At 62.6% G+C, this 44,581-nt stretch carries 41 protein-coding genes (1 of these 41 running past the window's edge); 11 read left to right on the top strand and 30 right to left on the bottom strand.

Annotated elements, in window-relative coordinates; genetic code table 11:
• On the top strand, positions 1 to 238 hold a 238-nt coding region (locus tag ABIB44_RS20130; RefSeq protein ID WP_354586480.1), incomplete at its 5' end, for a hypothetical protein.
• A 95-nt stretch (positions 239 to 333) separates the two neighbouring features.
• A complete protein-coding gene (locus tag ABIB44_RS20125) occupies positions 334 to 741 on the top strand; it encodes a hypothetical protein (protein WP_354586479.1) in 408 nt (135 codons plus the stop codon).
• Positions 742 to 848: 107 nt separating this feature from the next.
• Here the strand turns inward: ABIB44_RS20125 and ABIB44_RS20120 are convergent, their stop codons facing one another.
• Complete coding sequence (locus ABIB44_RS20120) at positions 849 to 1,970, bottom strand: PDDEXK nuclease domain-containing protein (RefSeq protein ID WP_354586478.1); 1,122 nt, start codon at positions 1,968 to 1,970, stop codon at positions 849 to 851.
• 252 nt (positions 1,971 to 2,222) lie between these two features.
• Between ABIB44_RS20120 and ABIB44_RS20115 the strand changes: the two genes are divergently transcribed.
• Positions 2,223 to 2,984 (top strand): hypothetical protein, encoded by a 762-nt coding sequence (locus ABIB44_RS20115; RefSeq protein WP_354586477.1) that lies wholly within the window; start codon positions 2,223 to 2,225, stop codon positions 2,982 to 2,984.
• Positions 2,985 to 3,257: 273 nt separating this feature from the next.
• Here the strand turns inward: ABIB44_RS20115 and ABIB44_RS20110 are convergent, their stop codons facing one another.
• Positions 3,258 to 3,536 carry a DUF1294 domain-containing protein gene (locus ABIB44_RS20110; RefSeq protein ID WP_354586476.1) on the bottom strand — a complete coding sequence of 93 codons (279 nt, stop codon included), beginning with the start codon at positions 3,534 to 3,536 and terminating at the stop codon, positions 3,258 to 3,260.
• Between the two features lie 256 nt (positions 3,537 to 3,792).
• The gene (locus ABIB44_RS20105; protein ID WP_354586475.1) at positions 3,793 to 5,229 is read right to left on the bottom strand and encodes a DUF5723 family protein; all 1,437 of its coding nucleotides are present in this window, start codon (positions 5,227 to 5,229) and stop codon (positions 3,793 to 3,795) included.
• 98 nt (positions 5,230 to 5,327) lie between these two features.
• On the opposite strand from ABIB44_RS20105, the gene meaB reads away from it, so the two are divergent.
• From meaB to ABIB44_RS20085, 4 genes are all read left to right on the top strand, one after another.
• Positions 5,328 to 6,308 carry a methylmalonyl Co-A mutase-associated GTPase MeaB gene (gene meaB, locus ABIB44_RS20100; protein WP_354586474.1) on the top strand — a complete coding sequence of 327 codons (981 nt, stop codon included), beginning with the start codon at positions 5,328 to 5,330 and terminating at the stop codon, positions 6,306 to 6,308.
• A 254-nt stretch (positions 6,309 to 6,562) separates the two neighbouring features.
• A complete protein-coding gene (locus ABIB44_RS20095) occupies positions 6,563 to 6,706 on the top strand; it encodes a hypothetical protein (protein WP_354586473.1) in 144 nt (47 codons plus the stop codon).
• A 206-nt stretch (positions 6,707 to 6,912) separates the two neighbouring features.
• Positions 6,913 to 10,266 (top strand): PAS domain-containing sensor histidine kinase, encoded by a 3,354-nt coding sequence (locus ABIB44_RS20090; protein ID WP_354586472.1) that lies wholly within the window; start codon positions 6,913 to 6,915, stop codon positions 10,264 to 10,266.
• Positions 10,267 to 10,290: 24 nt separating this feature from the next.
• The gene (locus ABIB44_RS20085) at positions 10,291 to 10,707 is read left to right on the top strand and encodes a response regulator (protein ID WP_354586471.1); all 417 of its coding nucleotides are present in this window, start codon (positions 10,291 to 10,293) and stop codon (positions 10,705 to 10,707) included.
• 82 nt (positions 10,708 to 10,789) lie between these two features.
• Here the strand turns inward: ABIB44_RS20085 and ABIB44_RS20080 are convergent, their stop codons facing one another.
• The 6 genes from ABIB44_RS20080 to ABIB44_RS20055 all read right to left on the bottom strand — a co-directional run bounded on the left by ABIB44_RS20080 (position 10,790) and on the right by ABIB44_RS20055 (position 19,828).
• Positions 10,790 to 13,411: a DUF5916 domain-containing protein gene (locus ABIB44_RS20080; RefSeq protein ID WP_354586470.1), complete on the bottom strand. Its 2,622-nt coding sequence runs from the start codon at positions 13,409 to 13,411 to the stop codon at positions 10,790 to 10,792.
• A 263-nt stretch (positions 13,412 to 13,674) separates the two neighbouring features.
• Complete coding sequence (locus ABIB44_RS20075) at positions 13,675 to 16,545, bottom strand: M56 family metallopeptidase (RefSeq protein ID WP_354586469.1); 2,871 nt, start codon at positions 16,543 to 16,545, stop codon at positions 13,675 to 13,677.
• Positions 16,532 to 16,957, bottom strand: coding sequence for a BlaI/MecI/CopY family transcriptional regulator (locus ABIB44_RS20070; protein ID WP_354586468.1), 426 nt, complete (start codon positions 16,955 to 16,957; stop codon positions 16,532 to 16,534). The genes ABIB44_RS20075 and ABIB44_RS20070 overlap by 14 nt, the downstream gene beginning before the upstream one ends.
• Positions 16,958 to 17,164: 207 nt before the next feature.
• A complete protein-coding gene (gene folB, locus ABIB44_RS20065) occupies positions 17,165 to 17,530 on the bottom strand; it encodes a dihydroneopterin aldolase (RefSeq protein WP_354586467.1) in 366 nt (121 codons plus the stop codon).
• 203 nt (positions 17,531 to 17,733) lie between these two features.
• The gene (locus ABIB44_RS20060; RefSeq protein WP_354586466.1) at positions 17,734 to 18,807 is read right to left on the bottom strand and encodes a DivIVA domain-containing protein; all 1,074 of its coding nucleotides are present in this window, start codon (positions 18,805 to 18,807) and stop codon (positions 17,734 to 17,736) included.
• 88 nt (positions 18,808 to 18,895) lie between these two features.
• Positions 18,896 to 19,828 carry a WD40 repeat domain-containing protein gene (locus ABIB44_RS20055; RefSeq protein ID WP_354586465.1) on the bottom strand — a complete coding sequence of 311 codons (933 nt, stop codon included), beginning with the start codon at positions 19,826 to 19,828 and terminating at the stop codon, positions 18,896 to 18,898.
• A 172-nt stretch (positions 19,829 to 20,000) separates the two neighbouring features.
• Here ABIB44_RS20055 and ABIB44_RS20050 point away from each other — a divergent pair, with 172 nt between their 5' ends.
• Positions 20,001 to 20,684 carry a 4'-phosphopantetheinyl transferase superfamily protein gene (locus tag ABIB44_RS20050; protein WP_354586464.1) on the top strand — a complete coding sequence of 228 codons (684 nt, stop codon included), beginning with the start codon at positions 20,001 to 20,003 and terminating at the stop codon, positions 20,682 to 20,684.
• Between the two features lie 44 nt (positions 20,685 to 20,728).
• On the top strand, positions 20,729 to 21,310 hold the full coding sequence (locus ABIB44_RS20045; protein ID WP_354586463.1) for a redoxin domain-containing protein: 582 nt from the start codon (positions 20,729 to 20,731) through the stop codon (positions 21,308 to 21,310).
• A gap of 80 nt (positions 21,311 to 21,390) precedes the next feature.
• Here the strand turns inward: ABIB44_RS20045 and ABIB44_RS20040 are convergent, their stop codons facing one another.
• The 11 genes from ABIB44_RS20040 to ABIB44_RS19990 form a co-directional block, all read right to left on the bottom strand.
• A complete protein-coding gene (locus tag ABIB44_RS20040) occupies positions 21,391 to 22,311 on the bottom strand; it encodes a helix-turn-helix domain-containing protein (protein WP_354586462.1) in 921 nt (306 codons plus the stop codon).
• A 130-nt stretch (positions 22,312 to 22,441) separates the two neighbouring features.
• Positions 22,442 to 23,329 carry an alpha/beta hydrolase family protein gene (locus ABIB44_RS20035; protein WP_354586461.1) on the bottom strand — a complete coding sequence of 296 codons (888 nt, stop codon included), beginning with the start codon at positions 23,327 to 23,329 and terminating at the stop codon, positions 22,442 to 22,444.
• A gap of 114 nt (positions 23,330 to 23,443) precedes the next feature.
• Positions 23,444 to 24,442 carry an aldo/keto reductase gene (locus ABIB44_RS20030; protein WP_354586460.1) on the bottom strand — a complete coding sequence of 333 codons (999 nt, stop codon included), beginning with the start codon at positions 24,440 to 24,442 and terminating at the stop codon, positions 23,444 to 23,446.
• Positions 24,443 to 24,544: 102 nt separating this feature from the next.
• The gene (locus ABIB44_RS20025) at positions 24,545 to 25,585 is read right to left on the bottom strand and encodes an aldo/keto reductase (protein WP_354586459.1); all 1,041 of its coding nucleotides are present in this window, start codon (positions 25,583 to 25,585) and stop codon (positions 24,545 to 24,547) included.
• A gap of 210 nt (positions 25,586 to 25,795) precedes the next feature.
• On the bottom strand, positions 25,796 to 26,629 hold the full coding sequence (locus ABIB44_RS20020) for a transglutaminase-like domain-containing protein (protein ID WP_354586458.1): 834 nt from the start codon (positions 26,627 to 26,629) through the stop codon (positions 25,796 to 25,798).
• 126 nt (positions 26,630 to 26,755) lie between these two features.
• A complete protein-coding gene (locus ABIB44_RS20015) occupies positions 26,756 to 27,382 on the bottom strand; it encodes a hypothetical protein (protein WP_354586457.1) in 627 nt (208 codons plus the stop codon).
• 10 nt (positions 27,383 to 27,392) lie between these two features.
• Complete coding sequence (locus tag ABIB44_RS20010; protein WP_354586456.1) at positions 27,393 to 28,118, bottom strand: hypothetical protein; 726 nt, start codon at positions 28,116 to 28,118, stop codon at positions 27,393 to 27,395.
• A complete protein-coding gene (locus tag ABIB44_RS20005) occupies positions 28,115 to 28,510 on the bottom strand; it encodes a GntR family transcriptional regulator (protein WP_354586455.1) in 396 nt (131 codons plus the stop codon). The genes ABIB44_RS20010 and ABIB44_RS20005 overlap by 4 nt, the downstream gene beginning before the upstream one ends.
• Positions 28,511 to 28,522: 12 nt before the next feature.
• Entirely contained in the window at positions 28,523 to 29,296 is a 774-nt protein-coding gene (locus ABIB44_RS20000) for a hypothetical protein (protein ID WP_354586454.1), read from the bottom strand.
• Complete coding sequence (locus ABIB44_RS19995; protein WP_354586453.1) at positions 29,280 to 30,137, bottom strand: ABC transporter ATP-binding protein; 858 nt, start codon at positions 30,135 to 30,137, stop codon at positions 29,280 to 29,282. The genes ABIB44_RS20000 and ABIB44_RS19995 overlap by 17 nt, the downstream gene beginning before the upstream one ends.
• A gap of 292 nt (positions 30,138 to 30,429) precedes the next feature.
• Entirely contained in the window at positions 30,430 to 30,675 is a 246-nt protein-coding gene (locus ABIB44_RS19990) for a hypothetical protein (protein ID WP_354586452.1), read from the bottom strand.
• A gap of 560 nt (positions 30,676 to 31,235) precedes the next feature.
• Here ABIB44_RS19990 and ABIB44_RS19985 point away from each other — a divergent pair.
• Entirely contained in the window at positions 31,236 to 32,249 is a 1,014-nt protein-coding gene (locus ABIB44_RS19985; protein ID WP_354586451.1) for an ABC transporter ATP-binding protein, read from the top strand.
• Here ABIB44_RS19985 and ABIB44_RS19980 read toward each other — a convergent pair.
• The 7 genes from ABIB44_RS19980 to ABIB44_RS19950 form a co-directional block, all read right to left on the bottom strand.
• Complete coding sequence (locus tag ABIB44_RS19980; RefSeq protein ID WP_354586450.1) at positions 32,239 to 33,270, bottom strand: hypothetical protein; 1,032 nt, start codon at positions 33,268 to 33,270, stop codon at positions 32,239 to 32,241. The two genes, ABIB44_RS19985 and ABIB44_RS19980, sit on opposite strands and share 11 nt — an antisense overlap.
• A 140-nt stretch (positions 33,271 to 33,410) precedes the next feature.
• A complete protein-coding gene (locus ABIB44_RS19975; RefSeq protein ID WP_354586449.1) occupies positions 33,411 to 34,160 on the bottom strand; it encodes an SDR family oxidoreductase in 750 nt (249 codons plus the stop codon).
• Positions 34,161 to 34,338: 178 nt separating this feature from the next.
• Positions 34,339 to 35,415 carry a phosphotransferase family protein gene (locus tag ABIB44_RS19970; protein WP_354586448.1) on the bottom strand — a complete coding sequence of 359 codons (1,077 nt, stop codon included), beginning with the start codon at positions 35,413 to 35,415 and terminating at the stop codon, positions 34,339 to 34,341.
• A 144-nt stretch (positions 35,416 to 35,559) separates the two neighbouring features.
• A complete protein-coding gene (locus ABIB44_RS19965) occupies positions 35,560 to 36,789 on the bottom strand; it encodes an acyl-CoA dehydrogenase family protein (RefSeq protein WP_354586447.1) in 1,230 nt (409 codons plus the stop codon).
• An 85-nt stretch (positions 36,790 to 36,874) separates the two neighbouring features.
• Positions 36,875 to 37,621, bottom strand: coding sequence for an SDR family NAD(P)-dependent oxidoreductase (locus ABIB44_RS19960; protein WP_354586446.1), 747 nt, complete (start codon positions 37,619 to 37,621; stop codon positions 36,875 to 36,877).
• Positions 37,622 to 37,786: 165 nt separating this feature from the next.
• Complete coding sequence (locus ABIB44_RS19955) at positions 37,787 to 39,604, bottom strand: acyl-CoA dehydrogenase (protein WP_354586445.1); 1,818 nt, start codon at positions 39,602 to 39,604, stop codon at positions 37,787 to 37,789.
• Between the two features lie 242 nt (positions 39,605 to 39,846).
• Positions 39,847 to 40,401, bottom strand: a complete 555-nt coding sequence (locus ABIB44_RS19950) for a Crp/Fnr family transcriptional regulator (protein ID WP_354586444.1) — start codon at positions 40,399 to 40,401, stop codon at positions 39,847 to 39,849.
• Between the two features lie 166 nt (positions 40,402 to 40,567).
• Between ABIB44_RS19950 and ABIB44_RS19945 the strand changes: the two genes are divergently transcribed.
• A complete protein-coding gene (locus ABIB44_RS19945) occupies positions 40,568 to 41,506 on the top strand; it encodes a D-2-hydroxyacid dehydrogenase (RefSeq protein ID WP_354586443.1) in 939 nt (312 codons plus the stop codon).
• 94 nt (positions 41,507 to 41,600) lie between these two features.
• Here the strand turns inward: ABIB44_RS19945 and ABIB44_RS19940 are convergent, their stop codons facing one another.
• The 3 genes from ABIB44_RS19940 to ABIB44_RS19930 all read right to left on the bottom strand — a co-directional run.
• Positions 41,601 to 42,437 carry an enoyl-ACP reductase FabI gene (locus ABIB44_RS19940; RefSeq protein ID WP_354586442.1) on the bottom strand — a complete coding sequence of 279 codons (837 nt, stop codon included), beginning with the start codon at positions 42,435 to 42,437 and terminating at the stop codon, positions 41,601 to 41,603.
• Between the two features lie 343 nt (positions 42,438 to 42,780).
• Positions 42,781 to 44,451, bottom strand: coding sequence for a DNA repair protein RecN (gene recN, locus ABIB44_RS19935; RefSeq protein WP_354586441.1), 1,671 nt, complete (start codon positions 44,449 to 44,451; stop codon positions 42,781 to 42,783).
• Between the two features lie 30 nt (positions 44,452 to 44,481).
• On the bottom strand, positions 44,482 to 44,581 hold the end of the coding sequence (locus ABIB44_RS19930; RefSeq protein WP_354586440.1) for a hypothetical protein. It continues 272 nt past the right edge of the window; only the last 100 of its 372 coding nucleotides appear in the window; its start codon lies off the right edge, out of view; it ends in the stop codon at positions 44,482 to 44,484.

Raw genomic sequence — 44,581 nt, 5'->3', positions numbered from 1 at the left:
TTATGGGCAGTGGCCTCGTGGGGATTCGCGCCCTACCGTGCAGGAAGTACATTTTCCGGTGCTCGAAGCTGCGGTATTGTGCCTGTTGATGGCCCAGTTCGTGACCGTGCCCCTGTGCCTGGCCTTGTTGCCAGCGGTTCGGGTCCAAAGCTGCCTAATTTTCCTGTATACGTTGGCGGCGTTAGGGGCCGCGTTTGTGACGACCTACAGCAGCTTCATGAACTGGCACTTCGACTAGGTCAGCTGCCCTTGCGCCTAATATCAAGTTTAGCAAAACGGTCCGAAGGTAAACATGCGCTGTTTGAAGAAAGCAGCGTATTATCAGGCCTCGATATGAAAAACGAAACCGTCCGCCAACAACTCCGGGAGAAATGGGGCATTGACCCGAGAAAGATGTGGCTCCCCTTAATCGGCCGCCTTTCTGCTGATACCATCTATTTTGAATACAATGTGTTTGAGCAGCAGTTTGGGGTCGCCCAATTACAGAACCTGCTACCAGAGTTGGGCGAAAAGTCTTGGTGGGCGATTAGCGAAGTCGGCGAGGACAAGTCCGGCGTAAGTGCTGAGGTGAAAAGCTTCGCTCATCAAAGCCAGATAGAAATGTACTACTGCAATGCCACTCCCGATTGGGTCGTGTATATCTCCCATGAGAACACCATCGCCCTAGCCGGTAAGGCCCTGCTGGACCACCTGAAAAGGGCTTGGCCGGACTTCGTCTCCTACTGCAATCCATGGGAGTAGTGAGTCTATAATCCGCGATAGCTACGTTTAGCAAAACGGTCTTAATCGTTAAAGCAAGAATGATAGTGGTTGACGACGTAATCGCCCACGATTGGACTTCCGAATGGCTATTTTTGCTCGTTGCGTAGACGTTCCTGCTCGTCCCGCACCAACTGTTGCAGTGCCGCTTCCGACGGCAGGTTCGTCTGGTATTTGGCCACAAACAGTTGCTCGGCCATTCCCGTGGTCGCATAGCGCACGAGCGTATCGTTCTTCTGCGCACACAGAATGAGTCCCACCGGCGGATTGTCGCCTTCGGTCATCTCCTGCTCCCGGTAATAGTTCAGGTACACGTTCATCTGCCCCGCATCGGCGTGGCTGAACGCCCCAATCTTCAGGTCCACCAGCACGTGGCACTTCAGAATGCGGTGGTAAAAGACCAGGTCGATGAAGTAGTGCTCGTTGTCGAACGTGATGCGCTTTTGCCGGGCTTCAAAACAGAAGCCCCGGCCCAGCTCCACCAGAAACGTCTGCAAGTGCGCAATAATGGCCGTTTCTAAATCGCTCTCGCTGTAGCTGGCCCGCTCCTCGAGGCCCAGAAATTCCAACACGTAGGGATTTTTCACCACATCGGCCACCGCCAGCGGCTGCGTGCCGGCGTGGCCGGCCAGTACCGCTGCCTTGTTGGTTGAGAGCCCCGTCCGTTCGTAGAGCGCGGAATCAATGGCCCGCTTCAACTCCCGTACGGACCAACTGTTCTTCACCGCGTGCACCTCGTAAAACGCCCGCTGCACCGGCCGGTCCAGGGCCAGTAATTCCAGAAAATGCGAGAAGCTCAACCGGTTCAGCAGCAACTCCGGGGCAAGGCCCGGCAGGGCGTGCGGGTCGCTTGCCAGGGCCGGTGCGGTCCGCGGGAAAGGCTTCAACGCATCCACTAAACCCGCTCGGTGCAATTCTGCAGACACGGTCTGCAAAATCAGGGGGTAGGCCCGGTAAAACTCGCGGCACTGGTACAGCCGCCGTTCCGCGAGCCCTTTGATGCCGTGCAGTTGCCGCGCCAGTTCCGGTAGCAGTCGTTCGCCGTACTCGGCCCGGTCGCTGCCGCCTTGCTCGTATTCGGCAATATGCCAGCCGATGAGCCAATTGCGCACCGTCAGCCAATAATTTACCTGCTGGGCGGCTGCCTGTTGCGTTTGGGCATGTAGCTGCCCAATCTGTTCTGCTAGCAGCGAAAGGGTAGATTCTTCCATTGGGGCCAAGTTACGCTGGCCCAGCGCGTCTGCAACTAGGTCGTAACCACAAAAAAGCAGGTTATTTACCGGAAAATTGGCCTTGGGTATTGTTCAGTGAAGCGGTGAAACAGAGAATACGGCCTGTTTACCAAAAGGAGGGTCAATTTATCACCAGATGGCCCGTCCTTATCTTGCTGCCTAGTATTCGCCGGTGCCTGGCAACCCCGCTGATTTCATCTTACTCGTCTAACCGTTCTCTTCCACCTGCTGATGCGCTACGGCTTCCGTCTTTTAAGCTTCCTGTTTGGCGTACTCGTCTGCGTTGCCTGTAAAAAAGAAGAAGTTTTCTGCGTCCCCGACGTCCCCGCAACGCCACGGGATACCTATGTATTCCCGGTGCGGCCCGGTACCCCCGCGTGGGCCGCGCTCACTACGTCGGCGCAGATGGTGGCCGTCTGCCAGGTACCGGCCACGACCCTGACGGGCATCTCGACCGAGGGGCTGGTGGCGACCTGTTTGGCTTACCCCTTGCTCCCGGACATTCTCCTTGCCAACTCGTTGCAGCAAGGCACCCGGGCGACCCTCGCCAACTTCAATGGCTTTGAGGAATTACGCCAGCGGCCGACCGCGGCAGCGGTGCTGGTGGAGCGGTACCGGCGGTTGCACCCGGGGTGTTTGCCGGAACCGGGCCAGCGGGGTGCCTATTCTTTCACTTTCTCCTATCTGGAGATGATTATCGCCCAGGAGGAATACCTGGCGCAATTAACGGCCCCGCAACGGCTCGCCCTGTTGCGCGAAGCCGTTGCCAAATACAATGAGAAGCTGCCCTACGAAGTGGACGTGTACGGCCTTTTCGGGTTGAAGACCGCGCTCTTCGTCACGGCCCGCATCATGCTGCGGGAGCAGTACCCGCCGTTCGTCGCCGCCGTGGCGGCCAACCCGAAGCTAGCGGATTTTGTGACCGACGTCCAGCTGCATGACGACCCGCAAACGCTTTCCCTCGTGCTGGAGCACGCCAAACAATTCAACTAACGGTCCGGGGACCCGACCAGGGGAAACTGCGTTTTGATGGCTCGTCTTTTCTTCCTGTGCCTAAAGCCACCACCCGACCCAGCAGGGAAGGCCACGGCGAGGGATGTCCTGAGGCAGCAAGCACCACATGATTCCCTGGCGATGCCATCCAAGTTTAATAAAATGGTGATTTCTTTAACCCTATCGAATGACCGCGTCTGCGCCTGGGCTCCGGAAATTCCAGTGCTTGACTTATGCAGGGCCCAGCTGCCCACAGGCAGCCAGTTGACCCGGTTACAACGGCGCCTGAAAATAAGGCCACGTGAAATAGAGCACCGCCCCTTGCAGCAGCGTCAGCACCAGGGTAACGCCCCAGAAAGCGGCCTTGCGGTTCTTATGGCGCAGCAGCCAAATAGCCGCCCACGCGCCGGGGGCCGCGCCGGGCAGCGTCGCCAGATGCAGCGTTTTTTCGGCAATGCGCCGCTGGTCCCGTTGGGCTTTCTGCTTATCCCAGGCGAACAGCAGGAAACACAACAGATTGGTAAACAACAGGCAACTCAGGAATACTTGCATTATACGGGAAGCGGGCCTTGCTTATTAGGCTGTTTCGGGTTTCGGCCCGGGTGGTCGCTGCACTGGAATGTGCTGGTTTAAAAATGCGCGAGCAGGACGGAATACCAGTGCGAGTTGGCCAACGAAGATTGCCCAAGCGGGGCCGCAAGTCATAGCGCTGCATTCGAGGAAAGGGGGCTTCATTGATGTGGCTAGGCCATGAGTGAACGAACGCGTTACACGGTCCTGGCTGCCTCATCCCGCACCACCTCACCACCTACTCGCTGCCGCCCAGCTTGAAGCGCAGTACCCCGAACGCCGCCGATGCGTACGGCGCATCTTCGCTGAACAAGCCCACCACGTCGCGGGTGCTGATGCCGGCCTCCCATACCGAGGTAACCAGCGTGAGGCCCAGCGGCAGGCTCTTGCCGTAGCCCGCGCCGCTGCTGAAGCCGCTGCTCAGCTTCAGCCAGCTCAGGGGGCGCACATCTACGCCCAGGCCCACGAAGGGCGCGGTGAGGTTGCCGGCCACTTTGTTCAGGGGCAGGGTCACGTCGAGGCCGGTTTCGAAGAACTTGCTCACGCGCACGCCGCCGCCCAGGCGCAGCTTGGCGGGTAGGGCGGCGGTGCGCTCCTTCGCCGTTTCGTAGGTGAACAGGTTGCGGTTATCCGCGTCGAACTGCCGGGCAATTTCGGCCAGCACATCGTAGGTCTGCACGCCGGTCGAGGCCACTTGTTGAAGTTTCTGGTCGGAAGCCGATAGCACGTTGCCGGTCCAGGTCATCGAGCCTAAATCCGTGACCGAAGCCCCCAGGCGAATGACTTTGCCCACCTCGGCGGCCAGGCCGAAGTCGAAGCCGTTGCCGTGGCCTACGGGCTTCAGGCCGGTGCCCTGCTCCAGGTTGAAATTGTTGCCGCTGGCCAGCGCGCCGTAGTCCACGTTGAAAATCGGTGAGAGCGAGGTGTAGGCCGTGAGGGTGCCGCCGCTGGCCCGGATATCGGCAATGCCGATGCCCTGAATGTAGCGGTAGCCCGCCCCAACGGACAGATGAAACCCGGTGTTCTGAATGACCTCCACCCCATAAGCCACGTTGAACTCGTTGGTGACGGCCGCCTGAATGCTGGTGCCGTCGAGCACCGTCGAGATAAAGGGGGCGTTGGGGTTGGTGGGCGTGGGGTTGCCGCTGGTGTTGGGCACGGGGTAGTACTGCCGGATGACGTCGGCATTCTGGCCGTTCACGATGATGTCGGCGGCGTTGCGATTCAGAGCCAGGTGGCTGGCTACCCGCTGCCGGCTGCTGAAGGCAATGCCCCCCAGGCCGCTGGGCAGCGTCACGGCCAGGCCCAGCAGGTTGGTATCGATGTTCAGATTGAGCACGTTGTCGCCGGTGAGCTGGGTAACCAGGGTGGCCTTTTCGGCGGGGCCGATGCTCTGGCCGCCGTCGTTGAGCAGGTGCTTGAACGTGGTGCGGGTAAGCGACTGCGAGCCGATGCCCGCCCCCACCTCGCCCACCGTGAAGGCCACCCGGAAATTGGGCACGCGCCCCAGGTTGGCGGGGTTGATGCCAATCACCTGATAATCGGAAGCGAAAGTGTTGACGACCCCGCCCCGGCCGGTGGCCGAGAAGTTGCTCAGCTCGTTCTGGGCGCGGGCGGCAAGGGGCAGGGCCAGCCCAGCGGCCAGCAGCAAAACGGAAACAGCAGAAGCTTTCATGGAAAAAACGTGCGGTAAGCTTTAGCTTGCCGTCGATTTCAGGAATCTACGCCGGCAATTGCTCATTGCACCGGCAAGCTAAAGCTTACCGCACACATTTGCCTTCCTCCCGCCTTTCTCCCGCCGAGTACGCCGCCGGCATCCGGGCCGGCTCCCGCACCGTGCTGGGCCGCGCCATCACGCTGGTCGAAAGCACCCTGCCCACCGACCAGGCCCTGGCCCAGCAGGTGCTCCAGGAAATTCTGCCCGATACCGGCGGCAGCCTGCGCGTGGGCATCACCGGCGTGCCGGGCGTGGGCAAAAGCACCTTTATCGAGGCCCTGGGCCGACATCTGGTCGAAACCAAGGGCTTGAAGCTGGCCGTGCTGGCCGTGGACCCCAGCAGCCAGCGTGGCGGCGGCAGCATTCTGGGCGATAAGACGCGCATGCCCTGGCTGGCGGCTCAGCCGGGGGCATTCATTCGGCCTTCGCCGGCCGGGCGCAGCCTAGGCGGCGTAGCCCGCGCCACCCGCGAGGCGTTATTGTTATGTGAAGCGGCGGGCCACGATGTCATCATCGTCGAAACCGTGGGCGTGGGCCAGTCCGAAACCACTGTGCACGGCCTCGTCGATTTCTTCCTGCTGCTGATGCTGGCCGGGGCCGGCGACGAGCTGCAAGGGGTGAAGCGCGGCATCATGGAAATGGCCGATGCGCTGTGCATCACCAAGGCCGACCACGGCAACGAGCAGGCTGCCCGCCGCGCCCGCCTCGACTACCAAAGCGCGCTGCACCTGTTTCCGGCCCCGCCCTCGGGCCAGACCGTGCCCGTGCTGCTCACCTCCGCCGTAGCCGGCACCGGCATCGCCGAGGTTTGGCAGACCATCGAAGCTTACGCCGCCGCCACCCGGGCCAGCGGCTACTTCGCGCAGCGGCGGCAGCAGCAGCAGCTGCAGTGGCTGCACCAAAGCGTGGCCCAGGCCCTGGAAGCGCGGTTTTACGCCAACACCACCGTGCGTGAGCGCCTGCCCGCCGTGCAGGCCGCCGTGGCAGCGGGGCAGCTCACGCCGTGGGCGGCCGCCGAGGAGCTGCTGGGGCTGTAGGGGGCGGCATCGCGTTAGCAGAACGTCCTGCTGAGCTTGCCGAAACACCTCGACCACGAAGGGCAATTTATTTGCTGCAATGAGAGATGCCAGCTACATCTCGCGCTAGAGCCGCGATTAATGAGCTTTTCGGTTGTTGATGAATAGCTTCCCTGTTGACTTATTAACGATTGTTACGCAGTGGAGCTGGCGCGTTACTGCAGTTGTTTGTCGCCTTGAGGCTACCACGCCCCCGGCACTTTGCTCCTCCTTTCATGCGTTCCCACCGCCCCTACTGCCGCCTGGCCCTGCTCGGCCTGCTCTCCTTCGCTTCCCGCGCCGCCCTTTCGCGCACGGGCGGCATCGTGAACCTGCATGAGGCCGTGAAGCTGGCCCAGCAGCTGACGGCAGCGAAGTAGGCGGATGTTAGGCACCCGCGCGCCGCTCTATTGCGTAGAGGAGCCAACGCGACCTTCGGCTGGTGGTGCAGATGTGCTGATGGTGAGGGAATGGGCACAAACGGGCACCCGGCCCATCAAGGCCTGCTGATTACCATCTGATAGTCGAATATGCTAACTGCCCGGAGTAAGTCCGGTGCTGCTATCTTCGGACTTTCCATTTTTATATGCCTGATTTCACGGCTCCGTCCCTGCCTACCGATGCACCGGCCGCCGACGGCTTGCTGCGCGCCGTGCTCGATGTTTCGCTCACGGCCATCAACCTGGTACACCCAGTCTACGCGGCTGAAGGTGGTGAGCTGGTGGACTTTGCCCTCGATTACCTCAACCCCGCTGCCCAGCGCATGACGGGCCTGCCCGAAAGCCCCGGCGGCACCATACGGTCCCACTTTCCTGATACGTTCACCAACGGAATTTTCGATTTTTACCGGCGCGTGTGTGAAACGGGCGAGGCGGGGCAATACGACTTCAATTACCAGACCGACGGCTTCGACAATTATTTCCACGTTGCCGCCCGGCGGCACGGCGAGCAGTTGGTTATCAGCTTTCTGGATACCGCCGTTTACTCGCGTACGGTGGCAGAAAACGTCCTGCGCGAGAGCCAGGCCCGCGAGCAGGCGGCCCGCGCCGAGGCCGAGCGCCAGCGCGGCGAGCTGGAGCGCGTATTCGAGCAGGCTCCCATTGCCATTGCCATTGCCGTGTACCGGGGGCCGAATTACACCATCGAGCTGGCCAACCCCACCGTATGCCGCCTGTGGGGGCGCACGCAAAAGCAAATCGTCGGCAAGGGGTTGTTTGAAGCGCTGCCCGAGGTGGCCGGCATGGGCTTCGAAGAGCTGCTGGATGAGGTGATGACCACCGGCGTGCCCTACGTGGCTTACGCGATGGAAGCGCAGCACGACCGCAACGGCCACCGCGAAACCGTGTACTGGGACTTCGTGTACGAGCCCATGCGCGGGGCCGACGGCCGCATCACGGGGGTCATGGTGGTGGCCAACGAAGTAACCGCGCAGGTGCTGGCCCGCCAGCAAATGCAGCAGTTGAACGACGAGCTGGAAATGCGCGTCACGGCCCGCTCGGCCGAGGTTCGGGCTGCCCTGCACGAAGCTGAGCAGCAGCGCGAGCAGGCCCGCGTGCAGCAATCCCTGCTGGGCCAGATTCTGGGCCAGGTGCCGGCCGCCATTGCCACGCTTAGCGGCCCCGAGCACCGCTATTCCTTCTTCAACGCGCCCTACCAGGCCCTGGCGGCGGGCCGCAGCGTGCTGGGGCACACCGTGGCCGAGCTCCTGCCCGAGGTGGTGGAGCAGGGATTCGTGGGCCTGCTCGACCGGGTGTATCACACCGGCCAGCCGTTTATCGGCACCGAAACGCTGATAATGCTGCACGACCAGGGCACCCACCAGCCCGAGCAGCGCTACATCGACTTCATCTACCAGCCCCTGCTGGATGGGCAGCAGCAGCCCCAGGGTATCCTGGCCTTTATTCTGGACGTGACCGACCGGGTGCGGGCCCGCAAACAGGCCGCCACCCTGCAAGCGGCCATGATGGGCGTGCTCAAGCGCCAGGTGCAGGCCCGGCAGGACCTGTTCCAGATATTCGAGCAAACGCCGGCGGCCATCGTGCTGCTGCGCGAGCCCGACCACCGCATCGACTACTTCAACCCGGCGTTTGCCGAGCTGTTTCCGCCCGAGGAATGGGCCGGGACGCTTCAGGGCCACACCATTGCCGAGGTGTACCCGCGCGTGAAAATGGTGGGCCTGGTGAAGCTTCTGGACCGGGTTTTCCGGACCGGCGTGAGCGAGATAGTGACCGAAATGCCGCTGGCCGAGCTGCAGCCCGGCAGCCCGCGCTACGTCACGTTCACCTACCAGGCCTACCGCGAGCAGGGCAGCATCGTGGGCGTGGCGGCCCTGGTGTACGACGTGACGGAGCAGGTGCTGGTGCGCCGCCAGACCGAAGCGCTCCAGGCTGAGCTGCTGGCCAGCGCCCGCCAGCAGCTGCAGGAGCGGGAATCCTTCTACGCTATTTTCGACCAGGCCCCCGCCCTGATTCAGCTCCTGCGGGCTCCGCACCACCGCATCGAGTACGTCAACGCCGCCTACCAGCACCTTTTCGGGGACCGGCAGTTGGTGGGCCTCGACCTGAACGACGCCCTGCCCGAGCTCCGGGAGCAAGGCTTTCTAGCCCTGATGAACCGGGTGTATGAAACCGGCGAAACGTATTTTGGCGTGGAGCACCCCTTCACCGTGCCCGCCGTGGCCGACCAGCCCGCCCGCGTCGCTTATTTCACGTTCGTATACGAGGCCTACCGCCAAAACGGGCAGATTGCCGGCATCTCCGTGTTCGCCTTTGAAGTAACCGAGCAGGTGCTGGCCCGCCAGCAGCGCGAAGCCCAGCAAGCCGAGCTGCAACGAGTGTTTGAACAAGCCCCGGTGGCCATTTGCGTGTTCCGGGGCCCGGCCAACGTTTTCGAAGTGGTGAACCCGCTGATGGCCGACATCCTAGGCCGTCGCGCCGGGGAGCTGATGGGCCGGCCCTTTTTCGAGGTCATGCCGGAGCTGGCGGCGCAGGGCCTACTGGAGCTGCTCGACGGCGTGCGGCAAACCGGCGTTTCCTTCGTGGCCCAGGAACAGGCGCTGCGCCTGGGCCACCCGGCCGGCGGCATGCGGTATTTCAATTACGTTTACCAGCCCCTGCTCGACGCCGAAGGACCCATTACGGGCGTGGTGTGCGTGGCCACGGAGGTGACCGACGAGGTGCGGGCCCGCCAGCAGGTGCAGGCCTTTGGCGAAGAGATGCAGGCCACCAACGCCGAGCTGCACGACACCAACAACCGCCTCTTACGCACCAATTCCGACCTGGACACCTTCGTGTACACGGCCTCGCACGACCTGAAAGCGCCTATTTCCAACATCGAGGGCCTGCTGCTGGCCCTGCGCCACGACCTGCCCGCCGCCGTGTTGCAGCAGGGCATGATAACCCGCCTGCTCGACCTGATACAGGATTCAGTCGAACGCTTCCAGCAAACCATTGGCCACCTCACCGACATTTCCCAACTGCAACAGCCCGAAGCCATCGAAACCGTGAACCTGCGGGCCCTCATCCAGGGCGTGCAGCTGGACCTGGGCCCGCTCATCGAAAGCGCCCAGGCCCGCCTGACGGTCGCCGTCGACGGCTGCGAGGCCGTGCGCGTGGCTCCCAAAACCCTGCGCTCGGTGGTGTACAACCTGCTGAGCAACGCCGTGAAGTACCGGCACGCCGACCGCGCCCCGCTGGTGCAGCTGCGCGCCCGGTGCACACCCAGCCAGCTGGCGCTGGAAGTGCAGGACAATGGCCTGGGCCTGAGCGAAGCGCAACAGGGCCAGCTCTTCGGCATGTTCCGCCGGCTGCACACCCACGTCGAGGGCTCGGGCGTGGGCCTGTTTATGGTGAAGCGCCTGATTGAGAATGCCGGCGGCACCATCGCGGTGCACAGCCAGGTGGGCGAGGGCACCACTTTTACCGTTACGCTGCCCGCTTAGGCAGGCTTTTATTACTGATACTCCATGGAAAAGATTTCGAGCGTGCTGCTGGTTGACGACGACACAACCAATAATTTTTTGAACGAGCTCCTGTTTCAGCAGCTCGGCGTAACCGACCACCTGTTCACGGCCGAGGATGGGACCCGGGCGCTCGATATCATCGAAAACGCGGCCGGCCCCGACGAGCCCGCCCTCATCCTGCTCGACGTGAACATGCCCGGCATGGGCGGCATCGAGTTTCTGGAAGCCTACCGCCGGCTGCCCCGGGCCCAACACCGGGCTACGGTCATCATCATGCTCACCACCACCATGGACGCCCGCGACCTGAGCCGCCTCGAAGAGCTCAACATCGCCGGCCTGGTGAGCAAGCCCCTCACCAAGGAGAAAATCGACAACATTCTACAGCTGCACTTCCAGCGGCAGCTGCCCGCGGGGGCGTAGGCGTAGGCGTAGGCGGGGGCGTAAAAAACGTCATGCCGAGCGTAGCCGAGGCATGACGGCACGTTTCACTATTGCCCCGCTCCTACCCCCTGCGCGGCCGCAGGGCCAGGTAGTCGAGGTAATAGAGCAGCTTGATGGACACGTTGTTGTTGTGCGGCGTGTTGATGGTGTTGCTCAGGTTATCGAAGTAGAGGGGGGTGGCCTGGTTGGCCTGGAAGAACGAAGCGCTGGCGTTTTTCCAGACCACGCTGATTTGCGAGCCCGGCGCGAACCACCACGAGTACACGCCGTCGATGTTGAAGGCGTTGAACGTATTGTCGCGGTTGCGCTGGTAGGCGGGCTCGGGGGTTTCCAGGCCGTCGGGGTGCAGTTGCGCGTAGTCGCGGTAGTGCACGTTGCTCACGTAGTGCCGCAGGCGGATGTTGAACGACATGCGGTTGGTGAAGGTGTAGGTAGCGGTGGCCGTGTTGGTGATGGTGGCCACGTCGCGGCGGCCCACCAGCGGGTCCACGGTGCGGCCGTCGGCTAGGAAGCCACCAAAGTGCCGGGCCGTGGGCGCGTCGAGCGAGTCGGTGCGGCCCAGTTCGCCGGCAAAGCCAATCTGCTTGATTATGTGATTGAATCCCAGCGAATACACGAAGCTCAGCTTGTCGTTCACGCGGTATCGCGGGCCCAGGTTGATGGTGTAGGTATAGCGGCCGGTGCGCTCGCCGTCGGCCGCGAAGAACCGGGCTCCGTAGCCAAAATCCCAGGCAAATTTCTTGCGGTAGTCCGACGAAAAGTAGCCGTTTAACCCAAAATTACCCGGCTTGCGCACGTAGTAGCGGCCCAGCGGCGCGCGGCGCGGGTCGAAGTAGTCGTGGGTAACCGGCGAGGCATCAACGTTGAATCGCAGCGAGAGAAAACTCTTGGAAAAAGTGGTGTTTAGCCCGGCGTAAAAGCCGGCATCCTGGTACAGCCGGGGCTGCTCCAGCAGCGAGTAGTTGATGCCGGCGTAGGAGTTCAGGCGGTTGAGCTTCCAGAAAGGCTGGTAGATGCTGTAGCCCACGTTGGCCGACTGCGAGATGCTGTTGTTGGCGAAGAGCAGGCCCAAGTCGTTGGGGTTGTAGGTGTGCGACTCGATGCCGTGGTCGACGCTCCAGGTGAATTTACCCGAGATTTTGCCGAAGTTCAGGTAGTATTTGTAGCCGTCCTGGTCGTTGATTTGGTCGGTTGTGCCGAAGGCCTGGCCCCGGCGGCGCGAGTACACCAAGCGGCCATCCACGGCGTAGCTGTTGGCCTTGTTGGCGAAGCGAAACAGGCCGCCGGTCACGTTGGCGTCGTAGGTGCTGCCGGCCCGGGTCACGTTGGTGTTCACCAGGCTCACGTAGGAATTATTTTTCAGGCTCTGGTCGAGCACCACGATGTTGTAGTTCGTGAACGGCTGGGTCAGCACGTCGCGCCGGGTGCCGCTGGTACTGTCCTGCACCGTGGCGTACACGTTGTTGCTCACGGCATTAAAAATACCCACGCCCAACCCCGAAGCCGTGCGGCCCGACACCTTGGTGGCGTTCAGCAGGCGGGTGATGCCGGGGTTCTGCACCACGAACTCCACCGGGTGCTGGTTGCCGGCGCGGTCTTTCGCGCTCTGACGCAGCTGATTATTCACGTCGTAAAAGCCGATGGGCTGCGCCCCCACCCGGCGCGAGTAAAACAAGCCGCCCTTGTTGAACAGCTCGGTACCTTCCGTAAAAAAGCCCCGGTTCTCGTTGTACTGCACTTCAAACGGCGACAAGTTGAGCACCTGGTTGTCGCTCTGCACCTGCCCAAAATCGGGCACCAGCGTGGCATCCAGCGTAAAGCTCTCGTTGATGCCCCACTTCACGTCGGCCCCGCCGTTGAAGCTGGTGCTGGCGTTGCGCTGGCCGGCCACGTTATAGGGGTAGTGGTTCAGGTAGGTGCTCACGTAGGGCGTGAGCGAAAGGCGCAGCGGCGGCTTGAGGTTGCGCAGGCCCGTGAGCTCGCCCCACTGGTTCACGAAGCCGTCGACCTGGGGCCGGATTTCATTCCAGAAAAACTGCTGCCGCGAGCTGCGCCGCTGGCGGGCAAAGTTGATGCCCCACACCTGCTCGGCCGCTGAGCTGAAGCGGATGGCCGAAAACGGGATGCGCAGCTCGGCCACCCAGTCGGTGCCGCTTATCACGGTGCGCGACTCCCACACGGCGTTCCAGGCCCCGTCCTCGCCGTTGGTGGGCGAAATGCGCGCGTCGCGCTGCACCCCGCCCGAGCTCACCAAAAAATCGTAGCCGTTGAGGTGGTCGTTGTAGGTGTCGATGAACACGCCAAAAAAGTCGGTGTTGCCAAAATCGTCGCGCTCGCTGAGCTGGTGCAGAATCGAGTCCGCCGACACGTCGTGCATCACGGCGCCGATGTAGAGCGCCGCGTCATCATACAGCACGCGCACTTCGGTTTTATGCTTTTCGATGGGGCCCGGCGTGGGCTCCAGCTCGTAAAAATCGGTGGCCACAGGGGCCGTTTGCCACACGGCTTCGTCGAGTACACCGTCCATCTTGGGCGCGGTGCTGATGCGGATGGCCTGGAGCTGACGCTTGGGCGCGGGCTTGGCCAGGTTGAGCTGCGTAGCGGGGGGAGTGGCGGCCGGCGTCTGAGCGTGAGCCAGGCCCGCCAGGCATATCAACCAACAAATAAGTAAAGAACGATACATGTAATTCGAGCGAAAGGACCTTCGAAGGTGCCAAGAGATGCAGGCCAACGGCCAATAGTTGCTTGCGGCGGACCAGAATTCACAGTTTGTTTACTGTCGGGGTGGCGGCCTTGGCCGCCCGGGCGAGGCGTTGGATAAGGGTACCGGTCGCGCGGCGTTCCGTTACAGCCCGGTACTATTTTTTCGTGGGCCGGCAGCACAAGTCCGCAAAAAGGCCGGCTTCTCTCGCAGAAAACCGGCCTGGCGTTGCGGCTTTTCCCGGGCTAGTCTTCCTGGGTCGAAATCGTTACGTTGAAGCTTTTGTCGTCGGTGTGGCCAGTCATTTTGCGGTACTTGGCCGCCAGCTCATCGGACTGCTTCTTGCCGTTCACCGTCAGCCCCGAAGCGTTAAGCTGGAACTGCAGGTTCTTGTCATCGGCCCCCAGCGCGCCGTCCTTGCGCAGCTCGCGGCGCAGCTCGTCGGCGTTGAGGCGCGGCGGGCGGGGTGGCGCGGGCAGGTCCAGCATGGGTGGAACCGGCGGAGCCGGGGCAAAGAGCGGGGTAAGCGGGCCGCGCGGGGCACGCGGCGGGCGGGGCGGCGTGGGGCCATTGCCGTTGATGATGGTACTGCTGTCGCTGTTGCGGGTTATCACCATCGCATTGTTGCCTTGCAGCTGCCGGCCGGTGGTGCGTTCATACAGCTTCAGGTACTTCTGAAACACCTTCGACGGCTGCTCCTTGCCATTAATCATCAGATTACGAGCCGTGAGCTTGATTTGGTAGTTGTTGAGGTCTTTCAGCAGGCCGTCTTTCTGCATCTGGTCCACCAGCGCTTCGGTGCGGTCGCGGTCGCGGTCGGCCTGGTCCTGGTCATGGTCGGCTCGGTCCTGGTCACGCAGCTCCTGCTCCGACTCGCGCATATGCTCTTGAAACTCCCGTTGGCGGGCCTGCATTTCACGCTGGTACTCGCGCAGCTGCTGCCCTTGCTCGCGCAGGTTTTTTTCTTGTTCGCGCAGGTCACTATTCATGTTCATACCGCCGCTTAGCCGCTGTTGCGGGCCCGTTACAGGTATGCTTTCGATTTTTTTTATTTGAGCGCGCACTTTCTCCAACTCCTTATTGATTTCCCTGCGCTGCTCGGTGCCGAGGCCCTTTGCAGTAGCAGCGGTGCGCAAGCCGCGCTCCGCACCGCGCAAGGCATCAAGGGTCGCGCGGCGACTTTCAGGGTCCGAGCCGCCGTTATCAAGGTTTCTCAGGCCGTACGCTCGGCTGAGCGCCCCACCCGGTACTTTTCTAAACGACTTATCAAGCTGCTCGCCAAAATCGGGAAAGTTGAACTGAAAATCGCGGTTGCGCACGATGTCGCGGTTAATATCGCGCTGCACGTTACGCTCAATATTGCGCTGAATACCGTTTTCCAGCTCGCGGCGCACCAGTGGGTCCAGCTCACGATTATCGAAGCGGTAGGAGAAGTTACGTGCATCGGCCCCACCAAAAGGCGCAACCTGCACCACTTCGACCTGCTGGCCCTTGCCTTTTTTACCTTTGCCGCCCGCCGTTTCTACACGCTGGCCATTCACCACGAGGTCGGTGAGGCGGCCCTTTTTATCCTTCGTAATCACCACCGTACCGGGATTGCCCTGGAAAGGCGGCGGAGCCATTTCGCGGCCATTGATGATGATGCGGCGCGGGCCGGGGCGGCCATCGCCAGGGCCATATTTAGTACCGTACTCCCCCGATGCACGGTGTTCTATCACCACCTCACGGCTTACCTCGGCTGGCGGGGCCGGGGCGGCAGCGGCTTCGGGTGCCACGGGGGCAACGGGTGCCACAGGGGCAACGGGTGCCACAGGGGCCACAGGGGCAACGGGTGCCACGCGGGCGGCCCGCTTATTGGTATCGGCGGTGCCAGCCGCTTTTGCCGGCGGCGGGCCGGTTTGCCAGTCGAACGCGGCCAGCACAGCCGTGTGGTTATTATTGGCCAGCGGGCCGGCCAGCACCACGCTGCTGCCCAGCAGGCCCAGCCCGCCCAGCACCAGCGCGCCGGCCAGCAGGCTTTCGGCCAGCGTGGGGGCGGCGGGGCGCCGCTGCACCAGGCGGCGCACCCGCAGCAGCAGGGCCCCGGGCCGGTTGAAGGCGGCCAGAGCCAGGCGCGGGGCCGGGGCCACCACGGCACTCTGGCTCCACTCGGCCAGGGCGGTGAGGGCGCGGGCCAGCCGGAGCGGGTCGCCGCCCACGAGGGCCGTGGCAGTATCGTCGCAGCAGTTTTCGCGTTCGGTGCGCACGCAGCCAGCCACAAACCATACGGCCGGGTGGTAGAAGAACAGCACTTCGGCCACGGTTTGCAGCAGGTTCACGAGGTAGTCGCGGCGCAGCACGTGGGCCAGCTCATGCGCCAGAACCGCTTCCAGATAAGCCGGCGACAAGCCCGCCACCGTGCCCAGCGGCAGCAGAATCACGGGGCGCAAATGGCCCACTACCAGGGGCACTTGCACCAGCGCCGACTCCAGCAGCTGCACCGGCCGCCGCACGCCGCTGCGGGCGGCCAGCGCGGCCAGCCGCGCCTGCCACACGGCGCTCAGTGGGCGCACCCGGTAGCGCCGCAGCCGCTGCACGTACAGCAGGCCGCCCAACATGCGCAGGCTCATGGCCAGCAGGCCCAGCAACCAGGCCACCACCAGCAGCGGCAGGTAATTATCGAAATACCGCAGGCCGGTAACCAGCCAGTTAGGTGTGGCCACCGCCACCGGTGGGCTGGCGATAATGACCGACACCTGGTGCACGGGCGCGGAATTACCGGCTGCTCTCCCCGCTTTTCCCGACGCTTTGAAAGCGGCCAAACCACCCGACACCAGTGTCGTGGGTTGCTTCACCGGCACCATCCGTTGGGTTTTAACCGGGCCGGGGCTCAGCAGTACGCTTCGCGCCGGGCTCGAATTGAAATAGAGCCCGAATGTGATGCCGGCCAGCGCCACTACCACGCCCAGCGCCCCGGCCGAGGCCGCGTAGCGCACCTCGGCCCGCTGCCGGCGCAGCAGCAGCAGCACCCCGGCCAGTACGGCCGCCACTAGCGCACCCTGCCACAGCGAGTGCAGCAGCGTCCAGCCCAGCGCCCGCGTCAGGGCGGGCGAAACGAATTGCTCAAGCGTGGTCATCGTCGTCGGAATTAGGAGTGGAATTCTGAATTTCAATGTCGTTCAGGAGGCGGCGAATTTGCGCCAGCTCGTCGGCCGAGGTTGGCCGGCTGCCCAAAGCCTGCATCACCAGCTTCATAGCCGAGCCGCCGAAGGTGGCGTCCACGAACTTATCGAGGAGCAGGCCCTGGGTTTCCTGCTCGCGCACGGCGGCCCGGTAAACGTGGCTGCGGTCGGCATCGTCGCGCCGCACCAGCGCCTTCTCCAGCATCAGCTGCAAAATCTTGAGCGTGGTGGTGTAGCCCACCTCCGCCTGCCGACGCTGGCTGAGGTGGTCGTTGATGGCCCGCACGGTAGCGGGGCCGTGCTGCCAGAGCACGTGCAGGATTTCCAGCTCGGAATCCGTAGGTTTGGGGGGCGGTGCCTTACTCATAACGAAAGATACGAGGTTACTACGAATTGTTTCGTAGAATAAGACAAAGATTATACGAATGCCTTCGTAGTTGCAAGGAATAGCTACGAAATATTTCGTATAAGCTCCAGAAAAAATTTAATAACCTGTATTACAGGATATTAAATTTTTCAATCTGTATCGCTCAGAACAAGCTCCTGAGGGTTGCGGCTCTACAGCGTCCACCCGCTACTGCTGCTCGCGGCGCTTCACCAGCGTCACGCGGGCGCGGTGGCAGATGCCGCCCAGCGGCGGATTGAATTTGCTGACGCTGATTCTCACCTTCCGCACGTGCGGCAACTCGGCCGTGATGCGGTCGAGCACCCGGTGGGCCACGTGCTCGAGCAGTCGGGCGGGGGCGCGCATTTCCTCAGCCACGAGGCGGTACAGCACTTCGTAGTTCACGGTTTGCTGGAGCTTATCGGACTCGCCGGCGGCCAGCAAATCGGTTTTAATGAAGAGGTCGACGCCGTATTTATTGCCGATTTTCTGCTCTTCGTCATAGTAGCCGTGGAAGGCGAAAAACTCCAGCCCTTCGAGTGCGATTTGGCCCATGTGGTGAGTGGATGAATTGGTGAATGATGGGTTTGTGAGTGCCGTTCAGGTCGCAGCAAGGCCCTGAAACCCTGGCCGTGCCAACGAAGCGGCCCTGCAAAGGTGACCCCATAAACAAAGAAAGCCCACCCCAGGGGCAGGCTTTCCAATCTTGTGTCGACTACCGAATTTGACAAATCCGATAAATCCGATAAATCCGCGGTCTAGATTTCATCGAAGAACGACTTCTCCGCTACGGCGGCTTCGGTCGGAGCCGGGGCAGTAGCGGTGGTCATGCCCGGCTGGCCGGGGTGCGTCACGGGCGAGGGCTGATTGATTTCGGGGTGGCTGGGGCCCACGGGCTGAATGTCGGGCGCAGTGGGCTGCACGTAGGGCGGGTTGGGCTCGGGCACCTGCGAGGGCGCGGGCGGGTCGATGTGCGGGGCGGGCGAAATGCCGGGGTTTTCGGCGGGCGCGTAGGGTCGCTCAATATCGGGGCGCGGGGCCTCGGCGGGTGCCCCGGGGTCGGGCTGCTGGCCGGGCTTGGGGTTGTAGCCGGTGGTCTGGGCGGCGCGCTCCAGGGATTCTTCGGCGCGGCCAAACGACGTGGGCGCAAACGAAGTGGGCGTGGCGGCGGCCACGGCGGCGGCCGATGAAACAGCGGAGGAGGTAGTTACCTGCATGGCAGAAGGAGTTTCGGGCGTGGGTTCGGCGGCCAGTTCTTTGGGCCGTACTACCTGTACGCGGGCAGCGCGCGAAAGGATGGCCGCCGTACCGCCCTTGGGCCGGTTGCGGGCTTTTTCCACCTTATCCAGCGCATCCGATGCCAGGTGGTGCAGGTCGCGCACGAGGCCGTCGAGCTGTTGCTCCAGGCGCTGGCACTCCTGGCCCAGGCCGCCGACTTCGCGCTGCATGTCGGCCACGGTTTTTTCGGCCTGCTGATACGCGCCATCCACCACTTCGCGGGCGCGCTGGCGGGCTTCATTCAGAATGTTCTCGGCTTGCAGCTGGGCTTCGCGAACGCGCAAGTCGGCTTCGCGCTGCGCTTGCTCCGTAATGTTGTTGCCAGTGTCTTCGGCGGTCTTCAGGGTGCGGTAGAGGCTGCTTTCCACTTCGCGCATCTTCTGCACGTCCTGCTGGGCGTGTTCGAGCTTGAGGCGCAGCTCCCGGTTTTCGTCGCCCATGCGTTCCCACTGCTGCGAAACGGTAGTTAAAAACGCCTGCACTTCGTCTTTATCAATCCCCCGAAAGGATTTTTCAAACGTTTTCTGGCGGATATCGAGGGCAGTAAGTTTCATTTTTTCAGTGAGCAGTTATCAGTGAACAATTAACGGATTGGGCGATAACGTGCGTGCATCAAGCAGATTTTCTGCTAACTGTTCACTGTTAATTGCTAACTGTTAATTGCCAAACGGCCAGGCTACGGTCGTCGCTACACGAAACTAGCCGGTTTTCGGTGCCCGGCCAAACCAGCCGGTTCACCGACGTGCCGTGGCCGGCGGCGCGGGCCCGGTCGAGCACGCGCAGCAGCGTGAGCGTGGCCGCGTCCCAGAGCTTGATGCTTTTGTCGAGGCTGCACGAGGCCAGGTAGCGGCCATCGGGGCTAAAGGCCAGGTGATTGATGGTGTACATGTGGGCCGGCACGGTATCGGCCAGCTGGTAGCCGGCGGCCACGTCCCAGCGCCGAATCTGGGCATCGCGGCCGGCCGTGAGCAGGTGCGCGCCATCGGGCGAAAAGGCCACCGAGAACACCGAATTGGTGCTTTCGGCGAGCGTAAATTTGGTTTCGAGCGAGTCCAGGTCCAGCACGCGGGTCAGGTGGTCGGAGCTGCCGATGACTAGCTCGCCGCGGCCCTCGTGCAGCACCAGCGTGCGCAGGCTTTTGTCGGTGATGCGCAGCAGCTTTTCCAGCCGAAAATCGGGCACGCTCAGCACGGCCAGCGTGCCATCGGCCAGGCCCGCGTAGAGCCGCTGCCGGCTGGCCGAAAACACGATTTCAAAAATGGCCACTGGCGGCAGGGCCGTGGCGTGGGCCAGCGTTTTATGCTGTAAATCGATGGCCTGAATACCCTGGAAATTATGCCCCAGCACCAGCAAATCCAGCGCCGGCAGGTGGCGCAGGGCGTATACCGAGTTTTGCACGCGGGCCAGCAGCTCACCATCGCGGGTGGGCTCGGCGGCATCCCAGCCCACCACCATGCCGTCGGCACTACCGGAGAAAACGCGGCTGCCGGGGCCGCCCGTGAGGGCGTACACGGCGTCGCGGTGGCCGGCAAGGGTGGCGATTCGGGTAATGGCAGGGCGGAAGATTTCGGACATAACGGGGGCCGCAAAGGTAGCCGCCCCGGGGTTGCCGGTTAAAAAAAGAACGTCATGCTGAACGCAGTGAAGCATCTCTACCGCAGTAACTAATCAAATTACTTGTTGCGGTAGCGATGCTTCACTGCGTTCAGCATGACGTTCTTTACTATTTCCGCTTCCACCTCCCGCCATGCCCCTGCACTCCCTCCAGCGCCTCTCCCCTACCGCCGTGCTGGGCCTCTGGCACCTCACCGAAACGCCCGAAGCTCTGTGGGCCGAGCTGCCCAACTCAGCAGAATACCAAGCGCTGTTGCCCGCCACCCCCGATACAAAACGGCAGGCGCAATGGCTGGCCGGCCGCCGATTAGCCCACGCCCTGTTTGGCGAATTCCCCACGCTGCTTCCTACCCAAACCGTCGTGCGCAACGATGCCACCGGCCGCCCCTGGCTGGCCGGCGCGCCCGCCGATACGGTGTTATCGCTGTCGCATTCGGGCGAGTGGGCGGCGGCCGTGCTCGCCCGGGACGGCCGGGCGGGGGTCGACATCGAATTCATCCGGGACAAAGCCCAGCGGCTGGCCGGAAAATTTCTGGCCGACGACGAGTGGCACCACGCCCGCACCGCTACCGTCCATACGGATGCCGATGCCCACTATACCCTGCTCTGGAGTGCCAAAGAGGCCCTCTACAAGCTGGCGGCCCGGCGTGGCATTATCTTCCGCCAACAGCTGCTGCTGCACGAATTCCGGCCGCAGACATCCGGCGAAATCCCCGCTACGTTAGTGCTGGACGGGGGCCAGACCCGGCACCGCATTTGCTATACCCAACCCGCCCCGGGTTACGTGCTCACCTACTGCCACGAACCCGCCGGGTAGCTGCGCCCCCGTTGGGCCGCGCCGTTTTGCTTTACTTTACCACCATGTCTTTTCGTCGAATTTCTATTCTCACCGCCGTGGCCCTGCTGGCCGTAACCCTCGCCGTGGGCGTGGCCCGCGCCCAGGGCGGCGGCACCGTTTCTGATTTCACCCTAAAAACCGCCGCCAACGCCGACGTGGCCTTGAAAAGCTACGCCAAGGATAAGGCGGTGGTGGTGGTGTTTCTGAACCCCGCCTGCGCCTTTTCGCGCCTCTACCAAGAGCGGCTGGCCTCGCTCAGCAGTGCCTACCGGGGCCGGGGCGTGCAGTTTCTGTTCATCAACGTACCCATCAACCTCGACGCGCCCGGCACCGCCGCCCCCGGCGAAGTGGAGCTGCCCACCCTCACCGATGCCAGCCAGCAGGTTGCTGGCCTGCTTGGCGTGACAAAAACCGCTGAGGCCGTGGTACTCGAGCCCGCCGGCAACGGCTTCGCTGTCCGCTACCGCGGGGCCATCGACGATAATCCGCAGGTGGCCGGCAGCGTGCAGCAGGCCTACCTGAAGCAGGTGCTGGACAACGTGCTGGCCGGCCGGCCAGCCGGCGTGGCCGACAAGCGCGCCGCCGGCTGTTTGATTAAGCGGTAAATTACCGGCTGTCCTTCGGGTGCCGTGCTCCTCTTCGTTCCGCTCGCAATGACACAAGGCTCCCTCCTCTCGACTGACGCTCACTGCGCCGAAAACCGAAAGGCCGCCGGCGTGAGCCCCGTTTTGCTTTTGAAGAGGCGCGTGAAATACTGCGGATACTCGAACCCCAGCTGAAAAGCGGTTTCGTTGATGGTGAGCGAAGTGTTGAGCAGCAGGCGCTTGGCTTTTTCGATGAGGGCGTGGTGGAGGTGCTGCTGGGTGGTTTGGCCGGTGAGGGTGCGCAACATGTCGCTGAGGTAGGCGGGCGACACGTGCAGGGCATCGGCGAAGTGCTGCACCGTGGGCAGGGGCTGCTCGTTGTCGATGGCGAAGTAGCTGGTCAGCTGCGCTTCGAAACGGCTGAGCAGGTCGTGCTCGGGGCTGCGGCGGGTGAGGAACTGGCGGTGGTAAAAGCGGTTGGCGTAGTTGAGCAGCACGTCGAGCTGCGACACCAGCACGTCCTGGCTGAAGGCGTCGATGGGCCGCCCGTACTCGGCCCGAATAGTATCCAGCAGACCATCCAGGGCACTTTCTTCCTGCGCCGAGAGGTGCAGGGCCTCGTGCACGGCGTAGGAAAAGAAGCCATAGCCGGCGATTTTCTGGCCCAGCGGGTACTTGCGCAGCAAGTCGGGATGGAAAAGCACCATCCAGCCGCTGATTTGAGAAATATCCAGCGTGGCATCGATGGCAAAAACCTGTCCGGGGGCCTGGAAGCCCATTACACCCTCCCCAAAATCGTAGGACTGATGGCCGTAGTGCACCTTGCCCTTCAGGTTTTTCTTGACCCAAACGGTGTAGAACTGCTGCACCAGGGGCGTCAGCTTTTCAGGCAGCACGTTGCCGCGGGTCTGCTCCAGGTCGATGACGGTGAGCAGTGGGTGGGCCGGCGCGGGCAGCCCGCAGAAGCGGGTATAATCCGTCACGGTTTCGAGTACGCGGATTTCGGCGGCTGGCTGTTTCATAAGTTTATTTTTTCCTGCTGTCATCCTGAGCCTGCGAAGGACCTTACCACGGTAAGACAGCTTGCAGTATTTCTAACGGCATAGGCGTGAGAAGGTCCTTGGCAGGCTCAGGATGACAGGTTACCTGCTGCTACCTAGCGGCGGCAAGCGGCAATTGCTGCAACAGAAACTGCCGAACCTCCGCCTGCAATTCCTCCTGAAACTGCATACGGTCGAACCCCGGCGGGTCCTGCGAGGGCGGAAACGCCGGGCTCGTCCGCGCCGCCGAAAACGGACTCAAAAAGGAATAGTGGCCGGCATTTTCGACGATGCGGTGGGTGATAAGTCGCCGGTCGGCCACCCCGTTTAGCACAATTTGGGCGTGGAAATCGGGTGTCCATTCGTCCTTTTCACCCATCAGCAGCAGAATGGGCACCCGCACGTTGCGCAACGCTTCTGCCGCCCGGTACCAGACGGTGGCCGGGGCCAGCAGCACCAGAGCCCGCACCCGCGCATCGAGCGTGGTGGGGATGGGTTGCGGCGTCCCGTCCGAGTGCTCGTGCGGGAGCGAGCCGGGCTGCCCGCCGGCCAGCGCCAGGGCCGAGTAGCCGCCCAGCGAGTGCCCAACCAGCGCCACCCAATCGGGCCGCAGCACCGCCCCGAATTCCGCCAGCAGCGCGTCAATAGCCAGCGTGAGGTGGCGCGGCCGGGCCACGAGGTTGGCGGGCGTGTTGTGCCAGGAATTATCGTCGCGGTGATTGGCGTGGTGCCGGGGCAGGCCCACCACAAAGCCGCTGCGGGCCAGAAAATGCGCCAGCAAACGGTGCGTGAGCGGCGAGCCGCCGGTGCCGTGCGAAATCAGCACCATTGGCAACGGGCCGGGCTCGATGGGCGCATCGAGGGCGACATCGAGCGTGTAGGGGCCAATGGATTCGGGTTGGTCGGGCGCGCTGGTCGGGTACAACACGAGCAGCGGAAAGGTCAGGCCCAGGGCGGCATCCACTATTTCCAGGGTGCGGCAGCCTACGAAGTCGGGCATGGGTCGAAGGGGTTGGTGGGTGAGCCGTTGGTACCTGGCAAACTTAGCGGCTATTTCGCCGCAGCAGTCAGATAAGCATGACGTTCTCATTCAATCGTTCTGCGGGCCTGCCGCCTAAAACCCCGCCGGGTACGCCGCGCCCACCGAGCTGCCCACCGGCATAATGGCTTCCAAATCGGCCAGCTCCGTCGGGCTCAGCGGAATGCTGGCGGCGGCCACGTTCTGCTCCAGATACTGGCGGCGCTTGGTGCCGGGGATGGCCACTACGCCCTGCGCCAGCACCCAGGCCAGGGCCAGCTGCGCGGCCGTTACGCCTTTGGTCTCGGCCAGGGCTTGCAGCTTCTCCACCAGGGCCAGGTTTTGATAGAAGTTTTCGCCTTGGTAGCGCGGGAAAAAGCGGCGCGAGTCGTTGGGCTCGAAGTCGTCGGGGGTTTTAATGTCGCCCGATAAAAAGCCCCGACCCAATGGCGAATAGCCCACAAAGCCAATGCCCAGCTCGCGGGCCGCTTGCAGGGCCCCGGTTTCCTCTACGCCCCTATCGAAGAGCGAATACTCGGTTTGCAGGGCCGTGATGGGGTGCACGGCGTGCGCCCGGCGCAGGATTTCGGGCGACACCTCGCTCAAACCCAGGTAGCGCACTTTGCCTTCTTCCACGAAGCGGCTCATCATGCCCACGCTGTCCTCGATGGGGGTTTCAGGGTCGAGACGGTGCAGGTAGTAGAGGTCGACGTAATCGGTGCCCAGGTTGCGCAGCGAGCGTTCGATGGACTTGCGGGCATATTCGGGCCGGCCGTTGAGCCGGCCGGTGAACTTCTCGTCGTCGTTCACCTCGAAGCCGAATTTGGTGGCCAGAATAATGTCGGCCCGGCGGCCGGGCAGCACCTTGGCCACCAGCCGCTCGTTCAGCATGGGGCCGTAGAGGTCGGCGGTGTCGAGTAGGTTGATGCCCAGCTCCAGGGCGCGGTGCAGGGTGGCCCGGCTCTCGGTTTCGTCGGCCTCCCCGTACACGCTCATGCCGTCGATGCCGGCCGTCATGCCCATGCAGCCCAGGCCCTCCACGGGAACTTCCAGGCCCTGGCTACCGAGGGCTACGCGTTTGATTTCATTCGTCATGATGCTGCTGATTTTAATGGGGTTTTGATACCTCAAAGGTCCGACGAACCCGCCCCGACGAGACTACACAAAACCCCGTTTCTACAACACAAAACGCGGCTATTACCAGCCCTGCACGCTGCCGCCGCCAAACACGGCGCGCTTCAGCATGGGCCACACCCGGTCCTGAAACGGGTCCAGGACGCTGGCATCATCCAGCGTTTGCAGCTGCGCGGGGCTGAGTCGGATTTCGAGCGCCGCTAGGCTGTCGTGCAGCTGCGCCACCTGGCTGGCCCCCACAATCAGCGAGCTGATGCCGGGCTGGGCCGCCGCCCACGCCAGGGCCACCTGCGCCAGCGGGCGTTTCAGCTCGGCCGCCACCGGCCGGAGGGCGTCGAGCACGCGCCAGTTGTGGTCGGTGAATTTCATGTTGCTGAACGGGTTCGGGCCAGTCAGGCGGCCTTCGCCACTGGCCCCGCTGCCCTCCCGCTCGTACTTGCCGGCCAGGAAACCGGCCGCCAGCGGGCTCCACGGCGTAATGCCCAGTCCCATTTCCAAGGCGGCCGGCACGTGCTCGCGCTCGATGGAGCGGGCCACCAGCGAGTATTCCATTTGCAGGGCCACGGGGCCGGGCACGCCGTGGGCGGCGGCCAGCGTGGCAGCCTTGGTGGCGTACCAGGCCGGCACGTTGCTGAAGCCGAAGTAGCGGATGCGGCCGGCCCGCACGAGGTCGCCGAGGGTTTGCAGCACTTCTTCCACGGGCGTCACGCCGTCGTAGGCATGCAGCCAGTACAGGTCGACATAGTCGGTTTGGAGGCGGCGCAGCGAGCCTTCCAGGGCGCGATGGATGTTTTTGCGGCCGTTGCCGCCCACGTTAGGGTTGCCGGCCTGCCCGCCGAAGCTGAACTTGGTGGCCAGCACCATTTGGTCGCGCAATTGGCGGCCGGCAATGTAGCCGCCCAGCATTTCCTCGCTCCGGCCGCCCGAGTACACGTCGGCAGCATCCACGAAATTGCCGCCGGCATCAACATAAGCATTAAAAACGGCCTCGGATACGTCGTCGCCCGAACCCCAGCGTGGGGTGCCAAACGTCATGGTGCCCAGCGCCAGCGGGCTAACGACCAGGCCGGAGCGGCCCAAGGTGCGGAAATCGGTGAGAGCCATCGGGAAAAGGATTGGTGCCGAAACGGAGATGCTTCGGCTACTGAACTCGCAGTATCTCACAAAGGTCTGGTTTGCCCAAGCGGCTGGCGCTACACAAACCGCTGTTTCTGCAACACAAAACGCGGCACAGGTCGTCAGTCAGCCGGAAACGTCATGCTCAGCTGGCGTCCGCGCAGCCGAGGCATGACCGTTTTAGACGCGAACCATTCCCTACTCCAAAATACTCAGCAGCAACGCTACCTCCGCCGCTTTCAACGGTTCCTGCAGGCGCTCGAAGCTCATTTGCAGGTTGCGCATGGCGCGCCGCACGATGTCGAGATGCGCGCAGGGCTCAAAAAAAATAGGGTTGGAATTGATGTTGAGTTGCGCCACGTAGTGCTCGATGTCGGTGCGCGAAAGCACCAGGCCGCGGTTGTAGCAGTTGATGTAGAACGGCTCGGCCCCCGGCAGCGCGGGCCGAAAGGTGAGCACGAATAAGTTGGGCAGGTTCACCCCAAAAACCGGCAAATCCAGCCGCTGGGCCACTAGCAGGTAAATGACGCAGAGCGTGAGCGGGTTGCCACGCTTGGTTTCAATCACGCGCTGCAGCATGGAATTGGCCGGCGAGTGAAAATGCTGGGTGTTGGCCGCAAACTTGTGCGTTTTGAACATCACGTAGTTCAGGGTCTGGACCTGGTCGGCGGGGTGCATCTCGGGGCGCAGGGCCGTCCAGGTCTCAAAGCGGAGCTGCTCGATGGCCCGGTTCAGGGCCTGGTAGTCGGCGTCGGGGTATTGGTAGGTATTCAGCAGCCACATGCCTTCGAGCAGGTCGGTGGCTCCGGCTTCGCGCCATACTTTAAGCCGCTGCTGCAGGCCCTCAAACTGCAGGTGGTGAATCAAATCCTCCAGCCGGTGCTGCTGCTGGCCGTCGAGGGTTTCCTCCCACGACTCCTCCAGAAAGGGAATGATGCTCTCGCCCAGGTTCTGGATTTTATCCTGGATTTGCGGCGCGATTTCCGGGTCGTCGAGCAGCGAGATAAGGGCTTTGATTTCTTTGTTGGTCATGGATGCGAAACGGCCGCCGCTAGGGTTGCGGGTCCGAATTTAACACGCAGAAGGGCCGCTTGGGTTTCGTTGGGGCACAATTATCCGTCAGGCTGCGCGCCGCGCCGCTTCTGGCCGAGCAAATCCCTATCGCGAAACGAACCCCGCTTTCCGGTACCGCCGCCACGCCACCAGCAGCCCCACCGCGCCCACCAGCACGCAAATCCCCAGCCACAGCAGCAGGTTGTACCTGTCCGTGAGCGCCCGGTATGTGGCCGTGAAGGCGAATAGCACCGCCCCCACCAGCTCCCACAGCCGGCTCTCGAATAGCGGCGACGTGGTTTCGGCCACGGCCGGCAGGTTCATCACCACGCGCAGGCGGTTCCAGTCCCAGGCCAGCAGCAGGCCCGCCAGCAGCATGAGCCCGGTGATGACGGGCGTGCCCGCGAAGTCGTAGGAAATGGTGATAACGAAGATGTTGGCCATGATGCTCACGTAGGCCAGCGCCCCCAGCAAGGCGTAGCGCTGCGTGAGCAGCAGCAGGCCCGCCCCGCACTGCGCCACCCCAATAAACTGCCAGTACAGCCCCGACTGGTACATCATCTCGAAGAAATACCCGGGGTTGTGGCCGGCCACCGTGCCTTCCATCTGCGTGAAGCGGTGCCCTTTGATTTTAATCAAACTGGCAAACACGAACGCGCCCCCCACCAGGTACCGGGTGTAGATAACGGCCAGTTGCACCAGCAGCGAGTGTTTCAGCGTCTGGCGGGTCATGGCAGCGGCGCTATTTCGGGAGCACCAGGCTGCGGGCGGCTGCCCCGGTCAGGGCAACGGTAGCGCTGTCCGAAAACTGGTAACGCAGGCGCGGAATGGCCGCCGCCAGGTCGAGGTGGCCCCGGTGACCAATGGTCAAATCGGCCGCCTGAATGCGGTTATCGGCCCCGATTTCCAGGTTCGGCTCGCTGCCGGAGCCCGTTCCGGCCGTGGCCCGGAGCCAGCCCAGCGTGTTGCCCACCAGCCGGATTTTGCTGCTCTGGTCCTGCCGCAGCGTCAGGCTATCCTGCCGGAAACCCTGAATTGCCACCTCCCCGCCGGCTTGCCGCTGGCCGGGCGGCACCTTGCCGGCCACGGTGTAGCTGCCCTCGGTGGTGAGCGCCGCGAGGCGCGGGCAGGTAATAACGACAGCCTCCCGACGGCCCAGCGGCTCCGGCTTGTCGGGGTAGGCCAGCGTCACAAGCAGCTGCTGGCCGCGCTGCGTCACGCGCACATAGTCGGCCGCGTCCTTGCTCACGTGCACGGCAAACGGCCCGGCCACCACCTTCACCTGCAGGCCGCTGGCCGAGGGCACGCGCACGGCGTCGAAGTTGCGCAGGCCCAGCGCCTGGTAGTCGTGCAGCGGCTCTTTGTAGTGGCCGGTGCGGTATTCGGCGCGTAGGGCGGCATCGTAGGTGGCCAGCGAGCCGAGCACCAGGGCCACGGCAGCTACGAAAAGGGTATTACTGGTTTTCATAAGGAAGTGGTAGCGGAAAGGGGTTGGGATTGGGCGTTTTTGAACTCTTCGTAGCGGCGCTGCACCTCGGGCAGCCCGATGCCGAGCAGCAGCATGGTGCCGAACACCTCCGGCAGCTCCTGGCTCAGAAACCGTTCGCGGCGGGCGGCCTGCACCTGCGCCTCGGCGGCCGGGGCCACGAAAAAGCCGATGCCGCGCTTGTTGTACAGCACCTCCTGGCTTTGCAGCAGCTCGTAGGTGCGCATCACCGTGTTGGGGTTCACCTGCAAGGTGCCAGCCAGCTCGCGCACCGACGGAATCTTGCTATCCGGCGGCCACTTGCCGCGCAGAATCAGCTCGCTCACGTACCCGGCAATCTGCAGGTAAATGGCCTCGTTGTCTTTGAATTCCATGGTTATCTCGCCTTAAATCTGCTTCTCCGTCACGCGCCGGTAGGCCGCCGCCCAGGCCAGCAGCATGATGCCCAGCGGCACCAGCCCAAACCAGGCACTTTGGGCCTCCGGCAGTTTGATGCTGTACCACACCTTGCCCTCCTGCAACGCCATGCCCGAATACGGCATCACCGTGCCCAGCTTGCGCCCCACCAGCGCCTGCATCACCTGGAAATTGAGGGCCACCAGCACCACCAGCGCCAGCAGCACGCCAAAGGCCGTACGCACAAAATGCTGCCTGGTGAAGAAGATGCTGCCCCACAAAAACACGGCATTCACCACCGCGTACGCCAGCAGCGAGTAATACAGCTTGCCCTCGCCCGAAAACAGCCGCACCATTTCGGTCGGCTTGCCGCCACTGCCGAGCTGTAAAACCAGGCTGTCAATCAGGAAAAAACAGCCCACGTACACCGCCAGAAAAATCGGCAGCGCGTACAGCCAGCCCACCAGGTATTTCTCCCAGTGCGAGGCCGGCAGCATCAGCGCCGCCGTGGCCTGCTTTTTGTCGCCGAAAAAGGCCAGAACGGTGCTGGTAAAAAACGCGCCCGCGGCCAGCAGCCCCATCACGAATATAACGGCCTGCATATCCGGCGTCACCGGTTCCGACGACATGTAGGCCGCAAACCCCAGCACCAGCCCGAGGCCGCCCAGCAGCACGCCCGTGGCCAGCAGGTAGCCGCCCCCCTGCTCAGTAGTGTGCTTGCTGAACAAGCGGCCAAAACGCGCGAAATTAAAGAACTGGCTCATGAACAGGTTGGTTTTGAGATAAGTAGTTGGCCAACGTGGGCGCTTCCCCCACCAAGGCGTTGAACAGCATTTCCAAGTCGATGCGGCCCGGCAGGCCACGGCGATTAGGCCGAATCACCTGCGCGCCCCGGACTGATTCCTCAGCGTAGAGGTCGGTGCCATCCGCCTCGGGCACGGTGGCAAACGTCAGCCGCTCGGCCAGCTCGCCCAGGTCGGCATTCAACACAATGCGCTGGCCGTGCAGCACGACCACCGTGTCAATCAGGCTCTCCAAATCGCGCACCTGGTGGGTCGAAATTATCAGGCAGCGCTCCTCCGTGAGGGCCGTGGCGACAAGCTTGCGGAACTGCGCCTTGCTCGGAATGTCGAGGCCGTTGGTGGGCTCGTCCAGCACCAGCAGGCTGGTGTTGGCGGCCAGCGCGAAGGCAATCATAAACTTCTTCTGCTGCCCAAAACTCAGGGTCGTGAGCACGGCGTGGGCCGGCACCTCAAACTCGCCGAGGTAGTGCGCCAGCGCGGCGTGGTCGAATTTCGGATAGAAGCCGGCCGTATTTGCCACGAATTTTGCGGCCGTCACGGCCGGCACGTAAATTTCTTCGGGCAGAAAAAACAGGTCGGCCAGCACGGCTGGTAGCCGCCGCGCCGCCGGCTGCCCCAGCACCTCGCAGGTGCCCCTATCAGGAAAAGCCAGCCCCACAATATTCTTGAGCAGCGTGGACTTACCCGCCCCGTTCTTGCCCAGCAGGCCGTAGATGTGGCCGCGCTCCAGCGTCAGGTCGAGGGCTTGGAAGAGCGGGCGCTTGCGGGAGTACCCAAAATGCAGATTGCGGATGCGGACCATGTGGAGAGGCTGAGTGTATTACCGTTCTAGTACACCACAAACGTAAGCAGATATTTTGGTTTCGCAACTCTGCGCCGAAAAAAAATTTTTTCGGACATAAAAAAAGCCGCTTGGTGAGCGGCTTTTTCTGTTGAAGTCAATTGAGCGGCATGCTGTACGCAGCGAAGCATCACTGCCATAGAAGCACATTACCCGCAAGCACAAGCGGCTGCCCCCTGGGTAGGAGGCAGCCGCTTGGCGCACTGGCCCGCACGAAACCGGGCCGGTTCAGATGGTCCGGGTTAAGCGACCTCTACAGCGTGCCGCGCCGCTTGTGGCCCCGGCCCGAGAAGAACCCGCTTTTGTTCGAGCGCCGCTTCGAGAACTTGCGGAACCGGTCTTTGTGGCGGCCCGGGCCGCGGTAGTACCGGTACACGGGCCGGAAATCGCCGGCGATGGGCCGGTGGCGATGAATGGGACGGCGAGCCGCTGGTGCGGCCTGAATATCGGCCGCGCAAGCGCCCAACAGCATGAAAAACAACAGCACGATACGCAGCATACACAGGGGGTTAGGAAGTGAGTAATTCAGCCCGAAACAGCCCGCCGGAGCGGGCCGCAATTATTGTTTCAACTCCCAAACTACCCGAATTATTGCTGCCGCCACGCTAGTTATTGCCCCGGCGCACCCGCCAAGTTGCATCATTCGAAAGCTTATTAGCTGAAAACAAGCTAATAAGCTTTTGTAAATTATTTTTCCGGTTTATTACGATTAACAGCTATAGTTCAATCATTTGCCCAATAAATCTATTTTGAAATGCAGTAATAAGGCAGTAATTATTTGCACCTTAACTAGTTTTGCTTTCATCTTTCTGAAATAAAAAGGGCGGCCCGACCCATCCGGCATATGACCTAAGCTGCGCGCCGCATAACGGCCCATTTGCCCGGCCCAGCTGGTGCTGCAACAGCCGCGCCAACAGCCCGAATAAGCCGTTGCGCTGCCAGCTGTGCCCTCAGTGGCATTGGCACACGGGTACTTGGTTGCCCGCCGGGGCACAAGTGGTGAACAGGACGCGTCGCAGACATGCGCCAGCGGCACCCAAGCCCGTTCTTTGCCTGAGCATGGACATTCTCACCGTCACCGACCTCAGCCTTACGGAAAATGGCGTTTCCGTACTTCAGCCCATCAGCTTCAGCCAGAAGCAAGGGCAAAAGCTGGCGCTGGCCGGCGAAAGCGGGGCCGGTAAAAGCACGCTGCTGCAACTCGTAGCCGGCCTTATCCAGCCCAGTACCGGCATGGTGTACGCCAACGGCAGCCGCGTGCACGGCCCGCAGGAAGTGCTGGTGCCCGGCCATCCCGGCGTAGCTTACCTCTCCCAAAAGTCCGATTTACCGCAGTTCCTGCGCGTCGAGCAGGTGCTGCGCTACGCCAACAAGCGCCCCGACGCGGAGGCCCGGGCCGTGTATGAGCTGTGCCGCATCGCCCACCTGATGCCACGCCGCACCGACCAGCTTTCGGGCGGCGAGCAGCAGCGAGTGGCACTGGCCCGGCTGCTGCTGGGAGCGCCGCGCCTGTTGCTGCTCGATGAGCCCTTCTCCAATCTCGACCGCACCCACAAGCGCCTTTTGCAGGGCATTATCGAGGAATTGGGCGCGCAGCTGGCTATTACCTGCCTGCTGGTATCGCACGACGCGGCCGACGTACTGGGCTGGGCCGATGAAATTCTGGTGCTGCACCGGGGCCGGCTGGTGCAGCAGGGCTCCCCCGAGCACCTCTACCACCAGCCGGTCGATGAGGCCACAGCTGCCCTCTTCGGCGATTATAACCTGGTGAGCGGGGCGGATAGACGGGCGCTGCTGCCGGGCCGGCGCTTCCGCAAAAACACCGTGCTGCTGGTGCGGCCTGAGCAGCTGCAGCTACAACCCGTAGATGGCAATGGCGTGGCGGGCACGGTGCGGGCCGTCCGGTTTTTGGGCAGCTATTCGGAAGTAGAAGTAGCCTTAGCGGCGCAGCGCGTGCGCGTACGGGTTGGCACGACCGACTTGCGGGCCGGCGATAAGGCAGCTGTTTCGATAGCGGCGGGAGCAGGATGGAGCATTCCACTGCTGCCCCCCACCACGCACGTCACGATTTAAGCTTTCCTCTGCGGGTCGCGGGTTTCTCCGAACCCACTGGCTGGTCGGCAAACGCGTTGGGGCGGGCGGCACGAATCTGCTCGGCCGCCACCCGCTGCAAGCTCACGGCCTCCTCCGAACTAATGCCCAGCGCGGCGGCGGCCTGCTCGGTGCCGCCGAGGATACGAGGGTCGTAGCCAGTGATTTCGCCAAACAGCACGCACGCCGTGAGGTAGGCCCCCCAGTTGCTGGGGTGGTAGTGGTCTTCGGCCCAGAGGTCGATTTTGCCGGGCTCGGGGGCGTAGGGGTTGCGCTGAACCAGGCCGCTTTGCACGGCGCGCAGCCAGGCATCGCCGGCCGGCGCAATGCTTTTAAAACCCGGGTTTTGCGCCAGCAGATTGTAATAGGACGCGTGCAGCTCGTGGGCCATCGAGTCGATGGGCAGGCCGGTAAAGGGCGTATTGGGCGGGTAGCAGAGGTCGGCGCGGGGCCAGGTCTGGAACAGGAATACCCCAGCGCCGGGGCTGGCCGCGTGCACGGCCCGCTCGAGGCGGGTGGCGTAGTCGCGGAACAGCTCGGGGTGGCCGCCCCGGCGCGGCGGCAATGCCCACACGCTGTGCTCCTGCAGCACTACGGTATGCCAACGCGGCTGCTGAATGATACTTAGGGCGTGCTCGTAGTGGTATTGCAGCGGCCGGGCGTTGATTTCCTCGAAGTGGACTTCGTAGTTCAGGCCGGCTTCTTCGGTGAATTGCTGGAAGATGCCGGGAATACCGCCCCACACCACGGGCTCGCCGGTGGTGGTTTCGCAGCGCGGGTCGGTAGCGGGCAGGCCGTAGTTTTCGTCGATGACGTGGGCGGCATTATAGGCCAGCACGGGCTGGTATTTGCCGTGAAAGAAGCTATTGCCCACGAACAGAATAGCCTTGACGGGCAAAGCCGCCGGGCGACGGGCGGCCGGCTGGGCCACGGCAGGAGTAAAATAGCCGGCCAGCCAGCCCGTCACGGCCAGCACCAACAGCTTGCGTAAAAATTGAATCACAGCGCACAAAAACAAAAAATCCATCCGGCGGCCCGCTCCGAAAAGCCAACCACCGCCTTTCCCGTAACGAACAGGAATTTGGGCATGCAAGAAACGGCTGTTTGAACAAAATACCGCAATTTCTCTATAATCCTATTGATTTACAGCAGCTTCTGTACCCAGCGCAGGGGCAGCCACTTCATGGCGCGGGCCACTAGGCCCCAGGGCCAGCCCGGTACGAAGGCCCGCATCGGCTCGCGCTCAATGGCTTTGACCAGGGCCCGGCAGCCGGTTTCGGTGTCCACCATGTAGGGCGTATTTTTCACCTTGGCATTGATTTCGGAGCGGATGTAGCCCGGATACATGATGCTGACTTTGATGGGCGAGTCCAGTAAATCGGCCTGAATACCTTCGGTAAGGGCCGAAAGGCCGGCTTTGGTAGCCGCGTAGGTCGTTTGGGCGCGCGGCATCCCGCGCATGGCCGCCACCGACGAAATCGTGACCAGATGCCCCGCATTCTGCGCCCGAAACACCTCCAGCGCCGCCTCGCACTGCGCCAGCGCGGCCACGAAATTGGTCTGGGCCGTTTGCAGGTTGGCGCTGAAGTAGCCCGTGCCCAGGGAAGCCCCTTTGCCCATGCCCGCGTTCACAATAATGCGGTCGAGGTTGCCGAGGTCTTTTTGGAAAGCCCGAAACACCTCAAACACTTGGTCGTGGTTGTTCACGTCGAGGGCGCGAATGAAGATTTTGATGCTGGGGTACGCGGCCTCCAGCTCGGCTTTGAGGGCGTCGAGGCGGTCGGTGCGGCGGGCGCACAGGGCGAGGTTGCGGCCCATGCGGGCGTATTCGCGGGCCATGCCTTCGCCCAGTCCCGAGCTAGCTCCGGTGATGAGGATATTTTGGCGGGTCATGTTTTAGGGGATGAGGGTAGGAGGGGTTGGAGGTAGGAGGATGTAGAGAATATAATAGCACGTCATGCTTATCTGGCGTCCGCGCAGCCGAAGCATCTCTACCGCACAAGTAATCCAGTCGATTCAACGAAGCGGTAGAGATGCTTCGACAAGCTCAGCATGACGTTTTTTACCGGCTTCAGCGGCTCTTGCGTATCGCCCGGCGGCAGCGCCAGTGCAGGTAGTGCACGAAAATCCAGAAGTTCTTGAACGCCGGGTTACGGGTCTGCTTGTGGTGGTAGCGGTAGTAAATCTGTTGGGCAATGGCCGAGAGGCGGAACAGGCCATATACTTCGTAAAAAGCCCAGTTATCGGGTCGGAAGCCGGTTTTCTCGCAGTAGTAGGCCACCACCTCCTGGCGGGTGAGCATGCCGGGCAGGTGGGTGGGCTGGCGGCGGGTGGCCTGGGCCAGAAAGTCGTCATCGGCCTGCACCCAGTAGGCCAGCAGGTTGCCCAGGTCCATGAGCGGGTCGCCGAGGGTGGCCAGTTCCCAGTCCAGAATGCCGATAATGCGCGTGGGGTCGTCGGCATCGAGCACCACGTTGTCGAAGCGAAAATCGTTGTGCGTGATGCAGATACGTTCCTGCGCCGGTTGGTGGGCTTCGAGCCAGGCCATGATGCGCCGGCCGCTGGGCACGTTCCAGGTGCGGGCCTGGGTGTAGCGTTTGCTCCAGCCGGAAATCTGGCGCTGGGTGTAGCCCACGCCGCTGCTCAGGCCCGCCAGCCCCGCCGCCTGGTAGTCCACCTGGTGCAGCTCAATCAGCGCATCAAGCACGTTCAGGCACAATTGGCGCACCTTGGCGGGCGGCAAATCGAGCCCGCGCGGCAAGTTTTTGCGCGGGATGATGCCGGCCACGCGCTCCATCACGTAAAAATCGACGCCGATGATACTGGTATCCTCGCAGTAGGCCACCATTTCGGGCACGTAGGCGAAAACGGGTTTCAGGGCCTTCTGCACGCGGTACTCGCGGCCCATATCGTGCGCCGATTTGGCCTTGGTGCCGGCCGGCGGGCGGCGCAGAATGAGGTCAGCATTATCGTACTCGAGGCGATAAGTCCAGTTGGAAGCTCCGCCGGCGTACTGCGTAATGCGCGGCTGCCCGCGCAGCTCCGGCCGCTGCCGCTTCAGCCAGGCATCGATGGCGGCGGCATCCAGCTCTTCGCCGGGGCGTAGCGGGCCGGCGGTGTCGAGAAGGCGGGGAGCGGATGGGGTCATGGCTTTGTTGAGGATAAGAGAACGGTCATGCTGAGCGCAGTCGAAGCATCTCGCGTGTGGTAGTAATTCAATCGACTGGATTAGTGGCGGCACGCGAGATGCTTCGGCTGCGCTCAGCATGACCGTACTTCTTTTTTCCTCTCATCACCCCTTCTCCTTATACTTGGCCAGCTCCACCCGGGCTACCATGGCGCGGTGCACCTCATCGGGCCCGTCGGCCAGGCGCAGGGCGCGGGCCACGGTGAAGAGCGCCGTGAGCGGCACGTCGTGCGACACGCCCGCGCCGCCGTGCATTTGGATGGCCTCGTCCACCACGCGCTGGAGCACGTTGGGCGCGACGACCTTGATGGCCGAAATCTCACTCATGGCCGCTTTCACGCCCTGATTGTCGATTTTCCAGGCGGCAAAAAGGGTGAGCAGCCGGGCCTGGTCGATGGCCATGCGCAGGTCGGCCACGCGCTCGAGGTTGCCGCCCAGGTGCAGCAACGGCTTGCCGAAAGCGGTGCGCGACAAGCCCCGTTTTATCAGTAGCTCCAGGGCCCGCTCGGCCGCGCCGATGCAGCGCATGCAATGGTGGATGCGGCCCGGCCCGAGGCGACCCTGCGCGATGGCAAAGCCGTCGCCCAGGCCGCGCAGCAGGTTGGCGCGGGGCACGCGCACATTCTCAAACCATACCTCGCCGTGGCCGTAGGGCGGGTCGTAGTCGCTGAACGCGGGCAGCATCCGCTGGATGTTCACGCCGGGCGTACCGAGCGGCACCAGCACCATGCTGTGGCGGGCGTGGGGCGCGGCCTCGGGGTTCGAAAGCCCCATGAAAATGGCCAGCTTGGCATCGGGATGGCCCAGGCCGGTGGCCCACCACTTGCGGCCATTGAGCACCAGCTCGTCGCCGTCCTCCGCGATGGTGGCCTGCATGTTGGTGGCATCCGACGAGGCTACGTCGGGCTCGGTCATGCAGAACACGGAGCGTATTTCGCCGGCCAGCAGCGGCGCGAGCCACTCGGCTTTCTGCGCTTCGGTGCCGAAGTAGTGCAGCACTTCCATGTTGCCGGTATCGGGCGCGTTGCAGTTGAAGACCGTGGGCGCGAGGAAGCTGCGGCCGGTTTCCTCGGCAATGGACGCGTATTCAAGGGTGCTGAGGCCCGCGCCGTGGATGACATCGGGCAGGAACAGATTCCAGAGGCCGGCGGCCCGGGCCTGGGCTTTCAGCTCGTCGATGACGGGCAGCACGCGCCAGCTTTGCCAGTCGGGGCCGGGGTTGGCAGCGAGGTTGGCCCGGTGGTAATCGTCTTCGATGGGCGCGATATGCTCGGCCATAAAAGCCTGCACGCGGGCGAGGTAGTCTTGGGTTTTGGGGCTGGGGGTGAAATCCATGTGGTAGCGCGCAGCCTGTGCTGCGCTTTCGTTAAACGTTTTGCTCCCTAGTAGCGCGGGTACCCGACGCAACAAAGGCGGCATCCTACGAAATCACGCCGCTGTCAATCACCAGCTGGGTGCCGTTGGTGTAGCTCGAATCGTCCGACGCCAAGTAAATAAACGCTTTGGCCACTTCTTCGGCTCGGCCCAGGCGCTTCATCGGGCTGGCGGATACCATTTGCTGGCGCACTTCCTCGGGCGCGTCTTTGATGAGCGGCGTGTCGATGTAATACGGGCAGAGGGCATTCACGCGCACGTTGCGCCGGGCAAACTCCAGGGCGGCCACGCGGGTGAGGCCCAGCACGCCGTGCTTCGAGGCCACGTAGGCGCTCAAGCCGGGCGCGCCCTTCAGCCCGGCCAGCGACGACATATTCACGATTACGCCCCCGCCCTGTTGCACGAACTGCGCCAGCTCGTATTTCATGCAGGCGAACACGCCGGTCAGGTTCACATCGATGATGCGCTGAAACGACTCCTCGCTGGTTTCGAGGAAGCTGAAGAAGCCTTCGCCGATACCAGCGTTGTTCAGCGCCACGTCGAGCCGGCCAAACTGCGCCACCGTGGCAGCAATGGCCTGCTGAATATTGGCCGAATCGGTCACGTCGAGCGGCACGAAAACGGCTTCGGCCCCGGCGGCCCGCACCTCGGCCAGCGCGGCGGCGTGGTCGGAGCCGGGCAGGTCGGCAATCACGACTTTCGCGCCTTCGTGGGCGGCGGCTACGGCAGCGGCCCGGCCCAGCCCGGAGGCTCCACCGGTGATGAAGACAACTTTGTTTTCGAGTTTTTTCATGTGAAGCGGGGATGCATAAATTTGCAAGAAGGCAAGTGAAACGTCATGCTGAGCTTGTCGAAGCATCTCTACCGCGCAGCTAATTCTTTCGATTGAGTTTACTGCGGCGGTAGAGATGCTTCGACAAGCTCAGCATGACGTTCCTTTACTAGCCGCGCCGACGACCTAAAACCACGCCTCCTGCATATCCACCGTCACGGCGTTGGCCGATTGCAGGCGCTTAGCCAGGCCAGGCACTTTCACCAGCTCGTATTCGTAGAAATACCGGGCCGCCATGAGCTTGCCGTGATAGAAATTCTGGTCGTCGGGGTGAGCTGCGGGCAGGGCGGCCTGGGCCACGGTGGCTTGCCGCAGCCACTGCCAGGCCACCACCACCAGCCCGGCCAGCTCCAGGTAGAGCGTGGCATCGGCCAGAAATAATTCGTGGTCCTGCGCGGCCACGCCCAGCAGGTGGCCCGTGGTCTGTTGCAGGATGCCCACGTTTTTGCCAAGCTGGGCGGCCAGCGGGGCCAGCTCCGATACGGCTTCAGCCGCTGCCATAGCGGCCTGCATTTCTTCCAGCAGCAGGGCCACGGCCCGGCCGCCGTGCTGGGTGATTTTTCGGCCCAGCAAATCGAGCCCCTGAATACCGGTAGTACCCTCGTGGATGGGGTGAATGCGCGACTCGCGCCAGAACTGCTCCACCGGAAAATCGGTAGTATAGCCCGCCCCGCCGTGCACCTGAATGGCGGCGCTGGTGCTCAGCACCCCCATTTCGGAGGGGTAGGTTTTGGCGATGGGCATCAGCAAATCGAGCAACAGCTCGGCGCGCTCTTTTTCTTCGCCCTCCCCTACTCCGGCTACATCCATGTAATAGCTGCATTGCAACAGCAGCCCCAGCGCGCCCTCCATGGTGGCTTTCTGGAAGAGCAGCATCCGCTTCACGTCGGCGTGCCGAATGATGGGCACCTGGGGTTTGGTGACGTCGCGACTGGCAACATGCCGGCCCTGGGGGCGGGCGCGGGCGTATTCGAGGGCCGCGTAATAGGCGGCCGTGCCGATGGCCGCCGCGCTCACGCCCACGGCCAGCCGGGCCTCGTTCATCATCTGAAACATGTAGCGTAGGCCCTGGTTGGGCTCCCCCACGAGGTAGCCACGGCAGTCGCCGTCGCCGCCCATCATGAGGTGGGCAATGGGCGCGCCCTTGCAGCCCAGCTTGTGGTAGATACCGGCCGTCACCACGTCGTTCGGGATTAACTCTTCCGGCCGGGTGGTCTCCGTGGGCAGCCCTTCGGCCACGCGCTGGCGCGGCACGGCAAACAGCGAAATGCCCTTCGCCCCCGCCGGCGCGCCCTTGATGCGGGCCAGCATGAGGTGCACCACGTTATCGCAGGCATCGTGGTCGCCGGAGGAGATGTAGATTTTCTGGCCGCGCAGCCGGTAGTAGCCGTCCTCCGTGGGCTCGGCCGAGGTGGTGATGTCGGAGAGGGAGCTGCCGGCATCGGGCTCGGTCAGGGCCATGGTGCCCTGCCAGCGGCCGGCGTACATGTGCGGCGTGAAGGCGGCCACCAGCGCCGGGGTGGCAAAGCTGCGCAGCAGGTTGGCGGCCCCCAGCGTGAGAAAGGGCGGCACGCTGGCCGAGTAGTTGGTGGCCTGCATGGCAAACACGGCCGCGTTGTACACGGTACCGGGCAGCTGCTGGCCCCCTTCCTCGTACGAGAACAAGGCGTTTATCCAGCCATCCTCGCCGAAGCGGCGCACGATGTTTCGTACGCCGGGGTGCAGCCGAATGGTGCCATCCACGAGCTGCGGCTCTTGGCGGTCGAGCTCGGTGAGTAGCGGGCGCAGCAGCTGGTCGGCGAACTGGCCGGCGGTATCCAGCACGAGGTCGATGGAGCCGCGGTCGTGGTCCTGGAAATACGGGAAGCGGCTCAGCGCTTCCACGTGCAGTACTTCGTGGAGCTGAAACGCGAGGTCGCGGCGGGAATAGGCTTGCTTGGCCATTTAGAATTGGAATTGGGTGGGAAGGGAGCGCGGGTAAAAGTACCGGCTGGCTTCGCGGGGCCCAATGACCTAGGTTAAGAAATGCGGTGGGTGTATGGCTGTGGTAGAAGGAGCGTCATGCTGAGCTTGTCGAAGCATCTCTACCGCGCAACCCATTCAAATCAAAAAATTACTTGCGCGGTAGAGATGCTTCGACAAGCTCAGCATGACGTTCTTTCCCCCCTATCCCCCGCCCCCTACCCTCACAGCTGCGCCCGCATGCGGCTCAGGCTCTCCGGCTTCACGCCCAGGTAGGTGGCAAGATGCCGCTGCGGCACCTGCTGAATCAGCTCGGGGTTTTGCTGCATCAGGGCGAGGTAGCGGGTACGCAGGTCGTCCATCTGGAACGCGCGCAGGCGCTCGGTGAGGCCGCAGACCAGGTTTTCGTTGATGCGGCGGCCCAGCCGCTCCATCGGCGGCACGCGACGGAACAGGCGGTTGAGGTCGGGAATTAGGATTTCATGGGCCAGCACGTCGGTCAGGCATTCGAAATACAGCTCGGTGGGCACCTGGGCCACAATGCTCAGGGTGTCGAAACAGAACGAGTCGACCCCGTAAAAGGCGCTGGTGATGTCTTCGCCGCGCACGAGGCGGTAGGCGCGGGCCAGACCGGTTTCGATGAAATAGAGACGGTCTGGCGGTGGGCCTGGGTGGAACAGCTCGGTGCCTTTGCGGAAGGTGCAGGGCCGAAAGGCGGCCAGGGTTTGTTCCAGCTCGGCAGCGGTAAGGTGGGCGTGCTGAAGCAGGTAGGCGCGCATGAGCGGAGCGAAAAAGTGCGCGAATGACGCGAAAAAGAGGGTAAATTTTGCTGAAAAAGCAATTTCTTCACGAAAAGTACGTCGCGGGCGCAGCACCTTTGCACACACCCGGCTTCATCGGCTCACCCTCTTGCCCATTGGCTGTCGCTTTGCCGGCGGCTTTGCTATGCGTCTTTTCGTTTATTCGCCCCTGAGCGCCCCGGCCCGCGCTTATTTGCACCAGCAGCTTCCGGCCGAAGTCGAAGCCACTTTCAGAGCCGACCTGGCCCCCGAAGACCAGTTCCCCACCTTCCAGGAGGCCGACGTGCTGCTTGGCAACCCGCCGCCCACCTGGCTGGCAGCCGGCCCCTCGCCCCTGCTGCGCTTCTGGCAGATTGACTCGGCCGGCTTCGAGCGCTACCGCCACCTGCGCTTGCCTTTGCCCGTGGCCAACATGGGCGACTTTTTTTCCTGGCCCTGCGCCGAAACGATGGTAGGTGGCCTGCTGGCCCTCTACCGCCACCTAGCCGAGTTGGCCGTGCTGCAGGCCCAGAAAAAATGGGTGGGTGGGGCCTACGTGCGCAACCGCGCGGGCCTGTTGCGCGGCAAGCGCGTGGTGGTGCTGGGCGCGGGGGCCATTGCGCTGGCCCTGCGCCAGCAGCTCAGCGGCTTCGAATGCCCCGTGCAGCTGCTGGCCCGCACCAACTCCGCCGCCCAGCTGCGCTCTAAAGACGACTTGCTGGCCGCCCTGCCAGACACTGATATTGTGATAAACACCCTGCCCGGGAGCGCCGAGGGCTTCGTCTCGGCCGAACTGCTGGCGGCCATGCGCCCGGGCAGCATCTACGCCAGCGTGGGCCGGGGCAATACCACCGATGAGCCCGCCCTCATTGCCGCGCTGCAAGCCGGCCACCTCGGCGGGGCCGTGCTCGACGTAACGGCCGTCGAGCCCCTGCCCGCCGACAACCCGCTCTGGACCCTGCCCAACGTGCTGCTCACCCAGCACACCGGCGGCGGCCAGGCCCTGGAGGACGAAAACAAAGTCGACATGCTGCTGCGCAACCTGGAAAACCTGCGCCACGACCAGCCGCTGGAGAATCTGGTGGATTTGAGCCGGGGGTATTGAGGGTAGCGCGGACTTCAGCCATGCCCGCCTTCTCACAAAAAAAGTCCGACCAGCTGGTCGGACTTTTTTTTGTGAAAAGGCAACTAAACCGAATCTATTCAGCGCTTTGCGCGCCGGCTGCTTTGGTCATCACGTCCACAATCTCGGCCGAGATGCCGGTGGTGCTGAAACCGCCGTCGTGCATCAGGTTTTGCATGGTCACGTAGCGCGTGAGGTCCGAGAACAGCGAGATGCAGTAGTCGGCGCAGGCTTCGGCCGGAGCGTTACCCAAGGGCGACATCATATCGGCGAAGTTGTAGAAGGCGTCGAAGCCGGTGATGCCGGTGCCGGCCGTAGTTTTGGTGGGCGACTGCGACACGGTGTTTACGCGCACCTTTTTCAGCTTGCCGAAACGCTGGCCGTAGCTGCGGGCAATGCTTTCGAGCATGGCCTTGGCCTGGGTCATGTCGGTGTAGTCGAGAAAGGCGCGCTGCGAGGCGATGTAGCTCAGGGCCACAATACTGCCCCACTCGTTCATGGCATCCTGCTTTTCGGCCACGGCCATCATCTTGTGGAACGACATGGCCGACACATCAATCGTCTGCTGGAAGAATTTGTAGTCCAGCTCGCCGTAATGCTTCTTTTTGCGGATGTTGGCGCTCATGCCGATGCTGTGCAGCACGAAGTCAATTTTGCCGCCCAGCTGCTCCTGTGCGCCCGAAAACAGCGCCTCCAGCTCCTCGGTCGAAGTCGCATCGGCCGGGATAATGGGGGCGTTGCACTCCTCGCTCAGCTTGTTGATTTCGCCCATGCGCATGGCCAGCGGCGCGTTGGTGAGCACGAAGCGAGCCCCTTCGGCGTGCGCCCGCTGGGCCACTTTCCAGGCAATAGAATGTTCGTTGAGCGCACCGGAAATGATGCCGACTTTGCCGGCGAGGAGATTATTAGGCATAATAAGGTGTAGGTGAATTAGCGTGCCAAGATAATAGAGCGCGTTGGGTTGAGCTCAGTGCGACATGGCGATAATCACGGATGCAGCGACTAACCCAACCACGGACAAGCCTAAGGGAATTGCCCATGCGCTTGTCGTACGGTCACGTTGCCACCTCGCAAACACCAGTAAAATGTACAAGACCAGCATTCCTGCGATAGCAGCCCATATTGCTATCGAAGAGTTATTATTGCCTAGGCTGAAATGAAGTCCGAGCATCAGAAAGAAGCCCAGACTGATGATGCTGATGGATTTCCGAGACGACAGGTCCATAAGTTGTTTTTGTGAAACAAGTCTATACAAATTACCCCACCACTTCGCCTCGCAGCGCCAGCAGCTCGCGGGCGCTCTGGAAGGCGTTTTCGCTGGGCTTGGCCCCCGCAATCATGTGCGCGATTTCCTTGATGCGGTCGTCCTTACTCAGCTCACGGATGCGGCTCACGGTGCGGTCGGCGCGGTCTTCCTTGTACACGAAGTAGTGCACGTCGCCGGCCGCCGCCATCTGGGGCAGGTGCGAAATGGCCACCAGCTGGTGCTTCTGCGCCATCTGCTGCATCATGCGGCCCACCTTCACCGCGATTTCGCCCGAGATGCCGGTGTCAATTTCGTCGAATACAATCGTGGGCAGCGCCGTTTTATCGGCCAGCATGTACTTGATGCACAGCATAAGGCGCGAGAACTCGCCGCCCGAAGCGGCCTTGCTCAGGGTCTGGGGCTGCGCGCCTTTGTTGGCCGTGAAGAGGATGCTCACCACGTCGATGCCGCTGGTGGCCGGCGCGCCGGTGCCGTGCTGCACCACGATGCGGGCGTGCGGCATGCCCAAATCGGCCAGCAGCAGCCCCAGCTGCTTCTCGAAGTGCGGAAACGACTTGCGCCGGCTCTCCGACAACTTATTCCCCTGCTTGGTTACGGCGGCCAGCGCCGCGTCCGAATCCTTGCGCAGGCGGGCAATTTCCTTGTCCAGGCTCAGCACTGAGCTTACTTTCTGGCGCAGCGCGTCGCGCACTTCCATGAGCGCGGGCAGGTCGCGGGCCTGGTGCTTGCGCTGCAGGGTGTAGAGCACGTTCAGGCGGTCCTGCAGCTCCTCGGCGCGGGCGGGGTCGCCTTCGGTACGACGCTCGGCGGTTTCTACCTCGTCGGCGATGTCGTGCAGCTCAATCAGGCAGGAATTCAGGCGCTCGCGCAGCTCGCGAAAGTTGTCGGCGTAGCTCGAAACCTGGCCCAGGAGGCCTACGGCTTCCTTGAGGTTGCCGGTGGCGCAGGTTTCGCTGTCGCGTAGGCCGTGCAGGGCCTGGCTCAGCTTGTACTTGATTTCCTCGGCGTGCTCCAGCTGCTTCACTTCCTGCTCCAGCGCATCCTGGTCCTCGTTGTCGAGGCGGGCCTCTTCCAGCTCGTTCAGTAAAAAGCTGTTGTAGTCGAGCTCCTTGCTGGCCTGGGCGGCCTGGCTTTCCAGGGCCTGCAGGTCGGTTTCGAGCTTGCGGTACTGCCGGAAGGCGTGGCTATACATGGTGCGCTGCGGCACCAGCCCGGCGTACAAATCCAGCAGATTCAACTGAAAAACGCCGTCGCCCAGCAGCAGCGTGTCGTGCTGCGAGTGAATATCCATCAGGTTGGCCCCAATTTTCCGCAGCGCTTCCAGCGTTACCGGCGTGTCGTTCACGAAGGCGCGCGACTTGCCGTTGGGGCTGATTTCGCGCCGCAGAATGCAGTGCGTATCGTAATCCAAATCCTCGGCCTCGAAAATATCCTGCAGCTGGTAGTTGGCAATGTCAAACTGCCCTTCAATCACGCATTTGCGTTCGGTATCGAACAGCATGCGCGAATCGGCCCGGTTGCCCAGCAACAGCCCAATCGCCCCCAGCATAATGGATTTTCCGGCCCCGGTTTCGCCCGTAATAATGTTCAGCAACGGTGAAGGACGCAATTCTAATTGCTCAATCAGCGCGTAGTTATTAATCCGTAAATCGACTAGCATAAGATATTGTAACGACTACACGCTAGTCGCTTAGTTGGTCTGAAAAAACATAAATAAGAACAGCAGGAAAGAAAAGACGCGAATGCACCTGATAATTAGGAGCGTCTGGTTTATTTCGTTTTGCAATTCT

This window comes from Hymenobacter sp. UYCo722 (assembly GCF_040547115.1).
GTDB lineage: Bacteria > Bacteroidota > Bacteroidia > Cytophagales > Hymenobacteraceae > Hymenobacter.
The sequence above is the reverse complement of the archived record's forward strand: the minus strand, read 5'-3'. Positions and strand labels throughout refer to the sequence as shown.

Bases quoted from the DNA above. Each gene is read 5' to 3' on its own strand.
- ABIB44_RS20125 (WP_354586479.1), top strand. From the start codon at position 334: ATGAAAAACGAAACCGTCCGCCAACAACTCCGGGAGAAATGGGGCATT.
- ABIB44_RS20120 (WP_354586478.1), bottom strand. From the start codon at position 1,970: ATGGAAGAATCTACCCTTTCGCTGCTAGCAGAACAGATTGGGCAGCTA.
- ABIB44_RS20115 (WP_354586477.1), top strand. From the start codon at position 2,223: ATGCGCTACGGCTTCCGTCTTTTAAGCTTCCTGTTTGGCGTACTCGTC.
- ABIB44_RS20110 (WP_354586476.1), bottom strand. From the start codon at position 3,536: ATGCAAGTATTCCTGAGTTGCCTGTTGTTTACCAATCTGTTGTGTTTC.
- ABIB44_RS20105 (WP_354586475.1), bottom strand. From the start codon at position 5,229: ATGAAAGCTTCTGCTGTTTCCGTTTTGCTGCTGGCCGCTGGGCTGGCC.
- ABIB44_RS20095 (WP_354586473.1), top strand. From the start codon at position 6,563: ATGCGTTCCCACCGCCCCTACTGCCGCCTGGCCCTGCTCGGCCTGCTC.
- ABIB44_RS20090 (WP_354586472.1), top strand. From the start codon at position 6,913: ATGCCTGATTTCACGGCTCCGTCCCTGCCTACCGATGCACCGGCCGCC.
- ABIB44_RS20085 (WP_354586471.1), top strand. From the start codon at position 10,291: ATGGAAAAGATTTCGAGCGTGCTGCTGGTTGACGACGACACAACCAAT.
- ABIB44_RS20080 (WP_354586470.1), bottom strand. From the start codon at position 13,411: ATGTATCGTTCTTTACTTATTTGTTGGTTGATATGCCTGGCGGGCCTG.
- ABIB44_RS20075 (WP_354586469.1), bottom strand. From the start codon at position 16,545: ATGACCACGCTTGAGCAATTCGTTTCGCCCGCCCTGACGCGGGCGCTG.
- ABIB44_RS20070 (WP_354586468.1), bottom strand. From the start codon at position 16,957: ATGAGTAAGGCACCGCCCCCCAAACCTACGGATTCCGAGCTGGAAATC.
- folB (WP_354586467.1), bottom strand. From the start codon at position 17,530: ATGGGCCAAATCGCACTCGAAGGGCTGGAGTTTTTCGCCTTCCACGGC.
- ABIB44_RS20060 (WP_354586466.1), bottom strand. From the start codon at position 18,807: ATGAAACTTACTGCCCTCGATATCCGCCAGAAAACGTTTGAAAAATCC.
- ABIB44_RS20055 (WP_354586465.1), bottom strand. From the start codon at position 19,828: ATGTCCGAAATCTTCCGCCCTGCCATTACCCGAATCGCCACCCTTGCC.
- ABIB44_RS20050 (WP_354586464.1), top strand. From the start codon at position 20,001: ATGCCCCTGCACTCCCTCCAGCGCCTCTCCCCTACCGCCGTGCTGGGC.
- ABIB44_RS20045 (WP_354586463.1), top strand. From the start codon at position 20,729: ATGTCTTTTCGTCGAATTTCTATTCTCACCGCCGTGGCCCTGCTGGCC.
- ABIB44_RS20040 (WP_354586462.1), bottom strand. From the start codon at position 22,311: ATGAAACAGCCAGCCGCCGAAATCCGCGTACTCGAAACCGTGACGGAT.
- ABIB44_RS20035 (WP_354586461.1), bottom strand. From the start codon at position 23,329: ATGCCCGACTTCGTAGGCTGCCGCACCCTGGAAATAGTGGATGCCGCC.
- ABIB44_RS20030 (WP_354586460.1), bottom strand. From the start codon at position 24,442: ATGACGAATGAAATCAAACGCGTAGCCCTCGGTAGCCAGGGCCTGGAA.
- ABIB44_RS20025 (WP_354586459.1), bottom strand. From the start codon at position 25,585: ATGGCTCTCACCGATTTCCGCACCTTGGGCCGCTCCGGCCTGGTCGTT.
- ABIB44_RS20020 (WP_354586458.1), bottom strand. From the start codon at position 26,629: ATGACCAACAAAGAAATCAAAGCCCTTATCTCGCTGCTCGACGACCCG.
- ABIB44_RS20015 (WP_354586457.1), bottom strand. From the start codon at position 27,382: ATGACCCGCCAGACGCTGAAACACTCGCTGCTGGTGCAACTGGCCGTT.
- ABIB44_RS20010 (WP_354586456.1), bottom strand. From the start codon at position 28,118: ATGAAAACCAGTAATACCCTTTTCGTAGCTGCCGTGGCCCTGGTGCTC.
- ABIB44_RS20005 (WP_354586455.1), bottom strand. From the start codon at position 28,510: ATGGAATTCAAAGACAACGAGGCCATTTACCTGCAGATTGCCGGGTAC.
- ABIB44_RS20000 (WP_354586454.1), bottom strand. From the start codon at position 29,296: ATGAGCCAGTTCTTTAATTTCGCGCGTTTTGGCCGCTTGTTCAGCAAG.
- ABIB44_RS19995 (WP_354586453.1), bottom strand. From the start codon at position 30,137: ATGGTCCGCATCCGCAATCTGCATTTTGGGTACTCCCGCAAGCGCCCG.
- ABIB44_RS19990 (WP_354586452.1), bottom strand. From the start codon at position 30,675: ATGCTGCGTATCGTGCTGTTGTTTTTCATGCTGTTGGGCGCTTGCGCG.
- ABIB44_RS19985 (WP_354586451.1), top strand. From the start codon at position 31,236: ATGGACATTCTCACCGTCACCGACCTCAGCCTTACGGAAAATGGCGTT.
- ABIB44_RS19975 (WP_354586449.1), bottom strand. From the start codon at position 34,160: ATGACCCGCCAAAATATCCTCATCACCGGAGCTAGCTCGGGACTGGGC.
- ABIB44_RS19970 (WP_354586448.1), bottom strand. From the start codon at position 35,415: ATGACCCCATCCGCTCCCCGCCTTCTCGACACCGCCGGCCCGCTACGC.
- ABIB44_RS19965 (WP_354586447.1), bottom strand. From the start codon at position 36,789: ATGGATTTCACCCCCAGCCCCAAAACCCAAGACTACCTCGCCCGCGTG.
- ABIB44_RS19960 (WP_354586446.1), bottom strand. From the start codon at position 37,621: ATGAAAAAACTCGAAAACAAAGTTGTCTTCATCACCGGTGGAGCCTCC.
- ABIB44_RS19955 (WP_354586445.1), bottom strand. From the start codon at position 39,604: ATGGCCAAGCAAGCCTATTCCCGCCGCGACCTCGCGTTTCAGCTCCAC.
- ABIB44_RS19950 (WP_354586444.1), bottom strand. From the start codon at position 40,401: ATGCGCGCCTACCTGCTTCAGCACGCCCACCTTACCGCTGCCGAGCTG.
- ABIB44_RS19945 (WP_354586443.1), top strand. From the start codon at position 40,568: ATGCGTCTTTTCGTTTATTCGCCCCTGAGCGCCCCGGCCCGCGCTTAT.
- ABIB44_RS19940 (WP_354586442.1), bottom strand. From the start codon at position 42,437: ATGCCTAATAATCTCCTCGCCGGCAAAGTCGGCATCATTTCCGGTGCG.
- recN (WP_354586441.1), bottom strand. From the start codon at position 44,451: ATGCTAGTCGATTTACGGATTAATAACTACGCGCTGATTGAGCAATTA.